Origin of the sequence: Peribacillus sedimenti, from assembly GCF_046237635.1 — a bacterium.
GTDB classification, from domain to species: Bacteria; Bacillota; Bacilli; order Bacillales; family DSM-1321; genus Peribacillus; species Peribacillus sedimenti.
On record NZ_CP143547.1, the window covers coordinates 3,367,672 to 3,425,342 of the forward strand.

Annotated in this window: 52 protein-coding genes and 1 riboswitch (1 of these 53 running past the window's edge); of the genes, 14 read left to right on the plus strand and 38 right to left on the minus strand. The window is 41.6% G+C overall.

Translation table 11 applies throughout. From position 1 onward, the window contains the following. From V1500_RS16580 to V1500_RS16590, 3 genes are all read right to left on the minus strand, one after another. On the minus strand, positions 1-3 hold the start of the coding sequence (locus V1500_RS16580; RefSeq protein ID WP_409300912.1) for a glycoside hydrolase family 2 TIM barrel-domain containing protein. It extends 3,027 nt beyond the left edge of the window; 3 of the gene's 3,030 nt are visible here — the first part of the coding sequence; the start codon lies at positions 1-3; its stop codon lies off the left edge, out of view. Positions 4-92: 89 nt separating this feature from the next. Then, a complete protein-coding gene (locus tag V1500_RS16585; RefSeq protein ID WP_409300914.1) occupies positions 93-332 on the minus strand; it encodes a response regulator in 240 nt (79 codons plus the stop codon). 470 nt (positions 333-802) lie between these two features. Beyond that, positions 803-1,555 carry a protein-glutamine gamma-glutamyltransferase gene (locus V1500_RS16590; protein ID WP_409300916.1) on the minus strand — a complete coding sequence of 251 codons (753 nt, stop codon included), beginning with the start codon at positions 1,553-1,555 and terminating at the stop codon, positions 803-805. Between the two features lie 243 nt (positions 1,556-1,798). Between V1500_RS16590 and V1500_RS16595 the strand changes: the two genes are divergently transcribed. Next, entirely contained in the window at positions 1,799-1,999 is a 201-nt protein-coding gene (locus V1500_RS16595; protein WP_409300917.1) for a hypothetical protein, read from the plus strand. Between the two features lie 39 nt (positions 2,000-2,038). Beyond that, the gene (locus V1500_RS16600; protein ID WP_409306017.1) at positions 2,039-2,278 is read left to right on the plus strand and encodes an OsmC family protein; all 240 of its coding nucleotides are present in this window, start codon (positions 2,039-2,041) and stop codon (positions 2,276-2,278) included. A gap of 98 nt (positions 2,279-2,376) precedes the next feature. On the opposite strand, the gene V1500_RS16605 is transcribed toward V1500_RS16600, so the two are convergent. After that, positions 2,377-3,030, minus strand: coding sequence for a DUF421 domain-containing protein (locus V1500_RS16605; RefSeq protein WP_409300919.1), 654 nt, complete (start codon positions 3,028-3,030; stop codon positions 2,377-2,379). Between the two features lie 286 nt (positions 3,031-3,316). Here V1500_RS16605 and V1500_RS16610 point away from each other — a divergent pair, with 286 nt between their 5' ends. Next, positions 3,317-4,810, plus strand: coding sequence for a peptide MFS transporter (locus V1500_RS16610; protein WP_409300921.1), 1,494 nt, complete (start codon positions 3,317-3,319; stop codon positions 4,808-4,810). Positions 4,811-4,889: 79 nt separating this feature from the next. Here the strand turns inward: V1500_RS16610 and V1500_RS16615 are convergent, their stop codons facing one another. Beyond that, the gene (locus tag V1500_RS16615; RefSeq protein WP_409300923.1) at positions 4,890-5,672 is read right to left on the minus strand and encodes an SDR family oxidoreductase; all 783 of its coding nucleotides are present in this window, start codon (positions 5,670-5,672) and stop codon (positions 4,890-4,892) included. 168 nt (positions 5,673-5,840) lie between these two features. Further along, the gene (locus V1500_RS16620; protein WP_409300925.1) at positions 5,841-5,969 is read right to left on the minus strand and encodes a hypothetical protein; all 129 of its coding nucleotides are present in this window, start codon (positions 5,967-5,969) and stop codon (positions 5,841-5,843) included. Between the two features lie 448 nt (positions 5,970-6,417). Here V1500_RS16620 and rsgA point away from each other — a divergent pair, with 448 nt between their 5' ends. The 3 genes from rsgA to V1500_RS16635 all read left to right on the plus strand — a co-directional run bounded on the left by rsgA (position 6,418) and on the right by V1500_RS16635 (position 9,134). Further along, positions 6,418-7,476 carry a ribosome small subunit-dependent GTPase A gene (gene rsgA / locus V1500_RS16625; protein WP_409300927.1) on the plus strand — a complete coding sequence of 353 codons (1,059 nt, stop codon included), beginning with the start codon at positions 6,418-6,420 and terminating at the stop codon, positions 7,474-7,476. A gap of 323 nt (positions 7,477-7,799) precedes the next feature. Then, a complete protein-coding gene (locus V1500_RS16630) occupies positions 7,800-8,636 on the plus strand; it encodes a GNAT family N-acetyltransferase (protein WP_409300929.1) in 837 nt (278 codons plus the stop codon). A 339-nt stretch (positions 8,637-8,975) separates the two neighbouring features. Further along, positions 8,976-9,134 (plus strand): spore germination protein, encoded by a 159-nt coding sequence (locus V1500_RS16635; protein ID WP_409300931.1) that lies wholly within the window; start codon positions 8,976-8,978, stop codon positions 9,132-9,134. A gap of 181 nt (positions 9,135-9,315) precedes the next feature. Here the strand turns inward: V1500_RS16635 and V1500_RS16640 are convergent, their stop codons facing one another. Genes V1500_RS16640 through V1500_RS16650 form a run of 3 tightly spaced genes read right to left on the minus strand, consistent with a single transcriptional unit; the run spans position 9,316 to position 12,865 of the window. Continuing rightward, positions 9,316-11,190: a fructose-specific PTS transporter subunit EIIC gene (locus V1500_RS16640; protein WP_409300932.1), complete on the minus strand. Its 1,875-nt coding sequence runs from the start codon at positions 11,188-11,190 to the stop codon at positions 9,316-9,318. Between the two features lie 14 nt (positions 11,191-11,204). Continuing rightward, on the minus strand, positions 11,205-12,116 hold the full coding sequence (gene pfkB / locus V1500_RS16645) for a 1-phosphofructokinase (protein WP_409300934.1): 912 nt from the start codon (positions 12,114-12,116) through the stop codon (positions 11,205-11,207). Beyond that, a complete protein-coding gene (locus V1500_RS16650; protein ID WP_409300936.1) occupies positions 12,113-12,865 on the minus strand; it encodes a DeoR/GlpR family DNA-binding transcription regulator in 753 nt (250 codons plus the stop codon). Before V1500_RS16650 ends, pfkB begins: the two co-directional genes overlap by 4 nt. A 278-nt stretch (positions 12,866-13,143) precedes the next feature. Here V1500_RS16650 and V1500_RS16655 point away from each other — a divergent pair, with 278 nt between their 5' ends. Then, the gene (locus tag V1500_RS16655; RefSeq protein WP_409300938.1) at positions 13,144-13,539 is read left to right on the plus strand and encodes a DUF2512 family protein; all 396 of its coding nucleotides are present in this window, start codon (positions 13,144-13,146) and stop codon (positions 13,537-13,539) included. 65 nt (positions 13,540-13,604) lie between these two features. Here V1500_RS16655 and V1500_RS16660 read toward each other — a convergent pair whose 3' ends face one another. The 3 genes from V1500_RS16660 to V1500_RS16670 all read right to left on the minus strand — a co-directional run bounded on the left by V1500_RS16660 (position 13,605) and on the right by V1500_RS16670 (position 16,433). After that, on the minus strand, positions 13,605-13,802 hold the full coding sequence (locus V1500_RS16660; protein WP_409300940.1) for a hypothetical protein: 198 nt from the start codon (positions 13,800-13,802) through the stop codon (positions 13,605-13,607). 551 nt (positions 13,803-14,353) lie between these two features. Beyond that, a complete protein-coding gene (locus V1500_RS16665; RefSeq protein ID WP_409300942.1) occupies positions 14,354-15,769 on the minus strand; it encodes a sensor histidine kinase in 1,416 nt (471 codons plus the stop codon). Beyond that, entirely contained in the window at positions 15,759-16,433 is a 675-nt protein-coding gene (locus tag V1500_RS16670) for a response regulator transcription factor (protein WP_409300944.1), read from the minus strand. Before V1500_RS16670 ends, V1500_RS16665 begins: the two co-directional genes overlap by 11 nt. A 288-nt stretch (positions 16,434-16,721) precedes the next feature. Beyond that, a riboswitch (TPP riboswitch) is annotated at positions 16,722-16,830 on the plus strand. Between the two features lie 74 nt (positions 16,831-16,904). Here V1500_RS16670 and V1500_RS16675 point away from each other — a divergent pair. Next, positions 16,905-17,666: a 3-oxoacyl-ACP reductase gene (locus tag V1500_RS16675; protein ID WP_409306018.1), complete on the plus strand. Its 762-nt coding sequence runs from the start codon at positions 16,905-16,907 to the stop codon at positions 17,664-17,666. A gap of 77 nt (positions 17,667-17,743) precedes the next feature. On the opposite strand, the gene V1500_RS16680 is transcribed toward V1500_RS16675, so the two are convergent. The 5 genes from V1500_RS16680 to V1500_RS16700 all read right to left on the minus strand — a co-directional run bounded on the left by V1500_RS16680 (position 17,744) and on the right by V1500_RS16700 (position 22,510). Continuing rightward, positions 17,744-18,922, minus strand: a complete 1,179-nt coding sequence (locus V1500_RS16680; protein ID WP_409300946.1) for a M20 family metallopeptidase — start codon at positions 18,920-18,922, stop codon at positions 17,744-17,746. 123 nt (positions 18,923-19,045) lie between these two features. Beyond that, positions 19,046-19,780 (minus strand): amino acid ABC transporter ATP-binding protein, encoded by a 735-nt coding sequence (locus V1500_RS16685; RefSeq protein WP_409300948.1) that lies wholly within the window; start codon positions 19,778-19,780, stop codon positions 19,046-19,048. Beyond that, positions 19,773-20,432 carry an amino acid ABC transporter permease gene (locus tag V1500_RS16690; protein ID WP_409300949.1) on the minus strand — a complete coding sequence of 220 codons (660 nt, stop codon included), beginning with the start codon at positions 20,430-20,432 and terminating at the stop codon, positions 19,773-19,775. The genes V1500_RS16685 and V1500_RS16690 overlap by 8 nt, the downstream gene beginning before the upstream one ends. Positions 20,433-20,455: 23 nt before the next feature. After that, entirely contained in the window at positions 20,456-21,220 is a 765-nt protein-coding gene (locus tag V1500_RS16695) for a basic amino acid ABC transporter substrate-binding protein (protein WP_409300951.1), read from the minus strand. 438 nt (positions 21,221-21,658) lie between these two features. After that, positions 21,659-22,510, minus strand: coding sequence for a TetR/AcrR family transcriptional regulator (locus tag V1500_RS16700; protein WP_409300953.1), 852 nt, complete (start codon positions 22,508-22,510; stop codon positions 21,659-21,661). 147 nt (positions 22,511-22,657) lie between these two features. Here V1500_RS16700 and V1500_RS16705 point away from each other — a divergent pair, with 147 nt between their 5' ends. After that, on the plus strand, positions 22,658-25,867 hold the full coding sequence (locus tag V1500_RS16705; protein WP_409300955.1) for an efflux RND transporter permease subunit: 3,210 nt from the start codon (positions 22,658-22,660) through the stop codon (positions 25,865-25,867). 304 nt (positions 25,868-26,171) lie between these two features. Here the strand turns inward: V1500_RS16705 and V1500_RS16710 are convergent, their stop codons facing one another. The 8 genes from V1500_RS16710 to V1500_RS16745 form a co-directional block, all read right to left on the minus strand. Next, entirely contained in the window at positions 26,172-26,549 is a 378-nt protein-coding gene (locus tag V1500_RS16710; protein ID WP_409306019.1) for a hypothetical protein, read from the minus strand. Positions 26,550-26,757: 208 nt separating this feature from the next. After that, a complete protein-coding gene (locus tag V1500_RS16715) occupies positions 26,758-27,069 on the minus strand; it encodes an MGMT family protein (RefSeq protein WP_409300957.1) in 312 nt (103 codons plus the stop codon). 188 nt (positions 27,070-27,257) lie between these two features. Beyond that, complete coding sequence (locus V1500_RS16720) at positions 27,258-28,250, minus strand: agmatinase family protein (RefSeq protein ID WP_409300959.1); 993 nt, start codon at positions 28,248-28,250, stop codon at positions 27,258-27,260. Further along, positions 28,223-29,524, minus strand: a complete 1,302-nt coding sequence (hutI, locus tag V1500_RS16725; protein ID WP_409300961.1) for an imidazolonepropionase — start codon at positions 29,522-29,524, stop codon at positions 28,223-28,225. The genes V1500_RS16720 and hutI overlap by 28 nt, the downstream gene beginning before the upstream one ends. 19 nt (positions 29,525-29,543) lie before the next feature. After that, positions 29,544-31,220 (minus strand): urocanate hydratase, encoded by a 1,677-nt coding sequence (gene hutU, locus V1500_RS16730; RefSeq protein WP_409300963.1) that lies wholly within the window; start codon positions 31,218-31,220, stop codon positions 29,544-29,546. Positions 31,221-31,911: 691 nt separating this feature from the next. Further along, positions 31,912-33,237 (minus strand): DUF2254 domain-containing protein, encoded by a 1,326-nt coding sequence (locus tag V1500_RS16735; protein WP_409300965.1) that lies wholly within the window; start codon positions 33,235-33,237, stop codon positions 31,912-31,914. Positions 33,238-33,447: 210 nt separating this feature from the next. Beyond that, on the minus strand, positions 33,448-33,852 hold the full coding sequence (locus V1500_RS16740) for a hypothetical protein (protein WP_409300967.1): 405 nt from the start codon (positions 33,850-33,852) through the stop codon (positions 33,448-33,450). Between the two features lie 78 nt (positions 33,853-33,930). After that, positions 33,931-34,323, minus strand: coding sequence for an NAD-dependent epimerase/dehydratase family protein (locus V1500_RS16745; protein WP_409300969.1), 393 nt, complete (start codon positions 34,321-34,323; stop codon positions 33,931-33,933). 224 nt (positions 34,324-34,547) lie between these two features. Between V1500_RS16745 and V1500_RS16750 the strand changes: the two genes are divergently transcribed. Next, positions 34,548-35,318, plus strand: a complete 771-nt coding sequence (locus V1500_RS16750) for an endonuclease/exonuclease/phosphatase family protein (protein ID WP_409300970.1) — start codon at positions 34,548-34,550, stop codon at positions 35,316-35,318. A gap of 16 nt (positions 35,319-35,334) precedes the next feature. Further along, positions 35,335-35,904: a YkoP family protein gene (locus V1500_RS16755; protein ID WP_409306020.1), complete on the plus strand. Its 570-nt coding sequence runs from the start codon at positions 35,335-35,337 to the stop codon at positions 35,902-35,904. 30 nt (positions 35,905-35,934) lie between these two features. On the opposite strand, the gene V1500_RS16760 is transcribed toward V1500_RS16755, so the two are convergent. Beyond that, positions 35,935-36,780, minus strand: a complete 846-nt coding sequence (locus V1500_RS16760) for a metallophosphoesterase (RefSeq protein ID WP_409300972.1) — start codon at positions 36,778-36,780, stop codon at positions 35,935-35,937. Between the two features lie 161 nt (positions 36,781-36,941). On the opposite strand from V1500_RS16760, the gene V1500_RS16765 reads away from it, so the two are divergent. Next, complete coding sequence (locus V1500_RS16765) at positions 36,942-38,093, plus strand: MGDG synthase family glycosyltransferase (RefSeq protein ID WP_409300974.1); 1,152 nt, start codon at positions 36,942-36,944, stop codon at positions 38,091-38,093. 88 nt (positions 38,094-38,181) lie between these two features. On the opposite strand, the gene V1500_RS16770 is transcribed toward V1500_RS16765, so the two are convergent. Next, positions 38,182-39,747, minus strand: coding sequence for an alkaline phosphatase family protein (locus V1500_RS16770; RefSeq protein ID WP_409300975.1), 1,566 nt, complete (start codon positions 39,745-39,747; stop codon positions 38,182-38,184). Between the two features lie 241 nt (positions 39,748-39,988). Here V1500_RS16770 and V1500_RS16775 point away from each other — a divergent pair, with 241 nt between their 5' ends. Next, positions 39,989-41,263, plus strand: coding sequence for an MFS transporter (locus tag V1500_RS16775; protein ID WP_409300977.1), 1,275 nt, complete (start codon positions 39,989-39,991; stop codon positions 41,261-41,263). Positions 41,264-41,435: 172 nt separating this feature from the next. Here the strand turns inward: V1500_RS16775 and V1500_RS16780 are convergent, their stop codons facing one another. Together V1500_RS16780 and V1500_RS16785 are read right to left on the minus strand one after the other, a co-directional pair. Continuing rightward, positions 41,436-42,416 carry an LCP family protein gene (locus V1500_RS16780; protein ID WP_409300979.1) on the minus strand — a complete coding sequence of 327 codons (981 nt, stop codon included), beginning with the start codon at positions 42,414-42,416 and terminating at the stop codon, positions 41,436-41,438. A gap of 316 nt (positions 42,417-42,732) precedes the next feature. Beyond that, positions 42,733-43,350, minus strand: coding sequence for an NUDIX hydrolase (locus V1500_RS16785; RefSeq protein ID WP_409300981.1), 618 nt, complete (start codon positions 43,348-43,350; stop codon positions 42,733-42,735). A gap of 302 nt (positions 43,351-43,652) precedes the next feature. On the opposite strand from V1500_RS16785, the gene V1500_RS16790 reads away from it, so the two are divergent. Beyond that, on the plus strand, positions 43,653-45,575 hold the full coding sequence (locus V1500_RS16790) for a hypothetical protein (RefSeq protein WP_409300982.1): 1,923 nt from the start codon (positions 43,653-43,655) through the stop codon (positions 45,573-45,575). Here V1500_RS16790 and V1500_RS16795 read toward each other — a convergent pair. The 9 genes from V1500_RS16795 to V1500_RS16835 form a co-directional block, all read right to left on the minus strand. Then, positions 45,572-45,796 (minus strand): hypothetical protein, encoded by a 225-nt coding sequence (locus V1500_RS16795; RefSeq protein ID WP_409300984.1) that lies wholly within the window; start codon positions 45,794-45,796, stop codon positions 45,572-45,574. The genes V1500_RS16790 and V1500_RS16795 overlap by 4 nt on opposite strands. Before the next feature lie 334 nt (positions 45,797-46,130). Then, on the minus strand, positions 46,131-47,498 hold the full coding sequence (locus V1500_RS16800) for an FAD-binding oxidoreductase (RefSeq protein WP_409306021.1): 1,368 nt from the start codon (positions 47,496-47,498) through the stop codon (positions 46,131-46,133). 40 nt (positions 47,499-47,538) lie between these two features. Next, positions 47,539-48,537 (minus strand): NAD(P)H-dependent flavin oxidoreductase, encoded by a 999-nt coding sequence (locus V1500_RS16805; protein ID WP_409300986.1) that lies wholly within the window; start codon positions 48,535-48,537, stop codon positions 47,539-47,541. Positions 48,538-48,677: 140 nt separating this feature from the next. Beyond that, positions 48,678-49,424: a Cof-type HAD-IIB family hydrolase gene (locus tag V1500_RS16810; RefSeq protein WP_409300988.1), complete on the minus strand. Its 747-nt coding sequence runs from the start codon at positions 49,422-49,424 to the stop codon at positions 48,678-48,680. Positions 49,425-50,327: 903 nt separating this feature from the next. Then, positions 50,328-50,978 (minus strand): RNA polymerase sporulation sigma factor SigH, encoded by a 651-nt coding sequence (gene sigH / locus V1500_RS16815; RefSeq protein WP_409300990.1) that lies wholly within the window; start codon positions 50,976-50,978, stop codon positions 50,328-50,330. 624 nt (positions 50,979-51,602) lie between these two features. After that, positions 51,603-52,163 (minus strand): DUF1641 domain-containing protein, encoded by a 561-nt coding sequence (locus V1500_RS16820; protein ID WP_409300992.1) that lies wholly within the window; start codon positions 52,161-52,163, stop codon positions 51,603-51,605. Beyond that, positions 52,156-55,122, minus strand: a complete 2,967-nt coding sequence (gene fdhF, locus V1500_RS16825; RefSeq protein WP_409300993.1) for a formate dehydrogenase subunit alpha — start codon at positions 55,120-55,122, stop codon at positions 52,156-52,158. The genes V1500_RS16820 and fdhF overlap by 8 nt, the downstream gene beginning before the upstream one ends. A 394-nt stretch (positions 55,123-55,516) precedes the next feature. Beyond that, the gene (locus V1500_RS16830; RefSeq protein ID WP_409300995.1) at positions 55,517-56,503 is read right to left on the minus strand and encodes an aldo/keto reductase; all 987 of its coding nucleotides are present in this window, start codon (positions 56,501-56,503) and stop codon (positions 55,517-55,519) included. A 1-nt stretch (position 56,504) separates the two neighbouring features. Next, positions 56,505-57,284 (minus strand): SDR family NAD(P)-dependent oxidoreductase, encoded by a 780-nt coding sequence (locus tag V1500_RS16835; RefSeq protein ID WP_409300996.1) that lies wholly within the window; start codon positions 57,282-57,284, stop codon positions 56,505-56,507. Between the last annotated feature and the right edge of the window lie 387 nt (positions 57,285-57,671).

The following is a 57,671-nucleotide window of genomic DNA, read 5'->3' on the forward strand; positions in this document are numbered from 1 at the left end:
CATAGTTTAATAACTCCTTTTCACTTGGCATTTCATTTTTTTAATAGATTCCAGCATCCCAGCGACGAAATGCTTTTGCATCTGGAAAAAAATCAATGCGGATGGGAGGGCATGATTGCCTCCTTTTCCGGATAGGATAACGGCTTTTCACTATCTGTTAGTTCTTCTCCATCCATGATTTGCATCACAATATCTGTCAGAATAATATGCGGACTTACAGCATCAATTAATTCGAGTGCTTCATGGCCATTTCCAGCTTCTCCGACAATTTGAACCCCTCTTGCGCACTCTATAATATGCTTTATTCCCTCCCTAATCCAGAACCTCTCCATCGACTAGCAAGACACAGAATCTTTCATCAGATGACGTGTGTAAGCTGTTAAATATGTGAGCTTGTACTTGCTCGCACATGTGCACATATTTCCCCTTGCTTTACGAAGGCTCTTTTATCCATTTTATAACAGTGAAAAGGCTTTCTCTATTGAAAAATTTATCAACCCAGAACAAGTCGCTGAACGTTTCTATCACAAACAGAGATATGCATCTATATACGCCGATAAAAATAGGAGCGAGTGATTGAACAGCATAAAACTTGATTATGTGGAAAACAAAAGTGACCACGGTACAATACCGGGCCACTATTTAATATCCTTTTTTATACCATGCAACCAATCGTAGTAAACAACTTTCGCTGTTTATGAAGCTTGATAAATCACAGCTCTTTGTCCCGGCTTTTTTGTTCGCTCTCATTCGGCCTATTCGAAAAATGTAATTTTCAATGAAATTAAACCTTTCATATCGTTCACCTTCTGTATCGGTTCATAAGCATCTGTATAGCCCAATAATCTGGCCTGTTGATGTAGCTCATTAAGTATGCTGATTGCTTCGCATCCGGTCTGCGCAAATTGTTTAAGAATCTAATTATATTACTAGAACTTGTGATTCCGATTCCATGCCCGAAAAAGGTATCTCGTCCAAAAAATATGGCATTTTCCCCTCTCCATTGAGGTGTATCTGGGTGAAATTCGGGGTTTTTGAAGTATAAAATATCTCCCGGGACATATTCTTCACCGTATAATGCAACCAATTTAAAGTCCTCATCAAACTGCCAATCCATCAAATAAAGGTCTCGAAAATGCCGATTAAAAGCAGCGGGACCCAGAGAGTATAATGCCGCAAGATATAAAACAACAGCCATGCCAGTGGAACACTCAAATGCATATAATGAACCATTCCTTATAATATCTACAATGCCTGCCGAAGGTTCAATATGTTCCCGCAAAAGGAATCCACCATTGCTGAGCCGGTCCCAGTACATTTTATTGCATCTGGAATCTTTAAATGTTGAGAATGAAGCATCACTGTAATTAAGCTGCTCTGAAGCCTTCAAAGTATTCTCTCTAAATAGTAATTCAAACATCAGCTGCTCATATGATTGATATTGAAACATAGATGGATAGAATGCGAGATAGTCTACAATTATTCGCTGTCTCTCAGATGGAATATATTCATGGAGCTGCTCGGACGTTACGACCATATTACCTAGCAATATCATTTGCAGCCCTCCCACAATTTGCTTTACCATACCATTTTATGTGGGAAAGGGCTGGACCATTCAATTTCATCGACATAAAAAAGTTGACGGCCCTTCCCACACCTGTAAACGCTTCCAATCTCTGTCTCTGGCTAGCTTGTAAAAAAGAAAAGGTTTTGGCAGTAACATTTGTGGAAAAGATGTAAAGAAGCATTTTTAAACTAAGCCACTGAAATGAAAAAAGTATTAGACAGGAGGAAATGAATGGACAAGCCGGCTGCCTTCACTAAGATTGAAATCATTCAGGTAGATACAGCAAATAAAATACGAAAAGCTTCTATTGAGGGATTTGATGAACCGATTTACTTTGGAGTTCACGGAGGAGTAAAGGAGTTTTACGGTGTAAATCCAGAGGTTGAGTATCCATCCACACTGGATCATATTGTGGCTGCGGCCGGCGGCTGACTGGTCGGCACTCTTGCAGGCGCGCTGGAGGCGCGTAAAATTCCAACATCCCCAGATAAATTAACTGCAAATGTCGAAGGGATTATTGAAGCTCCCGAAGGGGTATTGAAAATCACCAGGATCAACGTTCATTATAATATCCAGGTGCCAAAAGGACTAGTGCCAGCAGCTGAACGGGCGCTATCAGTTTTTGAAAGAGGCTGCCCTGTTGCACAAACTCTAAAAGGAGCCATTGCTTTTACTCATACATCAACCATTCTTGAAACAGAAGATGCATAGATAGTAAAGCATTTCTTAACGGCTGCAGAAAAATTCTGCAGCCGTTATTTTGTACATGGGATAAATTCTTTTCGACTGATATGCATACCTTTTTCCATTCACAGGCAATGTTCATACTTCTTTATATAAAATCCTTCAGGTTTGGACCATTCAGCATAATAAATTTCCTCTACATTTGTGTGGCCCTCTTTTTTCAGCCCCTCTAAAAGCCATTCCTTACCTTTACCGAGAAATTGAAGATTGTTTTCATGTATGTTGCCTTCATTTACTACTAGAATGGATGGTTCTTCGGTAGCAGGTTGATCGGGGTACGTCAATACGCTTAATTCACCGTTTGTTTCCAAAAATGCATAATTTACTTCCTTTAAAGAAAAAATCCCTTTAAGCCTTAGCATTCCTCTTAACTCTTCAAGTTCAAGGTTTGCTGATTCAAGCTCTCTGATGCTTACCTTTCCCTTCATGATCAGGGGTTGGCTTCTCCCCTTTAATGGGGCCCGTAGAAAATCAAGTTTTTGTGTTAATTTTTCCACCCCGTAAATGATTCCTCCCCATATTGTAATGGAGAATAGCATTTGTGGAATAGTATGATCCCTATGATATATCGTCTCTTCAACAGTTCCCCCGAGTATTAATGCGTAAACAAAATCAAACGGGGTAACTTGTGACATATGCTTCTTTCCGACCAGGCGAGTGACAAGGAGCAATGCAGCCAGGCCTATCATCATTTTTAATACAATCGATAAATATATCATTTATTTGTCAACCTCCTGAACACTTTTGCATACCTACTTATTCCCCTATTTATCATGCAACCAATCTTAGTGGACTAAATTTCCATGGCTTTGATGGCCCGTTTTTCTTATACTTCGCAAGCCACATGCCAAAAGACCCAATTATTACTACAACTAAACATATTATATTTGTAATATAATATTATCCGGAAATATAATTTTCTTTTCAAAAAGTCCAATTTACTGAATATTTGACAAGTAAATCCTAAAACAAGTAATATATTAAAATAATAAAGGAGGAAGTTACATGTCATCAATGAATAGACAGAAAATTGTGGACAGCGTACCTCAAAAAGGGTTCTTCGGACATCCTAAAGGGCTTTTCACTCTTTTCTTCACTGAATTTTGGGAGCGGTTTTCTTACTACGGAATGAGAGCAATTCTTGTTTACTATATGTATTATGAAGTCTCCAAAGGCGGATTAGGCATTGATCAAACAACAGCAATGTCAATTGTATCCATTTACGGAGCGCTTGTTTATATGTCCGGCATTATCGGCGGCTGGATGGCCGACAGGTTATTCGGGACATCAAAAGCCGTTTTTTACGGCGGTATCTTGATTATGCTTGGACATATTGCACTTGCAATTCCTGGCAGTCTGGGGATGTTCTTCGTTTCCATGGTACTTATCGTACTTGGAACAGGTTTATTAAAGCCAAACGTATCCACGGTAGTAGGCGAAATGTATGCGGAAAATGATGTCCGCCGGGATGCTGGTTTCAGTATATTTTATATGGGAATAAACCTGGGCGGTTTTCTTGCTCCATTAGTGGTCGGTACGGTCAGCGATAAATATAATTTCCATGCTGGCTTCGCTATTGCTGCAGTTGGAATGCTATTTGGACTGATTGTATTTATGGCTACTAAGAAAAAAAACCTTGGGCTTGCAGGAACACTTCCTTCTAACCCTCTTTCTGCAGATGAAAAGAAAAAAGTATTCAGCGTGATTGGAATTGCTATAGTGATCCTTTCAGCCATTATCGCATTTTCAGTATCAAAAGGGGCCTTGACGATTGCGACATTTATTAATATTGTCGGTATACTCGCTATCATCATCCCGACACTTTATTTTATATTCATGTATCGAAGCCCAAAGACAAACTCAGTTGAACGCTCGCGGTTAATTGCTTATATCCCGCTGTTTATTGCAGCTGTTATGTTCTGGGCCATCCAGGAACAAGGTTCAACTATTTTGGCAAACTATGCGGACAAGCGTACACAGCTTGATTTTGCAGGGATTCATATTGTACCTGCCTGGTTCCAATCACTGAATCCATTATTCATTATCTTCCTAGCACCTGTTTTTGCATGGCTGTGGGTTAAGCTTGGCGATCGCCAGCCAACAGTTCCGCAAAAATTCGCTCTAGGGCTTTTATTTGCGGGTCTGTCATTCCTGGTAATCTTACTTCCTGCCTACTACGGAGGTTCTGATTCACTTGTAAGTCCATTATGGCTAGTATTAAGCTACTTCCTGGTTGTGATTGGGGAATTATGCTTATCTCCAGTCGGCCTTTCAGCTACAACAAAATTAGCCCCTGCTGCGTTCTCTGCCCAAACCATGAGCCTTTGGTTCTTGGCAAGTGCAGCAGCACAAGCTATCAACGCTCAACTAGTAAGATTTTACAAACCGGAAACAGAAATGGCGTATTTCGGCGTAATTGGTGCTGCTTCATTGGTACTGGGTATCATTTTGCTGCTCCTGGCTCCAAAAATCCAGCAATTTATGAAGGGAATCCGCTAATATAAACAGCTTGTCCTGCACTTGGACAAGCTGTTTTTTATTTGCCCAGCCTTTCATCATAAACTTGGTATAAAATGTGCTATCCTTGCAGCAAAGATTCGGTCCCATCAATGTAAATTTCAGTCCCGCTGATATGGCTTGAGTCATCGGAGGCAAGAAACAGGACAAGTTTTGCAACTTGTTCCGGGCTTCCGGGTCCTCCTTCAAGAGGCTGATTACCCTCAGGAAAGTCGACAGGAATTTTTATTTGATTTAATTCATCTGTTGGGTGGGTATTCTGCCCAATATTTGTTTCTATCGCACCCGGACAAATTGCGTTAACTCTAATCTTATATCGCGCCAATTCAAGTGCAGCCATTTTCATAAAAGCAACCTGGCCCGCTTTTGATGTACTGTAGGCAGACATGCCAATGTTGGAAAACACCCGATTTCCGTTAATAGAGCTTGTTATAATAATACTGCCACCATTTTTCTTTAAGTGTGGAATGGAGCTTTGCGTCAGCAAAAACGTCCCCTTCAAGTTAATCTCCACAGTCTTGTCCCATTCATCTGGGGACAGTTCCTCAATCGGCGCCAGGGTTCCGTTAATACCGGCATTGGCAAATACAATATCCAGTCTGCCCCAACGCTCTACAGCTTCTTGTGTGGCACGCTTCACCTGATCTGGTTCTGATACATCTACCTCCATCGCAAAGGCTATTCCCCCGTTTCCGGAAATTTCATCTACTACTTTTTGTGCACGTTTTTCCTTCAGATCCAAAATACAGACCTTTGCTCCTTGTGCAGCTAGCTTTATAGCTGCCGCCTTTCCAATTCCAGAACCTGCTCCGCTAACAATGGCAACTTTACCCTGCAGCTTCAATATGAATTCTCCTCCCTCTGTTTTCATGGCAAAATACTAATTGAAATATTGCAGCCTTTCTATTTTGGCGCCTATTGAGCCAAAGATATGTTTGAATAACCCAAGACCTAAGTAATGTAAAAATACAAAAAGATGCCCAGCGCGGCATCTTTTTGTATTGCAAACTATCTAGTTATCAATTACCTCATCTTCATTGCGGAATTCATTCACTTCTTTAAATAGATAATTAATATAAGAGTTTAATTGAAAACGATTTTCATCTACAAAATTGGAAAATGTGTTATTTTTCTCTTTCATTGTTGGTTCCTCCTGTTATCTCTTTGTATGTTACATTCCCGGTTTACTAAGTTTTCATGCATGGAAATTACTAACATAATAAATTTTTTCATTTATTATAGTTGGACCAATGTATTAACCTAAATGTTTTTTTGTTTATTGCCAGATTCCTATTTACAATTGTAACCATCTAATGTATATTAAAGGAAAATTTATGCAACTTTTAAAGGAGGAATGCAGTATGAAAAAGTCATTAATTGAAAGTGTCCATAATTTCATATCACAGCCCTCCGGTAGAGGCGGTATATAATTTTACTTTCTCTTTCATTTTAATGTGTCTCTTACCCCATGGGCTGTGTTCAGTCCATGGGTTTTTATGTATTCAGGCAGTATCTTTGCCTGCGCAAGGGACCGGTGCACCGGTCTTTTTTCATGCAATGGAACACATTACAATTTTGGAGGAAGAACATTGAATTTAAAACAATTAGGCTTTGATTCATTTTTCGAAGAAGGATTCGCTTCATACAAAGACACAAATTTCACGGTTGGAAGAGTTGCACTAGAACATAAAAAGATGTATCGGCTTTTTACAGAGCATGGAGAACTTCTGGCAGAAGTGACCGGAAAGCTAAGGCATATGGCCTCAGGACGGCAGGACTTTCCGGCAGTGGGCGATTGGGTAGTGATCAGTGTCAGGCTGGAAGAGCAGAAAGCCTCCATCCATGGAATCCTGCCCCGGAAGAGCAAATTTTCCAGAAAACAGGCTGGACTTACAACCGAGGAACAAATTGTGGCTGCTAATGTTGATACCGTATTCCTTATGAACGCGGTAAATTCCGACCTCAATCTGAGAAGGATTGAACGCTATTTGCTAATGGCATGGGAAAGCGGTGCCAACCCTGTTATCATCCTGAGCAAGTCTGATCTTTGCGACAATATTGAGCAAAGAACCAAAGAGGTAGAAAACATTGCAATGGGTGTGCCAATCCATGCGATCAGTGTTGAAAAAAAATGCGGGCTTGACCATTTAAATCCTTATCTTAAAGACGGCAAAACAATCGCTTTGCTTGGGTCATCGGGAGTTGGAAAATCCACTTTGACAAACGCACTGTTTGGCGGGGCGAAACAGGAAGTGAAGACAATAAGGGAAGATGATGATAAAGGACGCCATACGACAACCCATAGAGAACTGATCGTCTTAAAGAGCGGAGGAATTGTAATAGATACTCCCGGGATGCGTGAACTTCAGCTATGGGAGGCTGATGAAAGCTTTAGCCAGAGCTTTTCTGATATTGAATATTTGGCTTCACAGTGTAAATTTTCTGATTGCCAGCATAAAACCGAACCAGGATGTCAAGTACAGAACGCATTAACTACTGGTGACCTGGACCAAGACCGGTATAGGAATTATGTTAAACTCCAGCGTGAACTTGCTTATGTTGCACGGAAGGAAGATCAGCGTGCAGCCATGGCAGAAAGAGCCAAGTGGAAAAAGATTGCCGGTGATAGAACCAGAGTCAATCGATAATGATATGTTTGCAAGCCGCAAGCAGTCCTCTTTGCTGCCTGCTGTGGAATATTAAAACACAACGGATGCTCGTACATTTCTGCCCTGCAATCCTCAAGATGGGATATTTAATCTGCTTTGAAAATAAAAAAGACTATAAATAATAGAACTACCTGTATCTCGAAGACAAGCGGTGGACGGAGTTTTATAAAACTGTTTCAGCGAAAATTCTATATATAAAATCTATATCCTCATGAAAGGTGTGAATTCGTACGACAATGTTAAGCGCATTTCTGTTTATATTTTGATAATCACAAATATAAACAGAATGAGAGGTTATTAAATTGCTAATAGAATTAAACAACGATCAATATAGCCTAATTAAACCTTTGCTGGGGGAGCTTAAACATCATCCTGTTGTAAACGGGGTCATTGATGGAAACAATTTAGGAAGGGTTTTTGTAGATAATCTAAAAAAACCAGAGTCTGCGTTAGTTTGGGCAAAGAATGAAATGTTCTTCCTGATTGGCAATAGCAAAAATGAATTATTCCACTCATCTTTGAAGGAAACCATCATCAAGCGGATCAAACCAGAGGCCCTTGACATAGGAGATGATCATTTCAATCTGGAACTTCATAATACTGCAGACTGGGAAGCCGCAGTTATGGAGGTTTTTGACCACACCCTGCTTATCGGGGAAAGGGTCCCTTTCTCCTTTGACAAAGTAGCCTTCTCTGAATTTATGTCTTCCCGGAATATAGATTTACCTGAGGGCTATACTTGCGACGAAATTACACCTTCACTTATGGAAGAAGATCCAGGGCAATTCTTGAAAACGGAAATTCTAAAGTTTTGGGATTCTCCGAAAAACTTTTTTGAGCGCGGGATCGGATTCTATATAAGAAAAGGAAACCAGGTTATCGGGTCGTGTATTTCTGTTTTTGTAAGCTCCAACCATTATGAAATAGGTATAAATATATATAACACCGAACACCGAGGAAAAGGGCTAGCCACAATAATGGCAGCAGAATTTATAGATAAGTGCCTGGAGCGCGGCGGAATACCTCATTGGGGCACGGAAGATTTCCGAAAGGACTCCATTGCAATCGCAAGGAAAATCGGTTTTACACAGCTGCCAAATTATAAATTATTTCACCTTCCATTTGTAAGAATGAATTGAATATAACGAAAAAGAAACCACCTGCAAAGGTTAAGTAATTCATATAATGTGGAAAACATTCAAAGAAACCAAATAACAAATGAATAGCGGGCTTTTCACACACTGCATAGCAAGGAAGAAAACAAGAAAACCACAAAGAATAATAATAATTTCTTTGTGGTTTTTCCTTCTGCTTCTCACAAAAGTAAACATCTTTTTATTTGTTTTTCCAATATCGACACCTGGCCATTCAAAAAACTGAATGAAACATACCTTGTACTAAATGGAATAACTTTCAAACAGACGTTTATCCTTTAAAGATGTGAGCATTTTCAACAAAATTAAAAGGGGTATAGTTATATGCATTTTATCGGTCCTATTTCCATTGGAAGCATATCCGGTTCTGCTATCGTTCAATTTGGCAGTACAGCTTATATTTCTCCAAAAACATCCTCTAAAAGTAATACAGGTTCAGGTTCTTCAAATACAGGTGCTTTAATTTCCACTCATTCCCGCTAATCCATGAGCAGCAATTTTCTTTTTTTTTTGACTTAAAATACTTTTGAGTATGAGCTTCTGCATAAGAGATGTGCGTCCGATTCTAATTGATTGCAGGAACGGGTCCTTTACTGTTATAAAGCATAATTTTGTTTTGAAGGACAAAAAAAGAGGCCACCTAATAGGACCTCTAGAACTCATATTATTCTGCTTTCTTTTTCCAAACTCCTAGGATGACAGCTGTGACAACTGCTCCAATGAGGATGGAAAGCAGGTAAAGCAATTTATGGTTAACAAGGAAGATTACGAAAATCCCGCCGTGAGGCGCTGGTAAAGTAACATTGAACGCCATAGCCAGAGCACCTGCAGTTGCTGCTCCAATGACCGAGCTGACAATAACACGGAGTGGGTCAGCTGCTGCGAATGGAATTGCTCCCTCAGTGATAAAGGATGCACCCAGGAAATAGTTCGTAAATCCTGATTTTCTTTCCGGCTCGGAGAATTTATTTTTAAAGAATGTTGTAGCCAACGCAATACCAAGCGGTGGCACCATACCACCAGCCATTACTGCTGCATGCGGGCCAAGGCTTCCTGCTTCAATGGCTGCAATTCCAAAAGTGAACGCTGCTTTATTGATAGGTCCACCCATATCCACAGCCATCATTCCGCCAAGGATGATACCAAGAAGCACTGCGTTAGTACCCGACAATCCTTTAAGCCAGGATGTTAGGCCGCTATTAATGTAAGTTACAGGATCGTTAATTACATATAACATGATCAACCCTGTAATAAGGATGCCAAACACTGGATAGAGCAATACTGGCTTAATCCCCTCTAATTGCTGAGGAAGCTTATCAAACACCTTTTTCAGGAATACTACGACATAACCCGCAAGGAATCCGGCAATTAACCCGCCAAGGAAACCGGCCCCAGCCTGTGCCGCAAGTAAACCGCCAACCATACCGGGAGCAAAACCAGGACGGTCCGCAATACTCATTGCGATAAATCCGGCTAGTACAGGGACAAGGAAGAAAAATGCGCCGCTTCCGCCGCCGCCAATTGTCATAAGGGCCTCAGCGACCGGATGGTAACTTGGATCTTTCGGATCGAATGCCTTAATACCGAAGATGAAGGACATCGCGATTAAAATTCCGCCTCCGACTACGAATGGAAGCATATTGCTGACACCGTTCATTAAGTGCTTATACACACCGCCGCGTGAGCCTTCAGATTTGCTGCCTTCTTCTTTCTTTCCTCCCTGGTATATTGGTGCGTCCTTATCCAAAGCACGCTGAATCAGCTGTTCAGGCTTTCTGATACCCTGTGCTACCGGAACAATGATTACAGGCTTCCCGTTGAAACGTGACATTTCCACCTGTTTATCGGCTGCCACGATGATAGCCTCCGCTTCCGCTATTTCCTGTTCCGTCAATGCATTTTTAATCCCGGTAGAACCGTTTGTTTCCACCTTTATATCTACGCCCATTTCCTTGGCTTTCGCTTTTAAAGCATCAGCCGCCATGTAAGTATGAGCGATACCAGTCGGGCAAGCCGTTACTGCCAGAACCTTTTTAGCAGAACGATCATCGCTGCTTACTTCCGCCTCGTCTTCTGACGCCACTTCTTGTTCCTTTGCATCAATCAAGGAAATAACTTCTTCTTTAGTGGAAGCCGTCAATAGGTCCTTACGAAATTTTTCATCCATCAATAAAGTGGATAACCGTGAAAGAGTTTCCAAATGAGCATTGTTCGCGCCCTCACTTGCAGCAATCATGAAAAACAGGCTGGCAGGCTGTCCATCCAAAGATTCATAGTCAATTCCGCTGGTTGAACGTCCAAATGCGATTGCAGGAATTTTAACTGCTGCTGTTTTGGCGTGCGGGATGGCAATCCCTTCACCAATTCCGGTTGTACTCTGCTCTTCCCGCTTTAAAATAGCTGCCTTGTAGCCTTCCTTATCATTAAGCCTTCCAGCTTCATACAGCTTGTCCACTAGCTCGTTAATCACGGTTTCTTTTGTTGATGAGGTCAAATCGAGAATAACTGTATCAGATCTTAGCAAATCTGTAATTTTCAATATTTTCTCCCCCTTTATATCTCTGTTGTCTGTATTTGCGAGTATACTTTTTCAATATCTTCTTTTTGGCATAGGTCTGTAGAAAATGCTGTTGCACTGCCAGCTGCAATTCCGTATTTAAATGACTTCAGAAGATTTCCTGTTTTGGAATACATGCCGGTAAATCCTGCTACGAGGGAGTCCCCTGCACCTACCGTGTTTACAGCTTTTCCCTTAGGCACATTGGACATATAGGTCTTTCCATCTGCACAAAGAACCGCTCCATCACCGCCCATAGATACGATGACATGCTGAGCACCCTTTTCCAGTAACTTACCGGCATATTTTGCCGCCTCTGCTGCCGAATTTATTTGCGTGTCAAAAATCTCACCAAGCTCGTGGTGATTTGGCTTAATGAGGAAGGGACGATGCTTCAGTACATCAAGAAGAGCAGGACCGCTCGTGTCTACTACTACCTTTACTCCCCTCTCACTGCATGTTTTTGTCACTGTTTCATAAAAATCGTCAGGTATGGCAGCAGGAACACTTCCAGCTAGTACAAGAGTATTACCAGTCTCAAGCTTTCCCAGCTTTTTTATTAATCCCTGATAATCCTCTTTGTTAATATCAGGACCAAGCCCATTTATTTCTGTTTCATCGCCTGTTTTCAATTTTATATTGATCCGGGTATCACCAGCTACCTCAATAAAATCCGTATGGACACTTTCTTTATTGAGAAAGTTCTTGACAAAAGAACCAGTAAAGCCGCCAACAAACCCCAGTGCTATGTTTTCAATGCCTATACGGTTTAACACCCTGGATACATTTATGCCTTTTCCGCCCGGGAATTTAGCTTCACGGTTAGTACGATTTAGATGGCCTGGTTGAAAATTGTCTACTTCCACAATGTAGTCAATGGAAGGATTAAGGGTAACCGTGTAAATCATGCTGTCACTACCTTTGCTTTTGTGTTTTTAATAATTAATTCCAGCCCTGAATCATCATTATCATCTGTAATCATAACGGCCTCGTCTATCTCTGCAACCTTGGCGAAAGTAGCTTCATTAAGTTTCGTGCTGTCCACCAGGACAAATGCCTCGGTCGACAGCTTCAGTGCTGTTTTCTTCAGCAGCGCCTCGTCCGGATCAGGTGTAGTGTAACCCAGCTGGAAATGTACTCCGTTCATTCCAAGGAAACATTTGTCAAACCGGTATTGCTGGATGAAATCAATTGCGGCACTGCCAATGATGGCATCCGTGGAAGCTTTAATCTGTCCGCCCACTATCATCGTTTTTATTCCCATCTCAGCCAATAACGGTATATGTGTAATTCCATTGGTCAGAACAGTAACATCCTTGCCTTTTAAGTATGTGATCATTTCCATGACAGTTGAACCTGCATCAAGATAAATGCAATCGCCTTTTTGGATAAAAGAAGCTGCGGCCTCGGCGACTCTCCGTTTTTCATCCAGATGTTTATTCGTCTTTTCCCTGACAGAAAGCTCAAATCCTTTCTTCTGCAACAGAGCAGCTCCTCCATGTACCCGTTTTAGGAGCTTCATATTTTCTAACTGAACCAAATCCCGTCTTATTGTTGATTCAGAAGCGTCTAATTCATCGAGTAAGTCTTGGAGTTTAACAGTTCCATTTTCCTTTAGCATCGAAATAATTACTTGGTGTCTTTCCGTAGTTAACAAAAAGGTTCACCTCCAATTTCTTAATTCCATAATATATAAACCGCTTTCAAAAATCAATCATTTTCTCTCAAAACCAATCAAAAAGTTTCACTTTTTCAAGAAAAACGTTCACAAACGTTCACTATATCCTCCCATTGTATTGTAAAGCATGCACAAAAATCCTTCTATGTCAGGCTTTAAACGAAACTTTACATTTGATGCTAGGCAGCTTGATTGAAGATTAATGAACGCCTTTTGGGGGTATATAAACATAACATCTTGGGAAAGGAGCGAAGTAGATGAACCATGTTAAGGCACTCATTATCAAATTCATCATGATTGCTGCGGTACTAGGCATCGTCCTCACCGGTATATTTGGCGTTGATTTCAGTGACAGCATTTTCATAAGCGTTATCTTGACTATTGTGGCGTATCCTTTTGGTGACTTGCTTATTTTTCACCGTACTTTTGACCATTCGGACTTGGCAAAAAGGAACATTACCGCAACGTTAGCCGATATAGCCCTGGTATTTGTGTTAATTTGGATGCTTGAAGAGGCAGTACAATCAGTTGGAGATAATCTCATTCTCGGGGCTTTCTTATCAGCCATTGTAATTGGTGTTGGGGAGTGGTTCTTTCATAAATTCCTAGAAAACCATATTCTTCACGAAGACCGTATTAAAGACAGAACGTAGAATTTATATGCAACATAGATAAACGAAAAAAACCATCTCCTGTCGAGATGGTTTTTCCGTAGCAATCAACAGGCTGTGATCTTTATTATCATAACCTTTGAAGTGCCTTTTCTGTTTCTTGAAGGGATCAGCTTCTGATATGCAAGATTCAAACTCTCTAAAGCATCCTCGATAAAGAACTGCAAATCACAATCCTGGATAGGGATTTCAACCTCGCCGAGTTCCTTTAAAGCCTTAAGTTTATCCTCATAATATGTAAGCATGAACGCATCCCTTACGAGATATCTTCAACTTCATGTATTAAATTACGACACATAACATAAAAACCCTTTCATAATTTGTAAAATAATAGAATTTTTTCGTAGAATTCCATATATTAGTCAACATAAATACCAACGGAGTTTTTTTAAAAAAGTTTTGAAAAATGGTGGCTTCATATAGAAGAGTAAATATTTTGGGGGACCTAGAAAAAAATCTAATTCACATATCTATATTACCTTCTTCTCATCAACTCTCCCAGGTATCGGCTATAATTATTTTGGAGCATTTCATCAAGGCGTGGGGGTAGAAATAAGAATATGGACGGCATTTTTGGAGTTTGAGGAATACATGCCAGAAATATTATTTGAGTATTTTATATGCTTTAATCAAGACAGATCGTCAGCGATGATTAATGCCAGGGAAAGAATGTTTAAATAACTAAAGAGCAGGGAAAGACCTGCCCTTCGCGTGTGGATTGTTATGTTCTTATTATTGGAAAAGACAGGCGATCCCTTCGAGAAGAGTACCCGTTGTTATGTTCTCCTATCATAACTTATAAAGAGAATGGGATTCGGACCGTAAAGGTACTACCCTGTCCGATTTGACTGTCAACCCTGATCATTCCGTTATGAATATCCACTATCCATTTTGCAATGGAAAGCCCAAGCCCATGGCTGCCCATTTGACGTGACCTTGCCTTGTCCGCCCTGTAAAAACGGGTAAAGATTCGGTCATAATCTTCTGGTTTGATACCGATCCCGCTATCTGAAACCTTAATGACCAATTCATTGGCGTCCACGGATATGGCCAGGCTGACGCGGCCCCTTTCAGGAGTATATTTAATTGCATTGTCCAATAAAATGTATAAAAGCTGTGATAGCTTTTCGGGATCTCCTACTGTGATTAAAGAATCTGGAGCGAGAAAATCCAGTTGGATCTTTTTCGCAGCTGCCAGCGATTCTACAGAATATACGGCTTTTTCTGCAGGAGGACGGAAATCGAACGTTACGTTTTCACGTTCAATATTCTTGGAATCCGAGCGTGCCAGCGTCAATAAATCCCCAACCAGCCTTGTCATCCGTTTCACTTCATCCTTCATGCCAGCCATAAGCTTACGGGAAAAATCATCTTCCTGTGTTTCCACCGTCATTTCCATTGCATCGATGGAAGAAAGCATGACACTAAGCGGGGTCCGTAATTCATGGGAAGCATCAGCGACAAATTCCCTCTGGCGGTCAAATGCCCTGGATATTGGCTCCATCGCCTTCTTTGACATGACATAGCTAAGGAATAATGCCACACCTGAAAAAAGGACGACAATGGAAACAAGAATAATCAACAGCCACTTAAATAACTGATAGGCAAATGAAATATCCTTCCCCACATATATGGTTCCGACGAATTGGCCTTTATAATAAATCGGCTGTCCTGCCAGCATTAGACGAAAATCTTTCTGGCGATTGGATTGAATTCTTTCTTCGTGCTGCATGTCCCTGCCGTTTGGGCGGCTATGGGAAAAATGTGCGTCCAGTCGAACCTGTCGGATGTCGTCATGGCCTTCAGGATTCCAGCCTTCCAAAAGTCTCAATACATCCTGCTGTAATTCAGGGAATTCTTCATCCCCCATTACCAACTCTCCATCAGGATTGACCACATAATAGAAGAATTGGTCGACCCCCAATAATACGACTTCCTGATTACCTCTATTCCGCAATCCCCTGGGAGAGTTTTCATCGATAAATTCTTGGATAATATTCGCTTCCTGACCTGCCAATGACTTTATTTCCCGTTCCTGATCCTTCAAAATAATGAAATATAATAGAAAAAATACAATAAAAACAAATAGGACGAGAAACAACATAAGAAGTCCGCTGTATGAAAAGGTCAAGCGCCTCTGTGTATCGCTAAAAACGTCCTCTTTTCCCCGTTTGCGCAATTCGTGGAAAAAAGAACGGAAGTCAATTTTCAATTTTATACCCTACCCCTCGTATACTATGAAGCATGTCATATTTCCCCACACTATCCAGTTTTTTTCGAAGCAGTTTCACATGTGCATCTATGGTTTTCATCGATACATCGGAATCATATCCCCAAATCCGATCCATGATGACTTCTCTGGTAAGTACCTGACCTTTATTCTGGACAAGTAAATCCAATAGCTGAAATTCACGGGGGCTAAGCTGGACTGCTTGTTGTGCCCGCCTTAAAACCTGGCTTGACCTGTTTAAAACAATGTCATGAAATTGAGTTTCCTCCTCCAGAATCGGGGCATAATTCCTGCGGGAAAGTGCCCTCAGACGAGCAAGCAATTCATCTATTTCAAAGGGTTTTACTAAATAATCATCCGCCCCTGAATCCAGCCCCGCAATCCGGTCTTCCACAGCATCCTTTGCCGTCAGCATGAGAATAGCACCAGCATATCCCTCTTTCCTTAGCCGCCGGCAAACATCAATTCCATCTCCGTTTGGCATCATCCAGTCAAGGATCAATACATCGTGGTAGCTGGAGACAGCGTAATAATAAGCATCTTCCCCCTCCTTTACCCATTCAGCGTTTATACCTGCTTTTTTCTTCAGCATATAAACGATCAATTCGCCAAGTTTTACATCATCCTCTGCCAAAAGAACATTCATTGGGATAACTCCTTTTCACTATATTTCATTAAAATCCAAAAGCATTTGTATTGCTAGTATTGCTAGTATAGCGTAAAGCTAAGAACAGAATAAAATTAAAGGCGATTGGACCATTCAAAAATAGTCGTGTCAAAAGAAAGACTAATCTTGATAAATTGATTCTAGTAAAGAAAAATGAAAAATAGGTGAAAATCAACTAAATCAATGTGCTCTATTATTTTATTGAGTATAATAGTTCATTTTGTTTTACTTCTATGCAGAGTGTGCTTATGATGAAATAAAGTACATATAAACTACTAGGGGTGCCTAAGTATAGGCTGAGAGAAAAACTGCTGTTTTTTAACCCTTTGGACCTGATCTGGATCATGCCAGCGTAGGAAAGTAGGCTTCTTAAAACAAAGACTAATCTTTGCTGATAAGCCAGGTCCTTTTTGGGATCTGGCTTTTTTGCATTCTGGAGGAGAATAAATGATGAAATTAAGCGAACAAATCGTGTTGGTAACTGGAGGAAGCCGAGGTTTGGGGGCTGAGACTGTAAAAGCGTTTGCCAGGGAAGGTGCAAGAGTCGTAATTAACTATTTTGAAAGCTTTGACAAGGCTGCGGCTCTTCAGCAATCATTAGGAGAAAATGCGATAGCCATAAAGGCTGATATTCGAAATCCTGAAGAGGTGCAGCATATGTTCGAGGAGGCTAAGCGGTTCTTTGGAAACCCCGTTACAACCATTGTCAATAATGCACTTGTCAATTTCCGTTTCGATCCAATCGCTCGGAAAGATGCATCCGCCATTGCCTGGGATGATTACCATTCCCAACTGGAGAGCGCAGTTCGAGGTTCTTTACATACCATTCAGGCTGGACTTGAAGACATGAAGGAAATGGGGTTCGGACGAGTGGTCAATATCGGTACTAACCTGTTCCAAAACCCTGTCGTTCCATATCATGACTACAATACCAGCAAGGCTGCACTCCTAGGCTTTACCCGAAATATGGCCAACGAATTGGGGCAATTTGGCATTACTGTCAATATGGTCTCCGGAGGATTGTTAAAAGCGACTGATGCTAGCAGCGCAACCTCTGCTGAAGTATTCCAGCTCATTGAATCTTCGACGCCTCTCAGGAAGGTAACCGAACCAGCAGAGGTCGCCGATACCATAGTCTTCTTTGCATCTGAGTGGGCAAGGGCCGTCACTGGACAAAATCTGGTCGTGGATGGCGGGCTGGTAATGGATTAACATTACGTCATCCTATTTCCACACTTAAATCGGTAAAAAAAAAGACCCTCTCAATATTCCGAGGGTCTTTCCTTTCCCTATACACTGAATGTTTTTTGGCGCTTGAACTCATCCTTTATTTGCGCTAATAGCCCAGGATTTGTCAACACCTCATACCCTGTTAACGCCATTGCCTTCGCTCCCAAAATCATCGCTTCTCTTCCCTGCTCGCTCATGGATGCGTCACGGAATTCGTACGTATGGCATGCGTAAGCTTCGTTCGTAATCTTAACATATGGGTGGATGGCTGGGACTACCTGGCTGACATTGCCCATATCCAGTGAGCCAGATCCATCCCTTTGTGTCTGGATTTCGTTTTCATCCACGCCCAGAGCAATTAATTCCTTTGTGAAAGCATCAGATAGGGCTGCATTTGTGACCATATCATCATAAGAAAATTCATAAAACGATGATTTCATGGTCGCACCTGTTTGTAAGGCTGCCCCCTCAGCACAGCACTTAACTTTTCCAACCAGTTCATTCACATATTCCCTTTTAGCTGCCCGCACATAAAATTGAGCTACTGCATAGTCAGGCACAACATTCGCTGCCTTGCCTCCCTCCGTTATAATGCCGTGTATCCTTGCATCAGAAGTAATATGCTGCCTCAAAGCATTTATGCTGTTAAATGTCTGAAGCACCGCATCCAAGGCATTAATGCCAAGATGCGGACTTGCTGCAGCATGTGACGCCTTGCCGAAGAACTCAAATTGGATTGCATCCATCGCCAAAGATGTACCACTTTTCATGTAACTGTCCAAAGGATGGACCATTAAAACAACATCCACGTCGTTAAATATTCCTTCCTCAGCCATAGTAACTTTTCCGCCTTTTGTTTCTTCCGCCGGTGTACCAAAAACGATTACCTTTCCGCCTGTTTCTGAGATTACTTTGCTCAGGCCGATCCCTGCAGCAATTCCCATAGTACCAATAAGATTATGTCCGCATGCATGGCCAACCTCTGGCAGTGCATCATATTCCGCCATGAAACCGATCGTTGGCCCTTCTTTGCCGCTGTCATATGTTGCGGTAAAAGCTGTCTGCAGGCCGCAAGTACCCATTTCAACGGAAAAACCATGCTTTTTCAATGTTTCCGCAAGAATGGCAGAAGCCTTAAACTCTTCATGTCCAAGTTCGGGATTTTCTCCTATATAAATACTAATGTCATAGAATTCCTGGCGATGGTTTTCGATTCCATCAATAATGCTTTGCTTCATGATATCATTCCTTTTGGTTATTTTTTCTATCTACTCTTATAAAACCAAAAAAAGAGCTGCCATACAAGACAACTCTTTGGCTGATTCTTCCAAACTACTCATAATCCTACGGTCCCTTATCACCTACAGCACCTTTGCAAGGAAATCCCGTGCACGCTTGCTTTGTGCTGCTGTAAAAAATTGATCGGGAGAAACATCTTCTACAATCATCCCTTCATCTAAAAACAACACCCGATCCGCTACTTCCCTGGCAAACCCCATCTCATGGGTAACAATTGCCATTGTCATACCTGTCTTGGCCAATGATTTCATGACCTCCAGAACTTCCTTCACCATCTCCGGATCCAGTGCCGAGGTAGGCTCGTCAAACAGCATGACATCCGGTGACATCGCCAGTGCACGGGCAATAGCAACCCGCTGCTTTTGGCCGCCTGATAAACGGTTTGGATATTGCTCGGCCTTTTCTTCCAATCCTACCGTTTTTAATAGTCGAAGAGCCGTTTCTACCGCTTCCTGCTTTGATATCCCTTTAACCGTCATCGGTGCATATGTTACATTTTCCAGCACTGTTTTATGAGGAAAGAGATGAAAATGCTGAAACACCATTCCCACATTCTGCCGGACCTTTAATATATCGGTACCCTTGTCGGTTATCTCCTGTCCGCCAATGATCACCTTTCCGCTTGTGGGTTTTTCCAATAAGTTAAGGCAGCGCAAAAAGGTAGATTTCCCCGAGCCTGAAGGGCCAATAATAGCAACGACTTCCCCTTTATTGATTGTCGTTGATATCCCGTTCAGGACATTAAGGCTGCCAAAAGTTTTGTTTAGATTATCTACCTTAATAAAAGCATTACTCACTTACACGCAGCCTCCTTTCCACCCTGCGGCCAAGGATCGTCAAGGCCATGACCATTACATAATAAATCAATCCTGCTAGAATCAGCGGCTCAAATGCAGTATACGTATTTGCGCTTACCACCTGCGCACGGCGCATAATGTCAAGGAATCCAATAGTGGATACAAGAGCCGATTCTTTCGTTAAGGTTATTAATTCATTTAAAAGGGCTGGCAATATATTCTTTAAAGCCTGAGGGAAAATAATATCCTTCATCATCGGTTTGTATGGTATGGCCAAAGCCTCTGCTGCTTCTCTTTGCCCTCTGTCGACCGCCTGGATGCCCGCCCGGATTATTTCGGATATATACGCGCCCGAATTCAGACCAAATGCCAGAATTCCAGCCAGGAAAGCAGGTATATCGTATCCAGTTAGCTGCGGTGTCGCAAAATAGATAAGCATCAATTGCAGTAATAGCGGAGTACCTCTGAATATCGAAGTATACGCTTCTGCAAACCAGTTTAATACCTTAACATGACTGATCTTAAATAAGGAAAGGATCGTACCGATAATCAATCCCAAAAACGCTGATACAATTACAAATAATAACGTTACCCATATTCCATTTAATATAAAAGGAATAGAAGGCACGATTCGGGTAAAATCCAAATTCATGCCTTACACCTCATTTCTTGATGTTATTCTTGTTCAAGCCATTTCTTTTGCAGTTTTTCAAGTTCTCCGTTTTCCTGCATCTCTTTAATTACCTTGTTGAAATCTTCGATTAACTTGCTGTTCTTGCCTTTTGGAAACGCAATCGCCATTCCGGGTGTTCCTTCACTTTCATCATCAAAACCAGCTAAGTCCGCTTCCTTGATGTAGCCCTGTGCAACTGTTTTATCTAGGTATACCGCATCAATACGTCCTGCTTTTAATTCCTGCACCAACTCCGGTACTTTATTCAATGTTTTCACTTTAAGTTCGATTGTTTTCGCCAGTTTTTTTGCACCTTCTTCTTGAATCGTGCCAAGCTGGGTTCCTAGTTTTGTACCATCTAAATCTTCCATGCTTTTAACCTTGGAATCTTTTAAAGTCACAAACATCTCCCCAGAATGATGATATTCTGTTGAAAAGTCGACGCTTTCCTTACGTTTGTCTGTAGCTGACATTCCTGATGCCACGAAATCTACTGTACCCGATTGCAAAGCCCCAATTAAACCGTCAAAATTCATATCTTTAATTTCTAATTCATAGCCAAGTTCTTTTGTTATATATTTAGCTAAGTCGATATCAAAGCCCTTGATTTCTCCATTATTGTCCCGAGTCTCAAATGGCGGGAAATCTGCTGAAGTACCCATTACAAGCGTCTTTTTTTCCTCTCCGCCACTCTTGCTCTGACCGCATGCCGCCAATAATCCTACGATGATAACTGCTATTAAAATACTAAAAATGTTTTTCTTCACTTTTGATCCTCCCTGATAAAATGCATTTTTATAATCTTTTATTTATATTTATTCAATGAAATGTATTGTAACATAGACAATCAAATATGCAAATATCTTTTTTTAAAATAATATGAATTTTATTTCAACCGGCCGTCATTCCTTAACAAATCTAGAGACCTCTTATGACCTAAGCTTATTTTTTCACATCTCCAATTAGTTTTTATACAGCGATTTACATAAATACTATATTATCCTTTCACTCTGCTCTTGGCCTAACTCTGCATTAATTCATACAATGCAGCTTGTGAACTCATGGATCCTACAGAAAAAAGCATGTCCACCACATTGGTAAACATGCTTTAATAGTAATTCAATCCCAAACCCGTTTTAGCTATTCTATAACCAAAAGCGGAAGTTCGTTTCCATACATATCATCACTGACCACCCAGTCAAATGCTAGTGCAGATGAAAGTAATCATGAATTTGTTGTTGAAGCTCAATCAATTTCTTCTCTCTCTTAAGATTGGCCAGCATGCCTTCAATCACTGGCACTCGAGGCTCTTTCCTGCTTATTTCCTCCTCCAGGACTTCAAGGGTAATCACAATGTCTTTTAGATTACCGTGTGTTTCTATTGCTTCTTTTATGGATAGAATCAAGTCCTTTTTTTCAAGCCTGGCAGAATGAAAGGGGATTTCCATATCCATCAATGTCTGTTCCGATAAAAGTGCTTTTTCGTTTGAAGCTAAAAGCCCTTCCGCGATGTTGTCCGCCCTGTTTAAGATATATCTCCCTAACTCCTTCAAATCGATTTGAATTTTATCAAATATCAGAAGCTCCAAATAAGGATGCATCAGACCCTGTACCAGCATGGTAAGGTCCCAAATATAAGGCTTCATTCTCTCCCCGTATATTGATGACAGGCTCTCTTTATGGGACTGGATGATTTCATTCCTCATTTTGTTCAGCACTTTCCCTATTTCCTCGTTAAAGACCCGCTCCATTGCCTGCATGATCAGAAATTCTCTTTGGTCCAGAATGAACTTATATTGCGCAGCCGTCTGCTTTACGAACAGCTCCCTGGGTGTAAGGTCTTGAACCTTCAGCTCCTCAAATTCCGTGCGAAACACATCATAATAATGCTGAAAAATCGCGAGAAGCAGCGCCTCCTTGGATTTGTAATAGATATAAAAAGCACCCTTTGATATTCCGGCTTCTTTTACGATTTCCTGAACTGAGGTAGCATCGTAGCCTTTTTTGCCAAACAGTCTGATGGCTGCTTCCATTATTACCTTTTTCTTTTCCTTCAATATTTTCACCACCAATCAAAATCCTGCATGTAATTGTTAATTGTATGTGAACTTTTATCATTTGTATTGACTATGACTAAACGGTCAGTTATATTATTATTCATTATGACCAGTTGGTCAATAAATAAAAAATCTTGGGGGAGAAATATGAATAAAATCATCAACTTTACGTTGAAAAACAAGCTCGCTGTCTGGCTTATCACAATCATCGTGGTAGTGTCCGGTTTATATTCGGGTCTAAGAATGAAGCTTGAAAGCATACCTGATATTAGCATACCGGTCATGAGCATCACAACCGTCTATCCGGGCGCCACACCAGATGAAGTAAACGAAAAAATATCAAAGCCTATTGAACAGGCCGTATCCAATTTAAATCTTGTAAAAGTAGTCAGTTCTACTTCATATCAAAATGCCTCTTCCGTACAGATTGAATATGAGTATGAAAAGGACATGAATGAGGCAAAGAACGAAGTGGAAGAAGCATTATCCGGCCTTAAATTCCCGGAGGGCGTCCAGAAGTCTGACATTCAAAAAATTAATTTCAATGCTTTCCCCATCTTATCATTAAGTGTTTCCAATGATAAAGCATCATTGGCATCATTAACAAAAAATGTGGAAGATGAAATTGCCCCTGCGCTGGAGGGAATTGATGGAGTCTCCAATATCCAGATTTCTGGACAGCAAGTACAAGAAGTACAATTAGTATTCAATGATGACAAAATGAAAGAGCTAGGATTAACTGAAGACACAGTGAAGGGCATTATCCAAGGCTCTGATGTAACAGTGCCACTTGGCCTTTATACATTCAAAGACACAGAAAAATCAGTCCGTATCGATGGAAACATTGCAACAATCGACGACCTTAAAAATATAGAGATTCCGGCTGCTCCACAAGCTGGCGGTGCAGCTTCCCAAGCACCAGCTTCCGGGGCAAACCAGCCACAAGCTGCAAATTCTGGGTCGCCTGCTGCCGGCCAACCGGCACAGGTACCTGGAAGCACTCAAGGCCAAGTACCTTCAGCTGCCCCTTCCCAGGGTACAGCCCCTGCAAGTATGCAAATACCAACGGTGAAATTGAGTAACATAGCAAGCATTAAAGAGATTGGCGTGACTGAATCAGTTTCAAGAACGAATGGAAAAGAATCCATCGGTATTTCAGTCGTAAAATCAACTGATGCAAACACCGTGGAGGTAGCGGAAAAGGTAAACGATGCAGTAAAAGAATTTGAAGACGATATAGACGGGATTGAAATAGTTACAACTTTTGACCAGGCAACTCCAATTAAAGAATCCGTCAGCACAATGCTGAATAAAGCCCTGTTTGGTGCAGGATTTGCCATGATCATTATCCTTCTGTTCTTAAGGGATATTAAGTCAACATTGATTTCTGTCATATCAATCCCGCTGTCATTGTTGATTGCCATCCTGGTACTGAATCAGATGGATATCACGCTTAATATGATGACCCTGGGAGCAATGACGGTCGCGATTGGCCGCGTAATTGATGATTCCATCGTGGTCATCGAGAATATTTACCGTCGCATGTCATTGAAAAATGAAACACTGAAGGGTCGGGATTTAATACGCGAAGCGACCAAGGAAATGTTCATCCCTATTCTGTCATCTACAGTGGTGACAATAGCTGTATTCTTGCCTCTTGGACTTGTGGGAGGAATGGTCGGCGAGTTATTCATGCCGTTCGCACTCACTATCGTATTTTCATTGGCTGCTTCATTGCTTGTAGCTATTACTTTGGTTCCCATGCTGGCCCATTCAATGTTTAAAAATGGGTTACATGCTAAAAACCACGAAAAAGGCCCTGGAAGGCTGGCCTTGGCATACAAGCGTATCCTGAACGCGGCGCTTAACCACAAATGGATTACATCAGGAATTGCTATTCTAATGCTTGTCGGGAGCCTTGCGCTTATTCCGGTGATCGGTGTAAGCTTCCTTCCAGAAGAAGAACAAAAGATGATGATTGCTACATTTAAACCCGAACCGGGTGTTACTGAGGAGCAGGCTGAGGATATTATCACAAAAGCAGAGAAGTTATACATGGACCGCGACAATGTTAAAACGGTTCAGCTCTCTCTAGGTGCGGAAAATCCAATGACACCTGGTGATACGAACAGCGCAATGTTTTTTGTCGAGTATGACAGTGATACAAAGGACTTTGATAAAGAGAAAGAAAATGTCATTAAAGAACTTCAATCTTTCACTGACATTGGTGAATGGAAATCGCAGGACTTTAGCCAGAGCGGCGCCAGCAACCAGATTGAGATGCAGGTATTTGGGAAAGAAATGAAAGATATCAAACCTGTAGTGGAAGATTTGGAAAAGATATTAAAAGATAATAAAGATCTTACGAAGGTTGATTCAAGTATTTCAGAAAGCTATGATGAATACACATTCACGGCTGACCAGAAAAAATTGAGCGAGCTTGGCTTGACTGCTGGCCAGATTGCCATGGCACTCGCACCTGAAAGAGAAAGGCCAGTTTTAACGACAGTGGAAAAAGACGGAGAAGATTTAAATGTCTATGTACAGGCTGAAAAAGACACTATTAATTCTGTAGACGATTTAACAAAGAAAACAATTCAATCACCGCTTGGGACATCTGTTCAGATAAAGGATGTTGTGAAAGTAGAGGAAGGACAAACTTCCGATACTATAACAAGACGGGATGGACAAATCTTTGTCTCTGTAACCGGAGAGCTTAAGACAGATGATGTAGCAAAAGTATCAGCTGACATTCAGAAGGAAGTGGATGACTTAGATACGCCATCCGGTGTCGAGGTCAACATGGGTGGTGTAACTGAGGATATACAAGAGTCATTTACACAATTAGGACTTGCAATGCTTGCGGCAATTGCCATTGTATACTTGGTATTGGTAATTACATTTGGCGGAGGACTGGCACCATTTGCAATCTTGTTCTCTCTTCCGTTTACGATCATCGGAGCTTTATTGGGTCTGTTGATTGCAGGAGAGACACTCAGCTTGTCAGCCATGATCGGGGCACTTATGCTGATTGGTATCGTAGTAACGAATGCCATTGTGTTAATTGACCGGGTTATCCATAAGGAAAACGAAGGCATGAGTACAAGAGAAGCATTGCTTGATGCGGGTGTCACTCGTCTTCGTCCAATACTAATGACAGCAATTGCAACCATTGGTGCATTAATTCCGCTGGCTCTTGGACTTGAAGGAAGCGGAATTATCTCCAAAGGACTCGGGGTTACGGTTATCGGTGGATTAACAAGCTCCACCCTTCTTACGTTGGTCATTGTACCAATTGTGTATGAAGCAGTTGGAAAACTAAGAAGAAAAAATAAAAGGCAGGCAAATGAAGCATAATGCAGAAACCGAATGGAATATGGATTCCATTCGGTTTTTTTTTGCCCGTTAAGCGATTTAAAATTAAGGCTGTGTTACGGTCAATGTTGATTTTTGTAAACAAGTTGATGGAGCTCCAGGCGCGATGGACTCCTGCGGGAATATGGGACAGAGGAGACCCCGCAGGCGCTTTCAGCACTGAGGAGCCTCCCCGTATCGCCCGCAAAAAGCGAGCGCCTGGAGCTGAAATCAGCAACAAAGTCTAACACAGCTAAAATACCATGGATAAAGCAGTCGTGCCCTTAATTTATTGAATTTTTGAGGACTATCGAGAAGTTGTGGATACTACGCCGCTTGTCATGCGTGCCATTGTTGTCGGTAAGGCTCCGCCAGTCATTTGCGGCATTGCCGCTGGCGTCTGAGATCTTCCAGCGATTTCTTGCTGCAGTTGGTTACAAACGTTAAGGATTTGCTGGCATCGCTGCAATGCAGCTTCATGCCCTTGCAGTGCTACCTGAATATTTCGTACTGCCTGCTCTTCACGTACTGAGAGCTCCTGAAGCATGCGGGCGTTCTGTTGTTCCTGATTAAGCATTTGCATATACATTTGATTGCTGGCTTGAGTTTGCTGGATTAGCTGGGAAGCCATTTGCCTGCATTCATTTATCTGTAGAATTAAATTTGTGTTCGTGTTCATGTTCATGCTCATTGAAACTACCTCCTAGTGAATTCTGTTTAGGAATGCTTTAGGCGACGTCGCGAAAAGGAAATTCCAATCTTAGCATGTGATTTTCCCTGAAAGTAATGCAGGTTACGAACCATTTCCATTTTGTTCATTTTAAATAACTGTGCATAATCAAAAAAGAGACCGTTTTAGGCCTCGAAACAACTAGCTTTTGAGTTTTATCCATTCATACCTCCGGATGAAATCGATAACATTCCACGTCAATTCGGTTGTCCGAACCTGTTTCGACCCCTTCAGCTTCAAGAAATTTCCTTTGTGCGAAGTTGGCCTCGCCGTCCTTGACCGCTATCTCACCTTTTGCATTTATCACTCTATGCCAAGGCAGCTGATAACGATCGCTCATGGAATGGAGAATGCGTACTACCTGTCTGGCCGCCCGCGGATTACCGGCTATCCTCGCTATTTGCCCGTATGTCATGATCTTTCCTTCAGGTATTGATTTGATAATCTGTATGACTTTTTCGGTAAATTTCTCCATCACTATTTCTTTCCTTAGTTTCCGTATATCTTACTTAATGATCCACAGTAGTAGAGCCATAATCAAGATTGCCAGCACAATAATTAAACATTTATCAACAAAGTTACGTTTATTTGTACTCCGGCTTTTTCCTTGCAGTGTTCTGCTTGTTTTCCTGCCTAGCATTTATTAAACCCTTCCAAAATGTTTTATCTGTTTCTCTGTTTCAGCCCAATAAGGAAAGAAAGCAAAGTGTGAACCGCAGTCTTTATAGTAATCTGACTGATATCTTTATATGGGTCAATGCATACAATGTCCATTGCCTTTACCTTTGGATGTTTGCCTGCCAAATAAACTGCTTCGAACAATTCTTCCCTGTGCATTCCGCCCGGTGTCGCAGCAGGCACCCCGGGGCCGAAACTGAGATCGAGCACATCCATATCTACAGTAACATAAATGCTGTCCACTTTCTCGCTTAATTTAATCAAAACTTCGGTGATACAAGCGTAAAATCCATTTTTTCTTGCCTGCCTCATTGTAATATAATTTACACCTGCACGATCAGCATATTGCTTTAATGATTTTGCATTAAAAAAGCCATGCAGACCAATATTATATACATCTTCCCCTGTTACGACATCAGATTCTATCAGATTTCGGATAGGGGTTCCATTGCTTGGTCCATTGTCCGCCATATCCCTTAGGTCAAAATGCGTATCAAGCTGAAGAATGCCTATTCTTTCCTTTTTGTGAACCTGTTTCCATCCTTTCAGCAGCATGGCCGTGATGGAATGGTCTCCTCCTAACGCAATGGGCAGCACTTGCGGATGGGTCGTTCGCATACTTGCCATTGCTTCCTTAATATTTTCGTGGCATCGGGTAATATCGGTTATGTGCTGCTTAACATCGCCAAGATCGATGACAGTAAGCCCTGCAAGATCCTCATCATAATCTATATTGTAAGTTGAGAAGAATTTCCATGCTCTCCTTATTGCGTCTGGTGTTTCACTTGCTGCTGAAGCAGAGATGGATGAACGGGACAATGGCACCCCAAGCAAAACTGCATCGACCAAATCCCAATTGATTATTTCGTTTGGCTGGATTGTCTTAATCCATTCATTCACCTTTAAATCAGCGCCATGGTTATCCTTTACCCATGTGAATGACGGCCTGTTCAACTGTGGATACGGGTACTGTCCCATATTGGTTTTCCTCCGTCCACTACTATTTCTCCTGACTTAATGACAGTGTGTATCAGGTTCATTCCATAATGATATTGCAGACCCATGTAGTTCGGAAAGTTAAAGATGGTAATGTCTGCTTTCTTGCCTGCTTCGATACTGCCGATTTCTTTCCCTTTATCAATAGCATGTGCTGCATTTATTGTTACCGCAGTTAACACTTCAGCAGGAGTCATTTTCATCCACAAACAGCCAAGGTTCATGATGAATGGCAAGGACATTGTCGGAGAGGAGCCTGGATTACAGTCTGTCGACAAAGCTACCGGAACCCCCGCCTCTATCATCTTCCTGGCATTAGCCGGATCGGCCATCAAGAAGAAGGCAGTCCCTGGGAGAAGTACAGCGATCACCCCCGCATCAGCCATCTTCTTTATCCCATTATCAGACGTGCACAATAAGTGATCGGCCGAAATCGCACCAACGTCTGCTGCAAGCTCTGCCCCTCCGCAAGGCTCTATTTCATCTGCATGGATTTTGGGCAGCAGGCCATTTTTAATACCTGCTTCGAGAATCCGTTTAGACTGCTCCGGTGTAAAGACTCCCTTCTCACAAAAAACATCATTGAAAACAGCCAGTTGCCGACGGCTTACTTCAGGAATCATGTTGTCCACCAGTAAATCAACAAAACTTTCAGCGTTATTCTTATACTCGCCGGGAACTGCATGTGCACCCATAAATGTGCTTACAAGGTCAATTGGATGATGCTCATTTAAAAGCTTTGCCACTTCCAGCTGTTTGATTTCATGTTCCAGCGTCAAACCATATCCGCTTTTTGCTTCCAGCGTAGTTACCCCATGAACCAGGAACTGGTCCAGCCTTTGTTTGCTCTCGTTATACAGCTGCTCAGGAGTGGCTTTCCGGGTAGCAGCCATAGTGGCATAAATCCCTCCCCCATTATTCATAATCTCCATATACGTAGCACCATGAAGCCTCATATTAAATTCCATTTCTCTTGTACCGCTATAGACTAGATGAGTGTGAGGCTCGACAAGGCCTGGCGTTACCAATTTCCCTGCAGCATCAATGATCAATGCTTCTTCGATTCGGTCATTGCACAAATTAAAGACCTCTTCATCTGTGCCTACAGCTTTGATCACTCCATTTTCCAGCCATACACTTCCATCTTCAATGATGTTAAGCTCTTCCATTCTTTTTCCTGCAAGCGGTGCATCGGAGCTTCCTTGTAAGGTGACCAATTGGCTCGCGTGCCTGATTAAGATAGGGATCTTCTGCACTTTTCACACCATCCTTTCTTCAAAGGGGTTCACGCTTAAGCATAGGAATCTTCAGTTTATTTTTTCTTGCAGTTTCGATGGCAAGGTCATACCCCGCATCCGCATGCCGTACAATGCCCATTCCGGGGTCAGTTGTGAGAACCCGCTCTAGACGGCGTTCCGCTTCCTTCGTCCCATCGGCTACAATGACCATTCCAGCATGAAGGGAGTAGCCCATTCCTACACCTCCGCCATGATGTACAGAAACCCAGCTTGCACCGCCAATACTGTTTATTAAAGCGTTCAAGATCGGCCAATCTGCAACCGCATCGCTTCCATCCTGCATCGCTTCGGTTTCACGGTTTGGTGAAGCTACTGAACCTGAATCTAAATGGTCACGGCCTATGACAATCGGTGCTTTCAATTCCCCGGCTGCAACCATATCATTGATGATCTTTCCAAATCGTGCCCTTTCTCCGTATCCGAGCCAGCATATTCTGGCTGGCAGTCCCTGAAACTGGATTCTGTCTCTGGCCATCTTAATCCAGTTGCATAAATGAGTATCATTACTGAATTCCTTTAATATGACTTCATCTGTTTTGTAAATATCCTCGGGATCGCCTGAGAGAGCCACCCAGCGAAACGGCCCTTTCCCTTCGCAAAACTGGGGCCGTATAAACGCAGGCACAAATCCAGGAAAATCAAAGGCGTCTTCCACCCCCTGGTCCCTGGCAACCTGCCGAATATTATTACCATAATCGAAGGTTACTGCACCAAGTTTCTGCATCCTCAGCATAGATGTAACATGTCCGGCAATGCTTTGTTTTGATTTTTCTACATATACTTTTCGATCCCTTTTCCGCAATTCTTCCGCTTCCTCTAAAGTAAAACCCATGGGAATATACCCGTAAAGGGGATCGTGCGCTGAAGTTTGATCTGTTAATATATCCGGAATAAAACCTCTGTCTATCATATCAGCTAATATCTCTGATGCATTCCCGAGCAGGCCGATTGAAACCGCCTTTTTAATTGCCTTTGCTTCATTTGCCCAAGTAATTGCTTCATCCAGATTAGCTGCCGTGGTATCCAGATATCTCGTCTGCAATCGCCGCTTAATACGGCTTTCGTCCACTTCGATATTGATGCTTACTCCACCGTTTAGCGAAACAGCAAGTGGCTGGGCTCCGCCCATTCCTCCAAGGCCTGAAGTGACTGTAATTGTTCCCGCAAGCGTGCCATTAAAATGCTGTCTGGCACATTCTGCAAATGTTTCATATGTACCCTGGACAATCCCCTGACTCCCGATATAAATCCAGCTTCCCGCTGTCATTTGCCCGTACATCATAAGCCCTTTTCTATCGAGTTCATGAAAATGATCCCAATTCGCCCATGCAGGCACAAGGTTCGAGTTGGCTATTAATACTTTTGGTGCATCACTATGGGTCTTAAAAACAGCGACAGGCTTCCCTGATTGAACCAATAGCGTTTCATCATTATCCAAATTCTTTAAGGTTTCAACAATTGCATCAAAACAATCCCAATTGCGGGCCGCCTTGCCTATTCCACCGTAAACAACGAGGTCCTCCGGACGTTCAGCTACTTCCTGATCCAGGTTATTGAACAGCATACGAAGAGCTGCTTCCTGTATCCATCCTTTGGCATGAAGTTCTGTTCCTATATAGTTACGAATCACTCTTTTTGTTTGTTTTTGCTGCATAATGATCACCCACCATCTCGCTAATTGTAATTTTTTTTACTTCTAAATAATATGTTCTATACCGATTAATAATTTCCTACAGACGTATTTGTCTTGAGAGAAATCTTGTCAAATTTCTATATCCTGAACAGGTAAGTATCGAGAGCAACAAGTGAGCATTAAGGGGAATTGGTATGAAGTTCACTATTCTATGAGTTAACCTAGATTGACTGTTACTATTGAATTTATTCGCCTTATTTTATTTAAAAGTGGAATTAAATAATGCCATGATGGCGGTTTCTATGTGCGGGGTGTTCGCTGGATTTTGTAATCGTCAACGTCTGTGAATCAGAAGGTGAATTTCTTAGGAAAGTGCTTATTCGTGGATGTATATTCAACGTCCTCGAATAAGCAGGGATCTAATGCAGTGTCTTCAGCGGTACATTCAATGCAATCCGCTGATTTTTATTTATATACTCACTTTGGTTATACAGGTATGATTGGGCCCGTAGCTTTAACGAGCAGATGGTTTGCCCAGAAGGGGGCGGTATTGTTTTTATTCCGGACAGAAGATTTGGGAAGAAATGTCGTAATGCTGGTATAAGAAACAAAATATGGGTAATTTAACCCTGAAATTCTTAGAAAACAAACTAGTTGGATAACAATAGTTTACCAATTATGTCCTCTAAAAAGTCTCTAAGTTAGAAAATAGCTAAGCCAAAAAAATCTGCTGCTCTTGACTCTCTTGCTCACAGGCCCTCGCCAGTTTCCTCAGTTGATGATTTAAATATTCTTTATCCAGGGCAAGCCAATCCTCTTTCTTCAATCCTTCAAGTATATACTTCGAAAAGTTCCAGACCAGCTCTTTTATTTCCTGTTTATTGGTCTCCGCAATCAAGATCAATGCTTTTACGATAGCAGCCATTACCGAGACATCCGCCTTTCCATAGTGCCTGATCTGATAGAAGCTTTCATACAGAAAATCAGAAAACGCGGGCTTTTCTATGATGACCCTTATCCTTCCTGTTCCATCAGTATAGTTAGGATTCTCAGAGTGTTTTTTTCCAACCTTTGTCAAAATTTGAGCCATCTGCTCGATACAATTGATTGCAGTTTCCGGGTCGTTTTTTCCCGGCGCAATAGCCCTAAGCGCGATTTCTGCTAGCTTCTGAAGTCCGAACTCGACATTATTAATGGACTCCTGGTCAGATGTAAGGAAAATATATGAAAGGATTTCTGAAGCATCAATGCGTTCCGCACTGCCAACTACGCTCAACAACGGCGTTTCTATGTCAACATAGTCTCCTAAAGCTTTCTCAAATTTAATGACCACATCTGAGGTTTCTGCATAGCCAACTAATTTAGTTAATTCCACATATTGGATATACCCCTGTTTACTGCTCTTTATTTTGATTAATTCCGATTCCTCGATTGGATAAGTTTGATCTGAGCGCTTATTGCCAGCATCCTCATTTTCCCTTTCGTTCTCCTTGATGGAGGACAATGTATCCCTTGTTATATCCGATATTAAATTGCCAACCTTTATCCAATGTGAAACATGATGAATAACAAACACAAACATGGAAAGACAGAAGAATGCTACAAGGATGACAAAAGCAGGCACGATAAATTCTTCTCGTTCACCGTTATCCTTAACGTGAAGCAACAACACAATTGCATAGATATATCCACCCAAAAAACAGCCGAGTACTGTTTGGGTTTTGGCATTAGCATTGAAATTTTGCAGTGTACGCGGGGAAAACTGCGCCAGAAAGGTCGTCTGCACTACTAAAATTGATGAAAAGGTTATGGTTGTCATGGTAAGGAGTGAAGTCGAAATCGCACTTAAAATGGTCTGTGCCAATTCTCTGTCTGTCAAGAATATAGATGGGATCTTACTGATGATAGGTGCGTTTTGTGCAATAAAACCATCTAGCATCATAGTAAAAACGGCAAGCAGAAAAAAAACGATTCCAATCAGGCCCGGTACGAACCAAAAGCTCGCCTTAATCTTGTTAATTATGAATTTTTGTGACACAGGCTAAAACCCCCAATTAATTGTTTCACCTACTGTTTACCCATTTCCGGCACGTCATACCCGCAAAAACTCTAAATAATCCGAAGATGTTTGCCCTGTGTATATAATGGAAAGGTGGAACATACCATACCGCCGCAACAATTGTATTCCTTAGAAGCAAATAAAAAAGCTGTTTGCTTTGACATAGCAAACAGCTCTTGGAATTATACTTTATTCTTTTACAGCCAATTGTCCGATTAAAAGAGGCAGCCAGTAATCCAGCTTCTGCACTTGAAAGCCCGCAGCCTTCGCCTTTTCATTGCTCATATACCAGGAAGCGGAAAGTCCAAATGGTGACTGGTTTTGTTCATTAATTTCTGACGCAAGCTTTGCTTTTTTATTAGTTGCCTTTTCAATCAATCCGACTAACTCCTGGAGCTCCATGCTGCCATCAGAGCATACATTGATTGGTCCTGTACCGGGCTGCTCAAGGAGAAAGTAAAGTGCCTCGGCTGCCTCATCCGAAGATACGAAGCTGATCTTTGCCTTAAGATCAGGAAAGCCGATCTCTTGCTCATTTGCAATCTTATCTACATGCAAATGGAGGCGTTTTGTATAGTCGTCTGTTCCAAGCACGATTGGAAACCTTACTGCCGATAAATCGAAGCTGCTGTTTTGGAAAAAAACAGCCTCGGCTGCACGTTTTCCTTCTCCCTAATCCAGGTCTTCACAAGTAGCATTAAGATCGTAATGGTATGGCGAGAAATCCTCTTCATCTAACGGAGTTTCAGAAGTATCGTATACAGACAAGGTTGATGTAAAGATATACTTTGAAGCGTTCTGCCCCAGCCTTTTTATAGCTATCTTTGCTTGCTCAGGGCCATAACATATGTTGTCGTATATTGCGTCCCATTGAATATTGCTTATACTGTCCCAGCGAGAATCATTTACACCCCGGTCAAGTTGGATACGCTTAACTTGTTCCCCGAATGAATCGGCAGTATTGCCCCTAGTGGCAATTGTAACGTCATGTCCATTATGTATGAGCTTTTCTACTAATTTTTTCCCAAAAAAACGAGTGCCTCCAAACACCAAGACTTTTGCCAAATCCAGTCGCCTCCTTAATATATCATGATCATACCACAATTGGTAACATTCGCTAAAAGACTAAGGTATTCCTGTTCTTGCATCGCCCCCATACGTAAGATAGAAGAGATTGACTTTATTTTACATCATAAATCATTATTCCAGGGTTATGCTAAAAAACGTAATGCAGCAGTACATTGGCAGAAATCATACATACACATGCAGATCATAATGGGGGATGGTTAATGATTGTGAAAGTCCTGACCTTCAATATACACCATGGAAGAGGAACCGATCGGCAGCTTAACCTGGATAGGATTGGAGCCATTATACAAACGACTGGGGCTGATATTATTGGACTCAATGAAGTAGATAGACATTTTTCTGAACGGAGCCAATTCAAGGACCAGGCTAAAGAGCTGGCACATTATTTAAATATGCAGTATGCTTTTGGGCCAGCAGTAACAATCGAAACCACTGGTTTCACCCCAAAACGTGAATTCGGAAATGCCATATTAACCAAGTTTCCCATCCAAAGCATGTCCAATCATTCCTTTGATTTCTTGCCAAAAAGAACTGAAAAACGGGCTTTGCTTGAGATTACAAACAATATTGGCAATGAAATGATCACCACTTATGTAGCTCATTTAAGCCTTAATCCGTTTCTTCATTCCAAGCAAATAGCCTTTATTCTTGAAAAAATACAATTAAACAAAGGTTCATCCATCATTGTAGGAGACTGGAATATGACGCCATCTTCCCCCAGGTGGAAGCACATCACCCATCTGCTGAAGGATGCTTGGGCTGAAAAGGGAAACCGCGACCAACGTGGATTTACTTTCCCGTCAAGACGCCCATTCAGAAGACTGGATTATATCTTTTATTCATCAGAGCTTCAATTATTGAATTGTGAAGTGGTTGACATCGACAGGAAAGCTTCCGACCATTTACCAATTATCGCTACTTTTGCAATAGGCAGTAAAGCTGCTGCAATTCCCTCCACTTTTTCAATCTGAAGGAAGTGACATCTTGATGCAGTATTTTTTCCTATCTCTCTGGTATGTATTAGACCCTTTTTATTATCTTTTCACAAGGCTTACCTATCTGCCAGACATTGATGAAACTAAAACTAGGAACGTATTCAGGGTTCGTCTCACTTCATACAAAGGGAGAGACATTACTCTTTCGGACGGAACAAGGATCGCAAAGAATGATATTCTTGTTAAAATCCATTTGCATAACGCCAGATTGTTAAAGGATTTGAAACAGATTAAAAGCGATGTAAAGAAAGCTAAATTGATTTACCGGGCAGTAGAAGAATCCCTGCCTGGTATCCACCATTATATAGAAAATCACGAGAAAGCTGGCCAGATTAAAGCAATTATCGGCATTACCTCTCTATACAAGGCATGTGGCCGTCTCGGCTTTGAAGTAGTGGAAATTTCAAACCCTATTTATAGGCGTTTTAAATGGATCACATTCATGCCCATTATACTCCTTTCTTCCAACAAAAAACGCATGCAGCACTTCATGCACAGTACAATACCAAGATATTTATTTATCTCAAAAACCAGGCTTGGACAGCTTTATCGGAATACATAAAAAGGACTGTTAACAAGTCGTTAACAGTCCTTAAACAGCTGTCTTGATTTCTTTTTCTTCTGCTAAAGCAAGCTGATGCAGTGTGATCTCTGGCCGGCTTCCAATCCGGATGTTGACCCCGGTCTGCCCCAGCCCTTCATTTATATAGAAATTTTTCCCGTGATGGACGTGCATTCCTTTAATCATGTTCAGCCGTACCAGTTTACCCATCTTTACCAAATGATAAGCTTTTGGATAGCAGATTTGGCCGCCATGAAAATGGCCCGCCATCAAGTAATCAAAATGATGTTTTTCCATATCGAGTACGACATTAGGGTCATGTGTAATGACTAGATTTGTTCCACTTTGCAATCCTGAATAAGATGCGGCCAGATCACTTCTGCCGGTGCCGTAATCATCGATCCCAATCACGTTGACAATCTTGCCGTCTACTAAAATACATTCGTTTTCGTTTTGGAGCAATCTTACTCCATATTCTGCAAGCATGTTCTTTAACGTATCAAGATCGGTATCCTTTAACACATAATCGTGGTTGCCGAAAACTGCATAAATTCCATATTTAGGAGCCAGTTCATTTAATTTTTGCAGATAGGGGGCCAGCTTCGGTATGGTTCTTTTACGATCGAGGAAATCTCCAGTAAGGGCAATCAAATCGATGGATTCGTTTTGCAGCTTGTGCTTAAGCTCTTCAGGGGAGATAGATATATTTTCGAGGTGCAGATCGGAAAGCTGAAGTATGTTGAAAACACATTCATCCTGTAATGTTTTTTGTTTTGCTTGGACGCGATTGACTATTACATCCTTTGTATTCTTGTAGGCTCTGTGAAAGGCATAGAAAAGGATCGTGAACACAGCTGCTAAAAGCAAGATTTTCATTCTGACCACTCCTTCCCCTAATGATTATACATGAAAAATCTCTTTATTCCTTCGGTAATTGATGGAACGTTAGGCATCTCTTTCTGTAGTTACTGCGAATACCAAATGTGAAAAACAAGCCAAACTATTGGGAGAAGAATTTATATTAGGTGGATCAAAAAATGACACAACCAGCCCGAAAAAAAACTGTATTGTTTTTACCCTTCTTGCAATTACCCTCCGGCCATCACCAGGCAGCGAAGGCATTAATGGATGCCATACATGAATATCACCCGGAGGTTCAGTGCGATAAGGTCGATATTCTTTCTTACAGTTACGGAAAAATCGAATCCCTCATTTCAAATATTTATATAAAGTGGATACACGCCTTCCCGTCAGCCTATAGTCATCTTTACCAGCTAACTGTTCTTAAAAATAAAAGGGAACAAAAGCGATATCGATTATTTGAGTTGCTCTTCTTGTCATTTCTCAAGAAGATGCTGCGGGAAAAAAATCCTGACTTCATCATCTGCACTCATGCACTGCCATCATATTTGCTTCAATTGTTGAAAATACAGGGAAATCTCAACATTCCCGTGTTGAATGTTTACACCGATTACTTCATCCATAAGCTTTGGGGTATCCAATATATAGATTACCATTTTGTTACTTCTGTGGAGATGAAAAGTTTCTTGACCGAAAAGGGAGTCGGTGCAGACAGAATTTTCGTTACAGGGATACCCATCCATAATAAAATTGCCAGAGTATGTAAACCAGCTTTTACAAACCAGAACAATTATAAGGTTTTAATATCAGGAGGTAATTTGGGAGCAGGAACCATTGAGCAGCTGGTAAGGAGGATTAGCAATGATAGGAAGGTCCAATTTTATGTGTTATGCGGCACTAATGAAACATTATTCAGGAAACTGTCTAAACTGGAAGCTCCACACATCATTCCACTATCCTACATTACCTCTAAGGAAAAGATGAATTCGCTGTATGAACAAGTTGATGCTATAATCACAAAACCAGGCGGAGTCACCGTCAGCGAATGCCTTTATAAAAGGAAACCGATTTTTATCTATCATGCACTTCCAGGCCAGGAAGAAATAAATATGAAAACACTGCGAAATCTGGGATTGGTACATGATTTAACCGGTTGGGGGAACAAGGACGCACCGCCAATCGATGTTCAACTTTCCTCGGTTTTGAACGACAAAAAAATAATGGGACAAAATCAGGAACGAATCGAAGATTATCATAGCCAGATTTCCGGGAATGATGCTGCGCAAATTGTACGGGAGTTAGTCGACTTTATATTAAAACAGACATAAAAAACGGGGCTCTTTAGAAAATCAAAGAGCCCCGTTTTTTGCGTCACAGTATTCTTGTTTAAGATCAATTGGGGTTTTTTTGTTCAACCTATTCTAGTATTTTCATAATCCATTCCTTCAAGTCAATAATCCTCCGGTGTTTTGGCTCCAAGTCGGTACCCGCTACGATCAGAGGAAAAAAACTATCCTGTTTATGCAGTGAACCATGACTTCCCCCTCCTGTATGAGTCGGAGAGCCTTCTCCGACGAACTCAAATCCTGGGTAGGCATTGACCGCCAGATAGTTCCCTTCGTGTGAATAAAAAGAGCTATACAAGCGTGCAAGAGCATCCGGGTAATCCCCAAAAACGATCCTGCCATCACCTTCAAGTTTGAGATTTAAAAGATCAAGTTCACCATTTATTTCCCATTGTTGTCCATATTCATCTACATACTCTCCACCTGGTGTAAACGAAAAGATCCCGTTCTTGCCGCCTGATATCACATTGACCGTCCTTTCCTCTTTCCATGCGATGATATCAATTCGGCCATCCTGTTGAAGAATGTTCGCAATTGTTTCTAATTTAACAGCTGGATCCAGAATGTAAATAAAACACATGCGCTCATTCAATCCGAGAACAATCTGATCCTGTTCCTGTATCGGGCCGGTTATCCTGTGTATTTTATACTCATTAAGAAGCTTTCTTAAATCTATCAACGCTTCATCTTTATCCTTAATTACAGCTGTCTGGCCGCTATCCCCCATCACAATCCATATGGTATCGTCCAGTGCTTGATCCCAGCTTTCATACTTATTAAGGATAGACTGGAGCAGCAAATCATCCGCTTCTAACCCCTTGGTTTGGAGAACCCCTTCTTTATGAACCTTTTTATCATTATCGGAAAAGTACACAATAGAAAAGGAAGGGACCCTGTTGTGTTCAATTAAATATTCAAATTCTTTTGCAGCAAATTTATCATTGAAACCGAATCCCTCCCATAAACGGGTGTGTTTATTTCGGGGGTTTAATTTACAAAGCATACCGTAGGAAAAATAAGCTGGTGCCCTTACAAAAGCAACTGGCGGCAAAAATCGGAAGGTTTTTAAGAGGATTGGAACCGTCAATCTATGCCTTGTATACCCTCTGTACACAAGTGTATTGATTGATGCGGATTGTAGCCCCCGATCATGCAATTCCTCATGTATGGTCTTTAGATCGTCCCTTAAATGATCAAGGTTAAGATGAAATAAACTTTCATGGAGGACTCGTTTTGGTCCCAGTTTAAAAATTTCTTTCTTGTCGCTTCCGTAGCTGATAAACCGCTTTTGTTTTTCATTGTACCAAACGAGGGCAGGTACTTTATGCTTATCCGGATATTTACCGGTCAGCAATGAGCTGTCTACACAGACAGACATAGTTGGATAACTGCTGACCATATCCGGGTAGTACCGTCCTTTTTGCAACAAAAACTGTAGTGCAGGAAGTTTTCCTTCCTTAAGTGCCAATTGAAGCGGTGCATCCATGATTGAGTCCATCACAATAAGTACTACCTTTTTGTCTGTCGACACATGGTTTATGTCTATTAGCTTGTTCCGGTGGACCAGGAATTTAAAAAACCTCAAACAAGACAGTAAAATTAAAATAATAATAGTAACACTTCTGGCAAACCTCATAATATACCTCATCTTTCCAGTAATGGCTTGAAACCTCTCCTATATCCTTTGGTAAGCGCAAAAATTTTATGCCTTATAGTCTGTTGACCGTCCAGTACAATGCTTGTAAAATTAAACCAACATTTACCATGGAGGGATGACCATGTCAGCCAATAGAATCATGAAAATAGAATTGTATAGGAGAATTACAAGCTAGCACGCATATTTTTGATGCGTGCTGTAAGCAGGGAGGAAGAATTATTTGCACGCGTCAACTATTTATAAGATTTTCATGGCAGCTTCAAGCTTTGCCAATGCAACGATGTTTACCACATATGCTTTGTATTATGTAAATGGATTACACTTTAACCCTTTCCAGCTGCTTTTAGTCGGGACTGTGCTGGAATTAACAATTCTCATTTTTGAAACTCCGACTGGTGTATTTGCTGATTCAAAAGGACGCCGATTTTCGGTTATATTGGGTACTGCCATTTTAGGTGCCGCGTTCACACTCGAAGGGCTGGTCCCTTCCATCCATAATATATTTGCTGGTGCGGTTTCCCTTTTTGCGGGAATCCTTATCGCAGAAATTATACGCGGGTTTGGCGAAACATTTATTTCCGGGGCAGCGGAGGCATGGGTTACGGATGAACTAGGCGACCAGCATATCGGACCCGTATTCTTATCTGCAGCAAGATACAATCAGGCTGCTGCTGCCTTTGGGATATTAACAAGTGTAGGCCTAGCCAGTATAGCGTTACACTTACCCTATATTGCAGGAGGTGTTGTTTATCTTTCTTTGGCTATTTTTCTTTTCTTGTATATGAAGGAACATACCATATCAGCAGGTAAAAAAATGCCATCTACTAGTTCAGCGGCTTCCCTGCAAATTTTTAAAAGTGGAATTACAGCAGTCCGCAGAAGCCAAATCTTAATGATCTTATTGTTCACTACACTACTTCAGGGTGCTGCTTCAGAAGGTTTTGACCGATTGTGGGAAGCACATTTTCTTATCACGATCACCTTCCCCAAGTTCCTTTCGCTAAATGAGGCTGTCTGGTTTGGAATCATTAGCATTACAGCTAACATTCTTTCGTTTTTGGCAACTGGGGCAGCCGGGCGGTATATCGACACAGTTAATGAAAAATTGATTGTTAGGACCCTGACCTTTTTTACGGTTATTAAGATAGGGGTTATTGCGTTATTCGCATTTTCAGGAAATTTTCTAATAGCTTTTATTAGCTATATGCTGTTAAGTGTGGCTGGAACGATAATCTACCCGCTTTATAGAACCTGGCTAAACCAGAATATCCCTAACCATGCGAGGGCAACTGTCCTTTCAATCGCAAGCCAATTTGATGCGCTGGGGCAGACAGCCGGCGGACCGCTAGTCGGCCTTGCAGGAACGGGATATACCATAAGAAATGCAATCTTTATCTCGGGGCTGCTCCAGCTTCCTGTTCTGTATCTATTTTACAGAGCCCAGCGAATCCAGGCGGAAAAGGAGCCGGAGAAGAGTCAAAGAATCAGCTTATAACAATCCTGAGTCGTTAATGTACAAAAGGCCATGCTTTCATAGCATTGGCCTTTTGTTTTACATTAATATTCTCAAAAAGAAAAATTGTCATTCTTTTGGTGAATCTTCAAATTTCCAGGTTGTTGACTAAAATCAGAAGGGTATGTGAATATCTTCAGGTACCCTTGACGTATTAATTTTGCTGTACTGTGACAGCCGTACTTCCTTCCAAGAAATTGTGTAATTCCTGCTTGTTTTTTTCTAAATCAATATCCAGCACACGTCCTACACCTTCATATGTCGGGTCTGTAAAGGAGTCTTTGACGGGAATGCTCATGGTTTGTATTTCCCTTCCTTCAGCTGAAAGAAAAGATGTAGAAATAGCAAGCATCTTTGTTGTTTCCATATTGGTCAGAATATGCGGTTGAATCGCTCCGATCATGTTGGGGATCTTCATTACACCCTTTAAGCTCACCGCTTCATTGACTAAGACTTTTATGGCTTTTTGCTGCCTCTCTACACGATTGAAGTCGGAACCATCAGCACGATATCTGACATACCCCAGCAATTCTTTTCCATGGAGCTTTTGAATTCCTGGATTCAGCGTAACCCCAATGTTTTTTGACATTCTTTTTTCGACATCCATTTCTATCCCTTCAGGAAAAGCCTCATCAATCATATTGACGAATCCCTTGAAATCAATAAGAGCATAATACTCGATATCCAAATCAAAGTTTTCTTTTAGTGTCCTCCTTAATAGTTCCGCTCCTCCTACTGAATATGCTGAGTTAATTTTGTTCTTCTTATATCCAGGGATATCCACATAGATATCCCTCATGATGGATACCATCTTAGACGTTTTTGTCTTTGGGTCGTACTGAGCTACTATAATGGTATCAGTACGTGAGACTTCTTTATTTCTGGCATCAATGCCAAGCAGCAGAATATTTACTTTATCCAGTTTGTCGGTGGTTCCATTAAATTCTATCTGTTTGCCGCTGAGGTTTGAACTTGCTTTTGAACTATTAAAGCTTTGTTTGTACTGAACGAAGAAATAAGCAGCAAATCCGAATATCAGTAATAAAAAAAATGAAAATATGCTCAGGATGACTTTCCTTTTTCGTCCTTTTTTCTTAACACGCTTCACAGTTCGTGTTTTATTTGTCTGCTCCATAAAAATGCGTCCTTTTTTTTGGATTTGATACTTTCATTTTACGTCATCCAGTCCCGCAATAAAATACAAATTGTGTTATTTTTTGAAGCACCTTCCAAACATTGAATTTATTTCATCTACTTATAAATTCCCCGAACAGCTTGAATTCAAAACTAAAAATGAATGCAAAACGATATTTATTGATTTTTTAATTCATAGATTGCTTTGCTAAATTTCGCAGTATTCGCGCGTGCTTACACCTGAATAAATCAGCGCTGTTGATAAAACAGTAAAACAGCTTGTTTACTTCTTAACCGCCAGTGATTTGTGGCAAAAACTATCTGTGCTTAATGGCTCGGATGACCTGATCCATGTAACGATCATCATGTGGTACGATATCTTGCTTTCTTATTTGCCTAACAAGAACAGTTTGATTTCCCAATTCATTTATTTGGAATCCGTGCACCGCTATGTGATCTATATCCCCTGCCCACAGCTTTTCAAAAAGAAGCAATTCAGCCCTGACAATTCCCGATACCTCTTCTATCTGAAGATTATATCGATCAAAGGCTACATTACTGTCATAGAGAAAAACACTGCATAATTCGTTATCAATAAATTCACCCTGGCTAATACGGTCCTGGATCAAACCGATTCCTGTCAAATCTTCGAAAGAAATGTCCAAACCAAGCTCCTCATGTAACTCACGTACGCCTTCTTCCACTGTCTCATTAGCCAAAATATGCCCCGCAGCAGTTATATCCAGCATGCCCGGAAAGTCCTTTTTCTGATCGCTTCTGATTTGAAAGATGATATAGTCACGTCCATTTTCCTGATCAATAAACCAACAATGAAAAGTATTATGCCAATGCCCTGCTTGATGAATTTCTCGCCTTGTAGCGACACCCTTCAAGTGTCCTTGCCTGTCCAAAATATGTATCAATTCATCTTCCACCGTTGTCCCCCCTTATTGTTATAAATATCTAAGCCAGCAATCTATCGGCTATAAACTCTTTATACTATTCCTGTAACCCATCTCTTTCATTTTACTGAAATTGGAGAAAGAACAGCATAAAAACGTACTTTGAATATACAGATTTTTTTCATGCAGGCGGACTGCAGAAATGAAGCTTCCTGCTTTTAGGTTCAGGCTTGATCATATTTGTTGCACCAGCTAAATAGCACGATAAAGAAATTGCACTCCCGCCCATTAATATGAATATACTGCCCATAATGATATTGGGCGGTGGCGATTAAATGAAATTACCCGAGATATTAGCCGGACCTATATTGCGGCGGGTTGAATATGACCAGGTTTATATTTGGATTGCATCAAGCTCGCCATATAAAATAGAGGCACAGCTATACAGCATTTCTAAAAAAAACTATCAGCCTTTGAAAGCGAACAGCAAGCAGCAAACTGCCAAAATAGGAAGCAACTTGTACATTAACCTGATACAAGTCACCCCGGCTATGCGGGAGTCTTTCCCGTTTGATTGCCTGTTAGGCTATAACCTGACTTTTTCCATGGGGAGCATCCATCATGATTTGAAAAGCCTCGGTCTATTAGACTCATTTTCTCCGGATGCCATTGTTTACGGGGATCTTAAGTATCCCGCTTTTTATCTTACCGAGGATACTAAAAGCAGGATTCTTTATGGATCCTGCAGAAAACTGGATGGAAATGGTCACGATGCAATAAGAAAAGGAGACGAACTTTTGAAGTCCACTTTTTCAGAATTGGATGAGAGACCGGAGGCTTTATTCTTGTTAGGAAACCAAATATATGCCGATGATGTTTCTGCACCAATAATGTCAATTGTTCGGAAGCTGGCAAACAAATTGAATGATAGGGAAGAGAATCTTATCAGGATAGAACCTCGTCTTGGCAGAGAACCATACGCATCATTAGATGAACTGAATGGAAGAAAGAAAATTGCTGCAGAGCTCTGCTGTTTTACCTCAACTTCAGCTGAGAACCACTTATTCAGGTTTAATGAATATGCAGCAATGTATTTATTATCATGGAATCCCAGTTTATGGGAGCTGTCCAATTTCGACAGCAATTATACAGATTCTCTATCCGCAGATGTGTTCTTCGACATTAAAGAAAGCCTGAAACCTGTAAGACGGATCCTGGCCAATATTCCAACTTACATGATTTTCAACGAGCATGATCTCACAAGTGATTGGAATATATCGGGCGACTGGAAGCAATCCGTCTGGAAATCAGCGCTAGGACGGCATGTAATCACCAACGGACTTTCTGCTTATTGGGCATTTCAGGGCTGGGGGAATATGCCTTCCTGCTTTGACAGCAGCTTCGTCAAGCGATTAACATCAGGGCTAAGGTCGTATCCCTCTAAAGACAATTATCATGACTGGCTTGTTTTACTGTGGGAATTCAATTGCTGGCAATTCACAGCACCTACCTATCCTAACGCCGTATTTCTGGACATCCGGACACATCGGGAGTACATCTTTTCCAAAAAGGAAAAGGTCGGCTGCCTGATCAATAAATTAGGCTGGTTTAAGGCAGCTGATACCCTTTATGAATTTGGATGGGAACCTGGTGACCCGCTATTAATCGCTTCTCCGCTGCCACTTTATAGTATCGCCCGCTTGATTAATAAGGAAAGGAAGAGACGGGTCTTACCCATCAGCCGCATTGGTTTCCCCGTACTTCCATACATCCCGGGTGAGCTTTCACATCTTCCGAATGTTGGAAGATATAACGGTGACAGTTTTGATTATCTCCATAAATGGATTCTGGATTTAAATCCAGAACTATGTGTCATTTTATCCGGAGATGCGAAGTTTTCTTTTTCCGTTTCTGTCGATGCGCTTTACTTGGATGGTGACAGAAAAAAAATCCATCAATTTACAAGCAGTCCATTGAAGAATAATGCAGCCAAAGGATTAAAAGGACATATTTTAAAGACAATGCTGTCTGTTCCGCCGATTGCACAAAATAAACATGCTCAATCCCAAATGGTAATTGACCATCACTTTACACATGAAATATTGTCGAAGGAATTTATTCACTATGACCAACTGGATAAAGGATCACTCATTCAGCAGGAAAATAATATAGGCGTATTGACTGTATCAGGCCAAGACGTACAAAATACATTTCTGAAACTGAGAAACAGCACTGACTTTGCTATAAATTCACACTAGCTTTCCTTTACTATCCGCATTTCCAAAGAAGGATAAGAGGTGAAAATTGCTACTTCTTCATTTGTTTTAATGGTAAATTGTTGCGAATCATCATGCTGATGTATGATCTTCGATAGAATTCTTGTTTGTTTTTGGTTATACAGATAATTGGTTGCCGCGGCAGCTGGAAGACTAAAGTAATTAACTTGGATAATGAACTGCATCTGTTCGTTTCGTTCCACCCCCTTCTGTTCCCTGAATATAATGTATGAGCCAGCTTCCTCTAGAATCTCTACCACATTTATGTTACGTTTTAATTTCAATGTATATTTAAAAGCAGAACCTGATCGACTGAGCCTCAGCTATTTACTGCCACATGTTGGTGGTCACACCTCCTATAAGGCCAGACAATACCGAATGGCCCCACATCATGTGGGGCCTGGCGAAGTCGGCACTTGTACATCATGTACGTCGAAGATAGACATCATCTAAGTGAAAAAGCTATGCTTTCTTACTTAATCAAAAAACCTTCGGGGGATACCGAAGGCTTTAAGTTTACATAAAAGCGAGATTGTCTTAGTCAGCAAATATTTTTCCAGGATTCAAGATATTGTCCGGATCCAGTACTCTTTTAATTGATCGCATTACTTCTAAGGAGTTTCCTCTTTCCTTTTTCAAGTATTTCACTTTGCCCATGCCCACTCCATGCTCACCGCTGCATGTACCTCTATGGCTAAGCGCATATTCAACAATTTCGTCATTCATTTGATAAAACCTTGTCATTTCATCCTCATCGTTTGGGTTGACTCCAAAAGCTGCATGGAAGTTACCATCGCCAACATGGCCCAGCAAAGCCGCCTCAATGCTGTATTTATCTATAACATCGCGGGCATAACTAATTGCACTCGATAATTCTGAAATTGGGACACATACATCTGTAGAAACCAGCATCTGGTTTGGTTTCCGATTCACTATTGCTATGGCAGCACTATGCCTTGCTTCCCAAAGCTCAGCTCTTTTTAGTGAGTCACGTTCATATACGAACTCAAGACAACCTGCTGACTCCATAAGCTGTTTGATATTACTTATCCCGTGTTCCACTTCCTCGGGGCTGCCGCTGTATTCCAGGAAAAGTGTCGGCTTTTCCAAAAAAGTTGTGCCTCGATAATGATTTACAGCTTCTATGGTTCTGGAATCTACCAATTCGATCTTACCTATCCGGACTCCAGCCTGCAGCACCATCTCCGCAGCAGCGCCTGCCGCCACCACATCCGTAAAATATGCCTTAGCTGCGATGGTTGCTTCCGGAATTCCTGAAAGTTTTAGAACAATTTCAGTAAATATACCAAGAGTGCCCTCAGAGCCGACAAAGAGATCCTTAAGATTGTAGCCAGCAGAAGATTTAACCGTTTCCCCGCCTGCCATGATCACTTCCCCGCTTGCTAGGACGGTCCTCAATCCCAATACATTTTGTTTCATTGTTCCATATGCCACTGCATTAGTCCCGCTCGCGTTTGTGGCAGCCATTCCACCAATTGTTGCATCTGCACCTGGGTCGATCGGAAAAAACAAGCCATGTTTTTTCAGCTGAAGATTTAATTGTTTCCTCGTTACTCCTGGCTGAACCTTGACAATGAAATCCTCCGGATGAACAGATACAATGTTATTCAACAAAGTAAAATCCAGGCTAATGCCGCCTTTAACAGGTATTACATGTCCCTCCAGACTGCTTCCTGCACCAAAAGGAACAATTGCGATCTTTTTTTCAGCGGCATATTTTACGATCGCAGCAACTTCCTCTTCACTGACTGGAAAAACTACAATATCCGGCAGCCTGCCGGTATGGTATGTCATACCCCTGCTGTGCTGTTCCATTACTGCTTCATTGGTGCTGATCCGTTCCTTATCCTGGATTATCTTTAATATATCGCTATACAACAGCAGGCCCTCCTTAAAAAAATACTGAAAGAATTGATTTGTAAATCTAGTTCGTTATCACCGCTTTTAATTTGGAAGCGGTTTCTTGGAGGCTGTGTATAGCCTCTTGATATTCAGCTTCCAATACTTTAATGATTCCTGAAGCCGAATCTTTCTTGGTAATGGCGCCAACTCCATGTCCAGCTGACCATATGTCTTTCCATGCTTTTGCATTGGTTCCTTTCTGCATGCTGTCAAACTCCACGGACTCCTTCCTTTTGAGCTGGGCTGGATCAAGGCCTGCTTTGACAATGCTTGGTATAAGCATGTTGGCGTTTACTCCTGAAAAAGCATCGGTTAAAATAATATCCTCTTGAGTGGAATCAACCAGCATCTGTCTATATTCATCATCAGCCATGCTCTCTTCGGCTACGATAAACCGTGTTCCCATATAAGCCAAATCGGCTCCTGCAGCTTGTGCAGCAAGAATCCCTTTCCCGGTGGAAATTGCCCCGGCCAAGACAATGATTCCGTCCCAAAAAGTCCGGACACTGTCAATAAACGCAAAGTTGTTCAGGTTTCCAGCATGTCCTCCAGCGCCAGTGGCAACCAGAATCAAACCATCTACCCCCGCTTCTGCTGCTTTCCTGGCAAACTTTATATCACTTACATCCGAAAAAACTAAACCACCATAGCTATGTACTATATCAACTACTGCCCTTGGACTCCCCAAGGAGGTAATAACAAGCGGAGGCTGATGCTTTTGGACCAGGTCCAGCTCTTCCTTAAGCCTGCTGTAAGAGCTATGCACCACCATATTTATAGCCCAGGGTGCTATTTTCCTGTCTGGTTCTGCCTCCCTGGCACTTTCCAGCTCCCTGTTAAGCTGCCCCATCCATTCATCAAGCACTTCTAAGGGTCTGGCGTTTGGAGCCGGAAAGCTTCCAATTACACCATTCAGGCAAACCTCCCGTACCAGGTCGGGACCCGAAACTAAAAACATAGGCGCTGAAATGGCTGGCAGCCTCAACATGCTCCACCATTTGTCTGGAATTTTTTTACTCAAGTAGAACTCCTCACTTTCAAACTGAATTTTCTGAATATACTTCTATTCCATAATACTGTCGATATATACAATCTTCAAGTTTTTATAAATTGAATTTGGATAAGAAAAAGCCCGGCATTAAGCCAGGCCTAAACTTCGAATCAATTATTCAAAACAAACTTTTCAATCGCTCTGGCTACCCCGTCATCCTCGTTGGTATTTGTTACATAGTCTGCAGCTTCTCTTACAATCTCCTGGGCATTTCCCATTGCCACTCCAATTCCAGCTTCTTTAATCATGGCAATATCATTTAAGGAGTCACCCAATGCCATTACATTCTCCATCGTGATTCCCATCCGGCTGCAAACCTTTTCAATCGCCTTCGCTTTATTAATTCCCAACGCATTGATTTCAAGATTGGTTGGGCTTGAATTGCTGATTTCCAATGTCCCGTTTTCCATTAGGAGTTGATACACTTCTTCCTTGATTGTATCTTCATCAAAATCAAAGCCGAACTTGAGCCATTCATGCTGAGTAATATCTACCGGCATCTTTCCGCGCCAGACATTGTCAGCGCTGACTGCCCAAAATCTCGTTTTATGCTTTGTGCTAAGATCATGCATCCACTGTATAAGCTCAGTCCGGACTGGATTCCTTTCAATCAGCAGACCCTTATCGTCATAGATTTCACTGCCGTTCACCGTGATCAGATAGGAGGAGAGCTCAAGAGATTCTGCGTACTCACTGCAGGTCATGTAAGCACGGCCTGTGCTTAGTATTACCTTAACTCCTGTTGCCTCTGCAGCTTTAATCGCACTTCTGTTCCCTTCCGAAATATTCCCACTTTCATTTAGGAGTGTTCCATCCATATCGCAGGCAATTAATTTAATTATCTTGTTTTTTATCATTTTTTAAGCACCCTTTCCGTATGTCTCTTGTTAATAATGTATCAAAACAAGAGCCGGATAAAAAACAGACTGCTTAGAAGAAATATGAATGGTTTAAAAAGTCGCCCACGACCTAAATGAACCATAACCATTCAACTGGTTCCAAATCTTCAGCCATCAAAAAATCCATTCCATGGGCAGCAGGGCTTATTATTCAGAAATCCCTCCCCTGCTTGCTCAATTAAAAACCAAATTCAAAATGTGAAAACGCCTGACTAATTCATAAACTCTTTTTAATGGTGTTAATGTGAGTTTCTTTCCGCGATCTAATATAAGTTTCATAAAGAATGTACGACAATGTGACTGCATTGGCCAAAACAAAAACAGAATTTAGCAGGAGCGCCATGGGTTCCCCTCCCAGCTTTTTATGTAAATAAGTATGTCGCAAGTCTCGAATCTTATTACAAAATTATTTAATTTATGCTTAATATACCCGCCTTTCAATAAGGAATGGTAAACAGATCATTAAAATGTTGTAAAGATCGTGAAGTCTTTGTTAGAACCGCTTCATGACTGCACTTATGTACTTATATATTTTTGGGGAGTATTGTATTTGTCAGATACCGTAATTATCTAAATATCCATGGAGTTTTCCGAAGAACTGTCAAACCTCAATTAACAGTGAAACGGGGGGAAAGTTGATGTTTAAGATATATAATATTTAAAGAAACCGCACATACGCTGGAATTGAAAGTGGAATCAGCCTGCAGCCTTAAAATTCAGAGGAAACGCGGGAAGCACCTAACTAACATATTCATCACAGAGTTAAGATAACAAGCCCGCATCCCCTGGTAGCATCCACTTACTGGAGAGCCATTTGCATTCGCTTAATTTCAGCATTTCCTGCCCAAGACAGTAAACGAATCATACTACCGCTTTTCTCAATTCTAAAAAACGTTCCAGCTTTTTCTTTACTCTTTGCAGGGCATTATCAATTGATTTTACATGCCTGTTCAGCTTCTCGGATATCTCCTGGTAAGAATGGCCATCCATGTACATCGCCAACACTTCCCTTTCCAGTTCCGTCAGAAATTCTGCCATTTTTAGATAAATATCATTCGCATTTTCCTGATGGATAAAAAGTGCTTCTGGATCATTAATTTCCACGCCAGTTATCATCTCTAAAAGGGTATGGCTCGAATCATCTTCATATATAGGCTTATCCAAGGATATATATGAATTTAAAGGTGCATGCTTCTGGCGGGTTGCCATTTTTATTGCAGTGATAATCTGCCTTGTAATACATAGTTCAGCGAAGGCTTTAAAGGAAGCCAGCTTGTCCTCCCTAAAGTCACGAATAGCTTTATACAAACCAATCATGCCTTCCTGTACTATATCATCTTTATCTCCGCCAATTAAAAAATACCGCCCCGCCTTTGCCCTGGTAAAACTCCTATATTTATTTATTAAAAATTCCAATGACTCCGTATCGCCATTGTGTACTAATTCTACCAGTACTTCATCGTCAAGCATCGTATAATTTATTATAGATTTTACTTCATAGCCTACACTCACTCATATCCCTCCGTTGAATTCTGCCATGCTCGCAGATATGAATTATCAATGGCCCATTCTACTTGACTTCATTAGCGTTCTAATAATAAACCCTTACCGAGTCTCGGGCAGATCTGTTTGGTTATGCTTGTCCTTATAAAAGTAATTTACATAAATATAGTATCCCAGAAAGGGTGGTAATTAAATCAGAATATATCGACTATTATTTACAACAGCTGCGAGGAACAATTAGAATTAGCAGAAGAACGGCTTTTTATCGATTATAAATGTATCGTTTTATGTCGAAGCCGCTCGATATATTTTTAACATCCATTGGCATATTCTACATCTTAGATAAATGCTTCCCTCTTTCATGACTTGTCCCGATTATTTGTGCAGCTGTCTGTTAAATTGTAATTTTGACCGCAATAGGCCTTCCCCTTCTGCGGTCTAACTAAGCCTGAAAAACTGAACTTCTAGCACGCATACCCTGTTTTTAAAGCACATAGAAACAGCATTGCAGGTAAAAAAATGGCCCAGAAGCCAGATGCTCCATATGTAATTTTAAATTAAAACAACATACATACATGACCAGAATAAAAAACCCCCCATCCGTTTACGGATAGGGGGCAGCAGACGAGATTCTTAATCTCTCTCGTGCATTCCTTCTTTTTGGCGATAAATTTTTTGGAACTCCTGATCTTCAGGAAGCTTTGTGTTGCGTTCCAGATGCTCCGTTTCCTGGCCCATTCCTCTTAGGAAGGTAAGGAGAAAAGATAGGGCATTATTAATTTCGGGGTCCTTAAGGCTTCGCACAAGGTCAAAGTAGCCGACCTTTTCATCCTGATCCTTATGCTCCGATACACGGGCGATTCCCGAATTCAGCTTGAGGATAAACGGCTCCAGCTGCCTTACATTCAATGTGCCCAAAAGGCCGCCCATTAAGAGCAGGTTCTTCAGCATATTGGTGGCTTCAGGCTTGTCTGCGGCCTTGACGAGGATATCCATTACCTTGTCTCCCTGGCCGAACAATCCGCTTAGCAAGGAAAGAACTCCCCTTTCCTGCATATGCTTCATGATTTGCAGGGATTCCAAAATCGCTTCCTTGTTGTCCAGCAAGGCTGCTTCTACTTCCAATAAATCTTTTTTACGCTTATCTTCCTCTGAAAGTATGATTCTTTCAATCTTTTTGATTGCTTTAGCCATGCTGTCTCCGCCCCTCCCTCTTAATCTTCATAAGGTCACCAGGGTAAATATAATCTTTTCGTGCCCATTTCTTTTGGACCTGAACCCCAATTTGCGGCTGTGGATTCCCGTTGCGATGGTTTATTCTCGGAAGCGGATTCTCGCCGGTGTGGCCCAAGATTTCCATTTTTGCCGAGGTTTCCTTATAGGCAGGAGTATCTGTATCCTTATCTGAATAACTGCTGGTTAACAGATTAATAGCTGCTTCTCCCGAGTCATTCATTGGGAGATAGACTTCATTTCCTTTTACCCTGTCGGTAACAAGGCAGGTTACCTTTACATTTCCATATGGCGATGTAAGGCGGACAAGGGTACCATCCTGTAATCCTCTTTCCTTGGCAAGCTCTGGAGATACTTCCAGGAATACATTTGGTGTCTTGGAAGAAATACCTTCAGATTTGTAGGTCATATTTCCTTCATGGAAGTGCTCCAGCAATCGGCCGTTGTTGACATGAATGTCGTATTCCTCACCGAATTCGATAGGCTTTGTCCAATGTACCGGGAATAATCTTGCTTTTCCATCAGGGAATGGGAAGCGATCTAAGAATAATACAGGCTGATCAGTCCCATCTGGAGCAACAGGCCACTGTAAAGTATTGTAGCGTTCCAATCGGTCATATGTTACCCCGGCATATAGCGGAGAAAGCTTAGAGGCTTCTTCCATGATATCGCCCGGATATGTGTAGTTCCATCCAGCACCCATCCGGTTTGCTAGCTCCATGATGATCTGCCAGTCTGGCTTTGAATCACCTAGCGGCTCAAGCACCTGGTATAAACGCTGAATTCTGCGCTCTGTATTGGTAAACGTTCCTTCCTTTTCAAGGCTCGGTGCAGCCGGCAATACGACATCCGCAAATTCTGCGGTACGAGACAAGAAGATGTCCTGTACTACAAAGAAATCAAGTTTTTGGTAAGCTTCATGGACATGGTTGATATTGGAATCAACAAGCCCCATTTCTTCACCCTTTACATACATCGCTTTTAAAATGCCTGAGTGGATGCCTTCGATCATTTCATGGTTGTTCATGCCGATTTTTTCTGGTATTTTATGGCCCCATGCCTTCTCATACTTCTCTCGCACTTTCGGATCCGCAATGAATTCGTAACCAGGCATACGATCTGGCATGCTTCCAAAGTCACTGGCTCCTTGTACATTGTTATGTCCGCGCAATGGATAGGAACCTGCCCCTGGGCGTCCATAGTTACCGGTAATTAACAGAAGGTTTGAGATTGCTGTGCTGGTATCGCTTCCCCCTAAATGCTGGGTAACACCCATTGCCCAGAGTACACAAACGCCGTCAGATTCATGAATGTGTTCTGCAATCTTGATTAAGTGTTCTTTTTTAATGCCTGTGACTTCTTCAGCGTACTCTAATGTATATCTCTGGATGCTATTGATGTATTCTTCAATCCCGTTTACTCTTTCACGAAGGAATTTTTCAGCAGCCCAGCCCTGATCAACGATGTATTTACTAACAGCGGAAAGCCACACAAGATCTGTACCTTGCTTCGGCTGGATAAAAAGATCCGCACGATCTGCCATCTCGTGCCTGCGAAGATCAGCTACAACCAGCTTTTGGCCGCGTAATTTATGTGAGCGTTTCACACGTGTCGAAAGAACTGGATGTGATTCGGAAGTATTCGATCCGACAACAATCACCATTCCTGCTTTTTCTATATCCTTTATGGTACCGGAATCGCCGCCATAGCCTACTGTGCGGAATAAGCCGACAGTCGCTGGGGACTGACAATATCGGGAACAGTTATCGACATTGTTTGTGCCGATGATTCCTCGTGCAAATTTCTGCATCAAATACGATTCTTCATTTGTACATTTCGAAGAAGTGATAAATGCTAATGCATCAGGGCCGTTATTTTGTTTGATTTCCGTGAATTTATTTACGATGAGATTGTATGCTTCATCCCATTCAGCCTCACGGAAATGGTCCCCTTCGCGGATTAGCGGCTTTGTCAAACGCTCTTCACTGTTTACGAAGTCCCATCCAAACTTGCCTTTGACACAGGTGGAAATGCCATTTGCAGGGGCTTCTGCCTGAGGTTCCACTTTAAGGATCTCTCTGCCCTTCGTCCACACGTCAAAGCTGCAACCAACTCCGCAGTATGTGCAAACGGTTTTTGTCTTCTTGATATGCTCATCCCTCATGGCTGATTCCATATCGGAAATTGCAAGAATAGAACCGTATCCTGTTTCTACGCCCTTGGTCAATTCAATCATCGGACGGAGTGTTTTCTTGGCAATGCCTGTCAAATAACCAGCTTCACCGACCATTCCCTTTTCCATCATCGCATTACAAGGGCAGACTGTAGAACAATGTCCACAAGAAACACAAGAAGATTCATTGATAGGCACATCGTTATCCCAGATAACCCGAGGGCGCTCCCTTTCCCAGTCAATTGTCAGAGTTTCGGTGACCTGAACATCCTGACAGGCTTCCACACAGCGGCCGCAAAGGATACATTGATCAGGATCATAACGGTAAAATGGGTGAGAATTATCCTCCTCATACGGCTTTTCTTCCCAGGGAATGCTTTGGTGGTTAATTTTCATCTCTTTGACGGTGTTATGTATTTCACACCCACCGTTGTTGTAATCGCAAACCGTACAATATAGCTCATGATTATGGAGGATCTTGTCCATGGCCATTACTTGCGCCTGCATAACATCAGGTGAGGATGTGTCGATGACATCACCCGCTTGGACAAAGGTGGAGCATGACCTCACAAATTCACCATTTATATTTACGGTACATGTATCACATGTTTCAATCGGCCCCAGGCTCGGGTGGTAACAGACACTAGGCACTTCTATTGAACTATCAGAAAGAACCTGAAGGACAGTTTTATTTGCTGGAACGATATGTTCAGCTCCATTTATCGTAATTCGTACTGTTTCTTCCACAGATATTCTCCTTTCTCCGCCTTGAACAGAGGATTCATATTTTGGCTTGCTATAAAAAAACACTACCCTGCGGAAAAAAATATCAAACATAATGTGTCGAAAAAGGGATTATGGATTCAATTATCTGCCAGTCATATTCCTGTTTTGTATGATTATGTATTGCTTTATTGAACAATCAAATTCACGATATTTCCTTGGTCTTTATCTTCTGAGGAGATATTGTGCTGTAACTTGGGGTAAACATTAGGGTTAATCACACATTGTTGTATTTGATTTTACAGAGACCTGCAATAACAAATGAGACCTGCAACTTCTATTACTTACTTTCACTTACAAAAAAACAAAGAACCGCTAATTCTGCAGTTCTTTGTTGTAAATACAAGCATTCACATCTTTAAAGGTTAACGCTCTTCATACTCTCTTCGTTATAACGAAGTCCAGCAGCTGCACCCGGAGGGGCTGCCTCATTGATTCGTGCAAGGTCTTCTTCAGAAAGATCTATGTCCACCGCACCTATATTTTCTTCAAGATACTTTCTTCTTTTTGTTCCGGGAATCGGTACAATATCTTCTCCCTGTCTTAAAATCCAGGCAAGAGCAAGCTGGGAGGCTTTTACATTTTTTTCTTCAGCGATTTCTTTTATCCTTGAAACCAATTCGATATTCTTTTGGAAGTTTTCTCCCTGGAAACGAGGAGAATGCCTGCGGTAATCATCCTCGGCTAAATCCTCAAATTTTTGTATCTGACCTGTCAGAAATCCCCTTCCCAGCGGGCTGTATGCAACAAAACCAATCCCAAGCTCCCGTACTGTGGGAAGAATCTCATCCTCCACATCGCGGCTCCACAATGAATATTCTGTCTGAAGAGCCGTAATTGGATGTACTTTATGGGCGGCCCTTATTGTATTAGATGCTGCTTCCGACATCCCGATATAGCGTACCTTGCCGTCCTTCACAAGGTCTGCCATTGCCCCGATCGTTTCTTCAATCGGGGTGTCCGGGTCCACGCGATGCTGATAATACAGATCGATATAATCAACGCCTAGACGACGTAAGCTTGCGTCACAAGCTTTCTTGACATAATCAGGACGCCCATTCACCCCAAGGAAAGCTCCATCTTCTCCCCTCACATTCCCGAACTTTGTAGCGATGATAACTTCCTCCCGTCGGCCTTTTATTGCCTGGCCGACTAATTCCTCGTTCTTTCCAACACCATACATATCAGCGGTATCCAGAAAATTGACCCCTAATTCTATAGCACGATGAATTGTGTTGATAGATTCTTGATCATCCTGACCTGCATAAAAATCCGACATCCCCATGCAGCCCAGTCCGATTGTAGATACTTCCAGACCTGATGAGCCAAGTCTTCTTTTTTTCATTCTAAATACCCCTTTCCTGTAACCATTTTTCGAACTCTATCGCGACAATTCTCTCACCCGTAATGCCGTCACTTTCTCCTGAAGCAAGGTACACGATTGGATCCGCCATAACGTTTGGATCAAGCAGCTCAAACTTTCCTTCCAGCTGTTCCCTGACTTCATCAGGAATCATGCCAGTAACGGTGGCACCCCCGGGAAGCAGCATGTTAACCGTAATTCCATAGTCTTTCAAATCCTCGGCCATTATGTATGACAATGATTCAGTAGCCGCACGGGACGGCCCATAAGGTACAAATCCCTTTCTTTTCATGGTTTCATAATTCATGGAAATATTTATAATTTTACCTTTTCCCCGTTCTGCCATTAATGAAACAAATTCCCGCGATACAAGGAAGTATCCTGTAACGTTTGTATCGATTAAATCACGAAACTTATCTGGCTGAATTTTGAAGAAAGGCTGGGGCTCTGTCAAAAAATCAGGATTCACTGTCCGCATGCCGATCCCAGCATTATTAATAAGTACATCCAGACGGCCCCACTCTGTTCTGACCCATTCTGCCGCCGATCTGACAGATTCCTCAGAGCGTACATCAAGTGGGAGACTAACCGCGCTTAATCCTGCTTTTTGCATTTTTTCGACAGCTTGATCCAGTTTAGGTCCTGGCCGGGCAGCCATGGCCACTGTAGCCCCTTGAGACAAAAGTGCTTCAGCCATCGCCAAACCAAGACCGTTTGATGCACCAGTCACAACTACATAAGTACCATCCAGTCTGTTTTCCATTGAGATAGTCTCCTTTAACAATAAGCAATCAGATAGTTAAAATGAATTGAGCAGCATTCAAATATATTCTCACCTATGTGTTTTTTTTATGTATCTTGGCGAAATTATAATCCGTTATCCAGTTTTCAGGCTATCAATTTGCTCAGAATTATCTAATAGCATTTATTACCCTAAAAAAACAAAAGAACGGCTAAAAAATTTTAGCCATTCCAGGGGGTTGACAATCACTTTTATTGAGTTTGGCAAATCCGAAATCTGGAGCATAATCATCTCCGCCAATAATGCGCTTAAATATTTATAATATGCCTCTGTCCTCTTATTCCAGAAACTCACCACAATAAAAAAGCATATCCAGTCAAATAATAATTTATTGAATCACCAAATTAC

Bases quoted from the DNA above. Each gene is read 5' to 3' on its own strand.
- V1500_RS16585 (WP_409300914.1), bottom strand. From the start codon at position 332: ATGGAGAGGTTCTGGATTAGGGAGGGAATAAAGCATATTATAGAGTGC.
- V1500_RS16590 (WP_409300916.1), bottom strand. From the start codon at position 1,555: ATGATATTGCTAGGTAATATGGTCGTAACGTCCGAGCAGCTCCATGAA.
- V1500_RS16595 (WP_409300917.1), top strand. From the start codon at position 1,799: ATGGACAAGCCGGCTGCCTTCACTAAGATTGAAATCATTCAGGTAGAT.
- V1500_RS16605 (WP_409300919.1), bottom strand. From the start codon at position 3,030: ATGATATATTTATCGATTGTATTAAAAATGATGATAGGCCTGGCTGCA.
- V1500_RS16610 (WP_409300921.1), top strand. From the start codon at position 3,317: ATGTCATCAATGAATAGACAGAAAATTGTGGACAGCGTACCTCAAAAA.
- V1500_RS16620 (WP_409300925.1), bottom strand. From the start codon at position 5,969: ATGAAAGAGAAAAATAACACATTTTCCAATTTTGTAGATGAAAATCGT.
- V1500_RS16635 (WP_409300931.1), top strand. From the start codon at position 8,976: ATGCATTTTATCGGTCCTATTTCCATTGGAAGCATATCCGGTTCTGCT.
- pfkB (WP_409300934.1), bottom strand. From the start codon at position 12,116: ATGATTTACACGGTTACCCTTAATCCTTCCATTGACTACATTGTGGAA.
- V1500_RS16655 (WP_409300938.1), top strand. From the start codon at position 13,144: ATGAACCATGTTAAGGCACTCATTATCAAATTCATCATGATTGCTGCG.
- V1500_RS16660 (WP_409300940.1), bottom strand. From the start codon at position 13,802: ATGCTTACATATTATGAGGATAAACTTAAGGCTTTAAAGGAACTCGGC.
- V1500_RS16670 (WP_409300944.1), bottom strand. From the start codon at position 16,433: ATGAATGTTCTTTTGGCAGAGGATGATGTAAAACTTGGCGAATTGATC.
- V1500_RS16675 (WP_409306018.1), top strand. From the start codon at position 16,905: ATGAAATTAAGCGAACAAATCGTGTTGGTAACTGGAGGAAGCCGAGGT.
- V1500_RS16680 (WP_409300946.1), bottom strand. From the start codon at position 18,922: ATGAAGCAAAGCATTATTGATGGAATCGAAAACCATCGCCAGGAATTC.
- V1500_RS16690 (WP_409300949.1), bottom strand. From the start codon at position 20,432: ATGAATTTGGATTTTACCCGAATCGTGCCTTCTATTCCTTTTATATTA.
- V1500_RS16705 (WP_409300955.1), top strand. From the start codon at position 22,658: ATGAATAAAATCATCAACTTTACGTTGAAAAACAAGCTCGCTGTCTGG.
- V1500_RS16710 (WP_409306019.1), bottom strand. From the start codon at position 26,549: ATGAACATGAACACGAACACAAATTTAATTCTACAGATAAATGAATGC.
- V1500_RS16715 (WP_409300957.1), bottom strand. From the start codon at position 27,069: ATGGAGAAATTTACCGAAAAAGTCATACAGATTATCAAATCAATACCT.
- V1500_RS16720 (WP_409300959.1), bottom strand. From the start codon at position 28,250: ATGGGACAGTACCCGTATCCACAGTTGAACAGGCCGTCATTCACATGG.
- hutU (WP_409300963.1), bottom strand. From the start codon at position 31,220: ATGCAGCAAAAACAAACAAAAAGAGTGATTCGTAACTATATAGGAACA.
- V1500_RS16750 (WP_409300970.1), top strand. From the start codon at position 34,548: ATGATTGTGAAAGTCCTGACCTTCAATATACACCATGGAAGAGGAACC.
- V1500_RS16755 (WP_409306020.1), top strand. From the start codon at position 35,335: ATGCAGTATTTTTTCCTATCTCTCTGGTATGTATTAGACCCTTTTTAT.
- V1500_RS16760 (WP_409300972.1), bottom strand. From the start codon at position 36,780: ATGAAAATCTTGCTTTTAGCAGCTGTGTTCACGATCCTTTTCTATGCC.
- V1500_RS16765 (WP_409300974.1), top strand. From the start codon at position 36,942: ATGACACAACCAGCCCGAAAAAAAACTGTATTGTTTTTACCCTTCTTG.
- V1500_RS16770 (WP_409300975.1), bottom strand. From the start codon at position 39,747: ATGAGGTTTGCCAGAAGTGTTACTATTATTATTTTAATTTTACTGTCT.
- V1500_RS16780 (WP_409300979.1), bottom strand. From the start codon at position 42,416: ATGGAGCAGACAAATAAAACACGAACTGTGAAGCGTGTTAAGAAAAAA.
- V1500_RS16790 (WP_409300982.1), top strand. From the start codon at position 43,653: ATGAAATTACCCGAGATATTAGCCGGACCTATATTGCGGCGGGTTGAA.
- V1500_RS16810 (WP_409300988.1), bottom strand. From the start codon at position 49,424: ATGATAAAAAACAAGATAATTAAATTAATTGCCTGCGATATGGATGGA.
- V1500_RS16820 (WP_409300992.1), bottom strand. From the start codon at position 52,163: ATGGCTAAAGCAATCAAAAAGATTGAAAGAATCATACTTTCAGAGGAA.
- V1500_RS16830 (WP_409300995.1), bottom strand. From the start codon at position 56,503: ATGAAAAAAAGAAGACTTGGCTCATCAGGTCTGGAAGTATCTACAATC.
- V1500_RS16835 (WP_409300996.1), bottom strand. From the start codon at position 57,284: ATGGAAAACAGACTGGATGGTACTTATGTAGTTGTGACTGGTGCATCA.